Origin of the sequence: Sphingobacterium sp. HMA12, assembly GCF_002933815.1 — a bacterium.
Taxonomy (GTDB): domain Bacteria; phylum Bacteroidota; class Bacteroidia; order Sphingobacteriales; family Sphingobacteriaceae; genus Sphingobacterium.
Genome location: NZ_BEYR01000001.1, coordinates 1,153,431 through 1,209,953, shown reverse-complemented (window position 1 = coordinate 1,209,953; position 56,523 = coordinate 1,153,431). Strand labels below are relative to the sequence as shown.

Sequence of the window (56,523 nt, the reverse complement as noted above, 5' to 3'; positions counted from 1 at the left end):
TATACCTAGCTTTTCCATTCTCGATTATATCAATTAGGTTCATTGAGGCCTTATCTGGTTCTAACATAGCGTATCTTTTTATCTTGTTTAAGTTATGAAATTTGGCAAGAACTCCATCTTTAAAGCTTTATGATGAGTTCTTTTAAAAATAACATTCGCGAAAAACTAAATATATTCTTTTCGTTTAGGACCGGATCGTTTGAATAATTGAATTTGAGTAATCCTATTGAATTATGCCATTGACATAGCTCAGTTTACAGTCTCGTCCACTCCTTGCTGTCCGCCAAAGAAGACATTAGACGACCTAATAACTCTATTCAATTATTTCATTGCCAAAGTTTACATTATACTTCCGAAAATTTCTATTGATTGCATTAAGAAACTAGCCATTCTATATATTTCGAATCGTATTTACTCGAGGTTTTGATCCATTTCTTTTGAAGTCTAAGATAAACCTTTTGATAGCTTTTATTGTAAGGTATTAAGCTAAACCGCAGCGCACCCAATTTAGTAATACTACTCTGTTTAAGTAAAAATAAGAGGTATTTTTCATCGACTTCATTAAGTGCCTGATCAAGGTCTTCTACTGTCTCGAATCCAGCTGCAACTAACTCTTCAACATGCTGCTCTAAAAAACTGGAGCTTTTAAAGTTCCTCAATACTTTATGCTTACTACAATATTGAGTAAGCAGAGGTAATGTTAATCGACTTGCGTCGATCTCAAGCTCAGATTCAATTAAAGAATCAAGATCAACCTCAAGTACACCTTCTAACGTGCGATCTGCATCCAAAATATTTATTATCTTTCCTGTGTTATAATAAACATTCTCAATATAGTGTAAATAAGGTTCTTTTGAAGCAGACATCCAATCCTTTTTCGTAGCATCAAAAGTTAAAAAGATCGCATTAGTATTATTATCAACCATATATTTCATAATCTCATGAATGATAATAAAATCTCCATAAGGGTTTTCAGGTTTTTTCTTAATATCTCCCAATCCTGGAAAAATTATCTTTCTATTTTTTGATATAGATTCGGGACTAACATCTTTGGTATCCTTTTTCAAGTTATCAAATTCAGACTTAACTGATTTTAAATACTCTTGGTCTAATCCGTCCAGAATTATACACTTATTAATTATGTCAAGAAAAGGATCTTCAAATTTTAGTTTTTTATAGTCGTTGCTTACAGTCTTTATTTTGCCATCAATAGATCCTTTAGCTTTCTCCAAGTTATCTTTAGCATTTGAAATATCGCTCTCAAAATCTGGATAATCTTTAAGAATGACTTTGTTCTGATTTAAAAAATTATGTATTTTATTCAAAACCTCAGACGTGAAATTTCCTGGTATTTTAGCGGTGACATCTTTAAAAAAATTATCAATTACCTCTTCCCTATTTTTGAGAAATTCCTGTTGAACCTGATAGGTCAACACAATACGCTGAGTTTTGCTTTTAATAAAAGTTAAGAGTTTTTTTCTCGCTACGAGTGAAATCTCATAATATCTTAGGAGCACATTAGCATCTAAAAATATTGGTGTATTTGTTTCGAGTCCAATCTCCATATCAATATTTTTGTGATACTCTTTTAAGCAAATACTATATTTCTTTAAGTCATGATATCCTCTTTTGGCAAAAAATGAAATCCTTACTCGTTCTTGGTTTTCCATAAATATAACTCTTGGCTCTGATTAACCGCTTTTTATTAATAATGTTTGAATCATAATTCATTTTCTATTAAAAATGAATGTCACTTGCTACCTTTAAATCTAAATATTTAATCTCTTGAACTCATCGATTTTATTTATTAAGTTTTCGAGAAATGGGATGGTGTAATATCGCCCGTTTAATCTTACAAACTTTTCATTTAAATCTATTATCCCATCTTCCCTTGTCCAAACAGGATAATATTCACCTTCTTGCCGAATTTCTATTCTTATGATTTTGTCAAGTTTTTCAGCTAGTTCATCACCATAAAGTGTTGTATAGGGAGAAGTTCTCCTATTTTGGTTCCAAAAGGTAAAAGCCCCACTAATCTCGATATATTGGATCCGTTGACTTTCCTCGACAACTTTAACCCAATCTTTTTTCAAATCTCTTATAAATTTTTCTAACTCCATTTTTCTTATTCTTTATACATAAAAGAAAAGTTTATTTTAACTTTTCTTTCAACATATTAAATTATCTTTTTAATCCCTATAAACACGGAAAAGATTAAAATCTCATATTGATTAAGCATAAACTTCTTTTAAACCAACAATCTGAGCTATTGTATTTGTTATCTCGAATACACTGCTTATCCTTAACTCTACCATATTTCCAAAGTAAATAGGGTTTTTTATTATATCTAAAACATCTCCCTCGAAAATATAATGAGGTTTGGATAGTTCTAGAACATACTTCCTAAATTTCTCATATTGAAGAGTTGTTTTGAACTTTATTGAGTAATAATCTCTATCTAACTTATAATAATTTATGTTCCATTGTTTCTGAAATTCTGAAAGAATGATATATATTTCTTCTTCCTTCTCTAAATGGAATTTATCCAATAAGCCATCTCCGTCGTCATTAGATTTATAATGTTGTGCATGCCGCCAATGAATAAAAATATGCTCTTCAAAATCAAGCTCAAACGTCCCAGCTAATCCACTGAAACCATTTAAAAAAATCTCTAGATTTTTATTTATTCCATACCTTAAAGTGGATACAATGTACAAAATAGGAGCATTTCTAAGACTGTATTCTGCTCTCTTGATTTCTTCGGCAATAGCATCTAAAATTTCTCGACAATGATAATCAGCACAAGAAGAGAAGTATTTTAATATTTTACCTGATAAATCTAATAACGACCAGCCATATTCATTTAGATCGTATTTGTTTAAAAATTCAGTCATCCTGCTATAAAGTAATTTATGCTCAGAATTACTTTTCAGGTCCAGAGGCACATACCAATTATTTGCGTGATAAATATTACTCTCATATTCAAACTTTCCCTTACATAATGCAAAAATCTGCTCCTGAATATATAGGTTGAATAAAAGATCGTCAACAGAATATGTTATTTTCATATGCCAATTGTGATTATAAGATCTTAACTGTTGATCAGTGATTTTATGCAAGACATATTTTCCAAATAGAATATCTTGGCTTGCCCTTTTTACAATTTGATCTTTTAAAGATTTGTTAACGGACTTTGGGGCTATATCCTCATTAAGGTAAAATACTACTTCATCAATTTCATATTTTATTTTTTTATAAAGAAACTTTAATTGTGCCTCGACTGTCTCTATATTATACCTCTCCGCCGGCCTTTGACGTATCATATTTTCAACAAGACTATCTATTTCAAAAAATAGCGGATAAACATCTGCTATTAACTTAAAGCGTGAGCCAGCGGGATTTTGCTTTGTAAAACACTCGTTTATAATCAAACCTAAAGCATAAATATCAGCTGCTTTGTCAATATTTTTAGCATTGTTTTTTAACTTTTGCTCAGGAGCCATATAATTACGGTTCGCTAGCCAATCGCCTTTTTTTGTATGATGGTAGTCTTTAAAATGAGCTATACCAAAATCTGCTAATACCAATTCGTTTCCTTCAATAAGGATATTTTCTGGTTTTATATCCCTATGAAGCACTCCCTTTTTATGAATAAATTTTACTGCGTTGCAAAGTCTTAAAATATACTTTATTAAGGTATCAACATCGGTTTCTGAATCAGTTATATCCCTTAGTGTTTTTGAATAATAGGGCATGATATAACATGGTTTTTCCTTATGGATACCCTCAGAGATCACTTTAACAATGTTTTTATGAACCGTATTCTTACAGAATAATATTTCACTTTTAAAGCGTGCTATTTTGTCAGAATTTTCTGAATTGATATACTTGATTGCAAAATTAGTCCCATTGGATTCTGCTGTCCAAACAGTACCAGAACCACCACTCCCCTTTTGCTCTTTGAGTTTATATTGGGTTCCTCCAAACTCAATGATTTCGTTCTTTTTAAACATGTTTTAAATTACTACTACAATCAACTATATATTGTATTGGTTTTCAATTATATGTATGTATTTTTAATTGGTATCCAAATCTCATAATTTAAGGGAAACAAAACTCTATTTATTTATCAGTTCTAAATTCTGTTTCAAGTTATCATATTCACCTAAAAATGTGAAAAAGGTCTCCTCCAATTTGTTAGCTTCAACCGACAACTCCAATAGTTTATTTAATGCTAAATTACATTCTTCTATAAAGCTTTCAGTATATTCAGAATCAATATGCGGACTGTGTAAGAATTCTGATTTTAAAGATTTTTTAAAAACGGTGTGCTGAAAAAGAGCCGTTTCTTTTTCTCCTTCTTCCAAAGATTGATACTGTTCCCTTATAATCTTTCTTATGCCTATATAAATAACAGATTTACGCTGTAATATACTATTTATAAGCAAGTGGTTCTCCTGCAAAACTTTAGAAAATTTGTGGTGATAATTTTCAACATCGTTGTTTACTTTGTCAATTAATAGATCTAACCGTATCAGTGACTTGTATGACAAATTGAAATGCTCTGTACTATCAAACCCAGCGACTAAATGCGATGTGAAGTGATTTTCGTAATCAAGTTTTAAAAGTAATTTTAAGGACTGTGGTCTAAAGCTCAGTACTGAGGGGTTAAAATCAAAATTCTCATCACTTAATCTTTTGTATTCTTTTTCAATGGCGTAATGAATTTTATCTAGCTCAACAATTAAAGATTGAATGTTGCTCTGATATATTCTCCTTACCGAATGATATTGACTATTGGCCTTTTCTTCTTCTGCTTGCGCTTGCTTTTTTAGCTGATGTTTTAAGACAAAAAAAGCTCCTAAAACCCCTAAGACTGATCCTATAATAGGAACTATAAAATCTTTGGCTAAATCATAGTAAGAGTGTCCCAACATAAAATAATCGTAGAAAATTTACTTTACACTTTTTATTAAGTCTGCTGTGGATTGCAATAATTCTTTAGCTTTTTCCAAAGCCTTCTCTGGAACTTTGACTTCTTCTTTCTCCAGAGATGGTTCTCGATAAATACCAGATACTGCCTGGATTAAAAGACTGTCTTTCACACTCATTTTATCTGGAGTTTCGTCAGATAACATATTGGTATAGGAGGTTAAAGTCATCGCTACAGCTGATTTAAATGCATACTGTTCCTGATAATTTCTTTCTTTTTTGTACTGGTTTACGCAGAAGGCTACTAAAAACCAGCCAGGAGATGTTTTTATAGCATTAATGATTAAATTAATCCATTCAATTCCAATATTCGAAGGTAAATGTGTAAATACAAGATAGACCCATATTATTGTAGCAGCTACAGAACAAAATGTTCCCAATATCCACCATCTTGCATTAACTGATAATTGTTCATTTCGGTCATTAAATTTATATCCGAGGCTACCATCCGCTGCCATACCAATCAGTTTAGTGATAGTATCTTCTTGAGATTTAATATTTTCATGACTCTCTTTGATTTCATCGTTTAAATTCTTATTCTCTGTTTCCAGTTTTAGAATTTTAGCATTTATATTATCAAATTCTTCAAGCTTAATTTGATATTCTTCCTCATAATGTTCGTTAGATTTTTTAATTTCTTTTAGCTCATTATTTGACTCTTTTTGTATTGCCTCAATACTTTGCATAGATTCATTTGATTTGCCCAATAGAAGATTTATTTCATTCCCTTTAATTGATAGATCTTTATGCAAGTCCTGAATGTTGTCTGCTTTAGAAGTAAAGTCTTCGATCAGTTTAGTTATTTTCTCAAATTCTTCACTACTTTCGTCCTTTAAATTTTTAAGTTCAGTAACACGCTCCTCTAATATTTTGGACAGTAGTTGTACCCTAGTTTCTGCTCCAACTAAATCAACTCCCCTTAGATTATGAAATTTAATAGAAGACTTATCCCAAAATCCATGAAATATTTCATAATAAATTATTTTATTTAAAACATCGGCAGCGGCATCTTTATGAGGGAATACTTGTAAATAAACAAAAAAAGTAGTTATCTCATTATTGATATCAATTGTTCCATACTCACTTCCAGTATTTATTACATTCGGAAGAAATAGTCCTAAACCTTGTTCCAATTCAATTTTTAATTGATTGAACGTCCTATCATATAATGCTTTAAATTCGCTAGCTTTATAATTTCTAAAGAAGATGTCCTCAATATTATCAGTCTTATTGTTATCAGAAATCAATTTATCAAAGTTGAAAGAAAGGATATCTTCTATACCCTTCAATATCCGCTCTTTTTGGCTAATATTCATTTTGTATTACAATTAATATCAAATTTTATTAGAATTTTAAATTTATAGATGTTAAGATGAGAATACCTTTGGGAGACTCTAAAGGACTCCAAAGAATCACTCGGATATCGCTAAAGACAGTGGTGCCGATGACAACATTGGCAGCTATTGAATCATTATATCGTGAAATCTCCCTCCCTTCGATGGAATTGGTAGTGGTTACTATCATGGCATGCTACTTTTCAATCGGGCATGGTTAATACCCAAGCCGAATATAATTATTTATTTTGAATTAATATGTTTGTCAATATTAACTATCTAGATTATTACACACTTTGTAAGACTAAGCTAGTGGTTTATAAAGTTGGTTGCTTACGGAAAACCGTAGCCCACCCCTTAATCGTATTGGTTACCACGACTTGTTCGTTGTCCGCCAGATTCTGTGGGAGCTGCAAACCGCCTTTCCCAAAGAACTTTACCCACCCCAAGGTAAAAATTCACATGGCGGAAGAATTGCTTTATTATAAAATTCTAATTTTCCACATTTCTATATTTTGTCTCGATTTATTACGAATAGTGATATAATTGTTGTCATCCCATTTGGAATCTAAATAATAAACTATTTCACCATCGCTAGGCTCTCCTTCTGTAATCAAATTCCGATTGATTTCCATACCATTCTTGTCAAATAAAACCCAAAATAATCTAAAGCAGTTAATCTCCCATTCGCACCAAAGTCCTAATTTCCATTGACGATTTGGTGAGAGTTTGTATTTACTATTTATAAAGAATTTATAATTTAAATCGCTGTCAAGACAGTATTTATATGCTTTTATTAATGGCTCAGTATCCCACTTTTCCAATTCACCAATAGTTATCATTCCGGAATGAATCAAATCAAGCTGTAAAGACTTCTTTTCACATGCACTCATTTCAAAATACTGGTCAAAGTTTATTAGCTTATAAACTTCGCGGAATCCCTGATATGATGTTATTTTATCCACTTCTGCAGGTTCCTCTCCAACCGAAATCAAACATTTCCTGACATCATCTGTATTATATTCACGAAGAAATGACCAATACATTTCGGCAATGCTCCAACATTCTTCATTGAACACTTTAAAATTTTTACCTTGTACAAATTTCGCTCTCAGACTAATTTGACTTAATTTCATTATATCCACTATTTACTTTGGAAGTGATATAGAGTTATTTCCCTATGCATCATGAATCGCATAATTATAGAGTAATTTTGCCAGTTCTTCATTAGAAAGGGATCTGTTTTGATTATTATTTGCCTCGTCAATGGCATCTAAGAAATAATAAAAATCAAATAAACTATAGTAATTGATTCCATTATCTGAATATTCTATACTCCCTCCTGTTTTCTCGATTTCAAAATATCTCAATTCATTATGAATATCCAATGGGATTTCCATAAAAATCTCAATCACTTCAGATTCCTCATGTAATGACTGCAGATGGCAGAATTCTTTGAACGAACCACCATCCCTAAAAAAATCAATTAATTCTAAAAGCTTCATCTAACGCTGCTATTTTATGTTAAATTTAAACAAATCTTAAAACACGTGGTAAAGAATTGTGGACACTTGTTCCTGGACAAATATTGAATAGCCGTGTTGAGATATCAATTAGCAAAACAGGGAAAGAAATAAAAAGAAAGATCGTTAAAATATCTCTTGAAAACCCGTGGGGTATTTATGATACCAATGATGAGGCTATTTTTGAGGTCTTTGATGGGGATGTTGTGGGTTGAGACAGAAAACTTATGGACGGTAAAGTAAAAATTATATGGTTAATCAATTGTACGAATTGAAAGTAAGAGACAGACAAAGCTTCATCAAATTTTTAGATTGGTTGCGCCAGGATTTGCTCCAACATCCTGAAACTTGGGAAAACAAAACCTTACCTGATTTTCTGGAAGCTTTAGCGGCATATGCTGAAGATATCCAAGGATATTATGATAATACAGATGCAAATGTAGATGCTGAAACAGCTGTGTGGTCAACATTTGCTGATATTTTCAAAGGAGCTAAGGTTTATGAGTAATGATAATGTGGATCTATTTTGGAGGTGATCACTAAAATTGAGGAAATCACAAAGCTAGAACTAACTTTTGGCAAGGAATTGGGCACTTTATGTAATCTTAAGTTTCCAGATTTGCGAATCAATAATGAGAAGGAATATTTACTTAAATTCGAATAGATAAAAGAATACAATAGAGAAGCAAAGAACAGGAGGAAAAAGCAAATAATTTCAATAATTATATGCCTAAAACTGAACTCAATGAATATAGCGAAAATAAACTTGATCATTTTTCTGGTTTTTATATGGCAGTTTTCAGCTCATTTACTCTATGCACAAGATTCAAGAACTGTAATAGATTCCTTGGCAAAGAAACTGGAGAGCTTGGCTGCGAAGAACAATGGTACCTCGATTTACCTGCGTACCAATAAAGATATTTATGAGACCATGGAAGATCTCTGGTTTAAAGCCTATTCCGTTGACCAGAAGCATCTCCTGCTATCCTCAAATGATAAGACCTTATATGTACAATTGGTACAGATGGAAACGGACAGTGTTGTTTGGGAAGAGCTATATCCAATCGAGGGGGGAATTAGTACCGGCCATATTTATCTCGATAACGCATTGAGAGAAGGTGCTTATTGGTTATGTGCATATACTTCCCATTCACTGAATGGGGAATCCAAACGCTTTATAGATGGCCGGAAAATCAAGATCATCAAAAGCATAAAGGAACTTGAAGTACAGAAGAAAAAAACTGCAATAGAGACCCCACTTCAAGAAATAGCCGAATTCAACCTTTTTCCAGAAGCAGGCCTTCTGCTTGCCGGTGTTCGGAATACCGTTGCATTTAAAGCAACAGCTAGAGAAGGAGATCCAATAAACGTTTCGGGAAATATCTATGAGGATGATAAGATAATAGGCTCCTTTAAAAGCATACATGATGGGATGGGCCGTTTTCAGATCATACCGACAGCGGGCCGAAGCTATAACGTTAGGCTAGAAAGCCCTTATGACAAAAAGAGCTTTTCATTGCCCGAGGTTGTTCGGGAAGGTATGACTTTTTCATTGATTGCCAACCAAGAAGACAGTTTAGCCTTTCAGATTTACAATGTAGGGAGACCTCAAAGCTTCTATCTGCAGGTGCAGAACCGTGGTCTTCCGGCTGTAATGGCTTCCGGTGAAATTAAAGATAGTACTGTAATAAAATTGCCATTGACCGATGTACCAGCAGGTATCTCAGAAGCAACACTTTTTAACGACAAAATTATCCCCATCGCCGAAAGATTGTTCTATATAAAACCCAATAAATTGGTTATCGTCACCACAGAAATTTCTAATGAAAACGCTGGTAGAAGGAATAAATTGAGTTTAAAAATTAAGGCTCAAGACCAGCATGGGAAACCCGTCATTGCTCAATTGGGGGCTATGGTCTATGATCGTTTATATAATGACCCCTCAGATCAAAAAGATATACAGACACATTTTCTGATTTCCAATCAGATTAGAGGCAAAATTCATAACCCAAGCTATTACTTTGACGCGAGCAAGTCTGACCGTCACCAAGCAATGGATTTGTTGTTGCTTACCCAGGGATGGCGTTCCTATAATTGGAGTGGATCATACCTTTCTGATAGAAATCTAAAAATTAATGAAATAATTCCTGAAATTGTCACGGGTCAGCTACTTCACGTAAAGAAAGAAAAGGTAGGAAGCCAGCAAGCGATTATGCTTTTTGATGCCCACCGGAGAGAAAGCCAATTGGTACAAGTGGATAACAGCCATATCTTTCAAATTTCGCCCGAGAATATGCTGATTGGTAGAGATGTCTATATCAAACATTTTGGCAAACCGGAGGACATGGAATTGAAGATCCTCGATCCATTTCAACAAATACGTAAAATCCAACCTTGGAAACGCATTGAATATCCTTTTAAATCATTTAGGGATACCTTTATCAAAGACAGCACCTTGCCAGGTCTGTCCAATCGCTCGATAAAATTGGAAGAAGTGCTTATTAGCGCTCGGCAGCAAAAAACATTTCGCGATAAATATATCGGGTACCTGGACAGTTTGGCCAAATACCAAAATAATACTGATCGAGCTCATGGAGCGTGGTTAAATTGTCCAGGCGGTGATGGTGACGAATTGCCTGTCGAGGGAAAAACATATATCATATGGGATGGTCCTAATCCGCCCAACTCCCACCCTTTCAGCTTTAATTCGACAAACACAAAACGTATTGTTTATGAGTTTCCAAAATACAGTGAAGCGGAACTAATGAAAATGTTCGGAATAGTTCGAACAAAAGGCTACTATCGACATAAGGCGTTCTACGAACCCGATTATGATAAACAACAAGATTCGGCGCCGGACTATCGTAATACACTGCTTTGGGCTCCGAATATCATTACGGACGAGAATGGCGAAGCTACCCTTCAATTTTATACCTCTGATATTAATAGTTTATTTTACGGGCTTGTCGAAGGTATATCGGATGACGGGAGTTTCGGGAAATCTACTTTTCAGTTTCGAGTAAATCCATGAAGAACACCTTCATATGGCTTTTGAATAAAACCCGCCTTTTCATCGGTATACAAACCCAGCAATATCAACTATAGCTTTTTTTGCATCGCTCGTTTGTCTTCGAGTTCCTGTGATCCAGCTTCTTTAAACAGTTCATTTTTGATTTCTTACTTGCAGCAATAATTATTTTTTATCGTCCAACATTATCCATACCGGTGCATGATCACTTGCTTTCTCCCATCCACGAACATGACGGTCTATTCCTCCTTCTGACAACCGTGGTGCTATTAGCGGGCTAAGCAATATATGATCCAGCCGTAACCCGGCGTTCCGGCCATAGGCATTTCTCAAATAATCCCAAAAGGTATAAACTTCTTGGTCTTTAAAAAGTGTTCGGATCGAATCCATCCATTCCTGGCCAATAAGCTGTTTAAATGCTTTTCGGGCCTCAATCCGGAATAGCGCATTTTCAATATACTTTTCCGGCTTGTATACGTCCTGCTCTGTCGGGATAATGTTGAAATCACCTATAATGATCACCGGAACCTCCATTTTCAGTAATGCTTTTGCCCGTTTCATCAAACGTTTAATCCAAGCCATCTTATACTCAAACTTAGGCCCTGGATAAGGATTGCCATTAGGCAGATATAGACAGCAGATCAATATCTGGTTGATAATAACCTCCAGGTACCGGCTATGGCTATCCTCCTTATCGCCAGGTAATTCCCTTGTCACTTCGGTAATCTCGTACTTCGATAAAACAGCTACGCCATTCCAGCTTTTCTCTCCATGCCAGACTGCTTGGTATCCTGCGTCGTTGATGGCTTTTATCGGAAAGCGCTCCTGTGGAGCCTTTAATTCCTGAAGGCAAACTATATCCGGAGATTCTTCTTTTAGCCATCGAAGCAATACAGGTAGTCTCCCATTAATACCATTGATGTTGTATGTTGCTATTTTCATTTAGTGTTATTGAAAGCTGCCATCTCGGTTTAGGTCTACTTCCAGCAAAAGAATAAGTTTGGCAATAGCAGGCTCCCGCCATTCTTCCGCAAGATCTCCTTTAACATAAGCAAGATGCTCGTCTAAAATCAGCTGGCAACCATCCATTGTAATTCGTGCATACTGTCCATACTCTCCCTCCTGGCCAACTTCAAAATCAAAGTATTTCTCTCCTCCTTGGTTATTGGTCACTGGAATGCCTGTAAATGTGATGATAGCTGCCTGATTGCGGTCCTTTGCATCCTTTTTATTTTCATTGTCTGTCATAATAACTGTTTTTGGAATAGAACAAACGCCGACCAATAGCGTTTGAAGCTTTTAAGATATTAACAAAACAGGCTTTCGAAGAACTAAAGGCACGTGGTTTGTGTTTACCAGAAAAGTCGTGTTATGAAAAAGATGCCAGCCCGCATAAGACCGATGCTTTGTACACTTATTAAAGAACCGATAGATAGAGACGATTATCTCTATGAAGTGAAATGGGATGGTTACCGTATTGTATCCTTCGTTGAAAAAGGAAAAGTACACATGGATTCAAGAAGTGGGCTAAATTATACTTCCAAATATCCTCTGGTTGAAAAAGCGCTTAAAAGCCTAAAACACGACGTTATTATTGATGGCGAAGTAGTTGTATTCAATCAAGAAGAAGAGCCGGATTTTGATGCGTTGCAGCTCTATAACGGGCATGAATTGCCAATCAAGTATTGCGTATTCGATCTGTTATGGATGGACGGTCAGGATTTGCGAGGATTTCCGCTAACAGAAAGAAAAGAGCTTTTAAAAATACTGGTTAAGGACAATGATGTTTTCCGATACAGTGAAAGTTTTGATGATGGGCCGGCTTTATATCAGCAAATGCTGGATTTAAACCTAGAGGGAATCGTTGCCAAGAAGAAAGATAGTGTATATACCGAAGGTGACCGGGGCAACGATTGGCTGAAAACACCAACCCGCAAACGACAAGAATTTGTGGTCGGCGGTTGGGCAGAATCTGATAAAGCCAGGTCTTTCAAAAGTCTTTTATTTGGTGCTTATGAAAATGGAAAGTTCACTTGGATCGGTCGCAGCGGTGGCGGTTTCAAAGACAAGGAAATGCCGGGTATCCTTAAAAAGCTACAAGCCATAGAAACCCAGGAATCTCCTTTTGTAAATAAAGTACTAGATACTAAGGGAGCCAAAATTCACTGGGTAAAGCCTCAGCTGGTTGCCAACTTTGAGTTTGCCACCTGGACGAAGACAGGGAGAATCCGTAAGCCGGCCACATTTTTGGGTTTCAGGTTGGATAAGAAACCAAAACAAGTTGTAAGGGAAGTTCCAAAATCGACAAATGTAATTGAGGATGAAGTAGCAGAAGAAAAACCTGTTGCAAAATCAAATCCGAAGAAGCCCCTAACGAAGAAAAGCACAAGAAAATATCTAAACAAGGATAGTAATTGGCAGCGAGTCGATGAGTCTTTTGAAGGATCGGAAGTAACCGACTTCCCGATGAAACACTGTACTGTTCAGCTTCATGATATCGGCCGAGAACTTTGGAAAGGTGTTGCTAAAGGAGATCTGATCTTGTACTACAATAAAATTGCTCCCTACATCCTACCTTACCTCCAGGATAGACCCCAATCTTTGAATCTAAAACTTACAAGGGCAGGCGGCCCGACTACTTTTATCAAAGACATGGAAAACCGCCAGCCGGACTGCGCTGAAGTATTTACAGACCGGCGCCGCGTAAAGAAAGCTGGCAAAAGGGATCAGATTGATTATCTGGTCTGCAATAATGTAGAGACGCTACTGACGATGGTGGATTGGGGTTGCGTTGATATTAATCCCCGGGCATCCCGGATCCAACATCCGGACCAGCCGGATTATATATGGCTTGATCTCGATCCTACGGTTACAAAAAATACCGAGAATGAGGGTTTCGAAATGGCTATTCAGGTAGCTATTGCAACCAAGTCTGTTTTGGACAAACATAAACTAAAAGGCTTTGTCAAGACCTCCGGCAAAACCGGGCTGCATATTTATATTCCCTGCAGTGGTTTTTCGTTTGAACAGACGAGGATTATCGCAAATAGACTGGCTGATGAAATTCATCAATTAGTTCCCGATATCAGCACTAGAATCGAAACAGTTAATCATCGAAAAGGCAAGGTTTATATTGATGCGAATCAGAACGATTATGGGGACACCTTGGCAGCTCCGTACTCCGTCAGGCCCTATCACGTGCCAATTGTAAGTACGCCTTTAGACTGGAAGGAAGTTAAACCAGGTCTCGATCGTTATAAATTTACCATGGATGAAATTTTGATAAGGATAAAAAAGAAAGGTGAGCTTTTTCACGACCTTAATGACGAGAAAATTACTATCCAAAATGGAACAATAATGAGAGCATTGATTTAAATACTTCACTAGGCCAAAGTCTAATTACGCAACTTCCAATTTCTCACTCATTATATTAAGCATTTTGTATACAGCATCTGGATTAGAAAGCTTTTTAGGTGGAAAATCAGGGAATTCCATTTAACCATAGTCCTAAATAGATCTTGCAGGATTTTCGGCGTGTTATAAAGTGAAGTTCGGGCAAGCTTCACTTTTTTATAACTTACATTTACTAGGACAGGGCAAAAAAAATCGTAAATAGACGAATCCCTACTTATTTTGTAGAATCAATTTATCTAAAACTGTTTTTAATTGGCTACCTCTAAGATTTCGTGCTACAATTTTCCCTTCTTTGTCCAAAAGAAAGTTGTCAGGAACTCCTTTTAAGCCAAAAACCTGATAAAGTTCACCGCTGAAGCCTCCTGTGTCCAATACATTAGTCCATGATAGCTTATCATTGTCAATAGCTGAAAGCCAGTCCGCCCGTGATTCGTCAATGGATACGGCCAATATCTCAAAGTTTTTTGATTTGTATTCGTTATACAGCGATCGCAGGTAGGGAAACTCTTCTCGGCACGGACCGCACCAGCTCGCCCAAAAATCCACCAGAACATATTTACCTCTAAAATCTTCAAGATTAACGAGATCGCCCTCAGCGTTGGAGAGCTCAAATGTGGGAAGATCTTTACCAATTATAAGATGAGGATGCGCCATTATCTTTTTGTTCAATAGCTTGCCTGTATAACTATTTTTGAGTTCGTTTGAAAGCGCATTATATAATGTATTGACCAAGGCGGGTTGTCCCTTCAAAGAGGGAAAGGATCGGTTCAAAAGATCCAGGCTGTAGAAATTGTTAGGGTTACTTTGGATAAATTTGCTTAAAATGCTATCTCCTAACGCCGTTTTATTCTCTTGGTCTTTATTTGCAAGATATACGGCTCTTCGGTTTTCATTGTAAGCTATCGCCGACTTATCTAAAGCAGAACCATTCAATTTATATTTGTTGTCGTCAATATTCAAATTTTCTCTAGGGCCCGAGAGCCAACCTGTTAGACCATGAAAGTCTAACCGATCCCCCGGTGAGACCCAAAACGAGTAGACAATTTGATCTTTTACCAATCGTTTATTGAAGTCATTGTCAATAATAAAATTAATACGGGTTGGTTCACCGATATTGCCACTAAAAGTAAAAGTTCGATCATCTGATAGTTGTAAAGAATCATGAATTACCTTTTCATTATTTTTATACATGATCCTATACTTCGCATTTGGAACGGTGTCAATCCTTCCCTGAATCGTAAAGTTGCTACTACTCTGTCCTATAGTGACCAAAGGAATTGATAATAATGAAATTATAGCTAATAATACTGTTGATTTTCTCATAATTCTGAATTAGACCTACATCAACTAAGTTATTAGTTATAGACCAGAAAAGCAAGTCGCCCAGAAAAAAAATATCTCTTTGGTTAGGTATTACCTTTGGTATTCAGAAACACGAACTGTTTTTCGGGACGGTAAAGCAATCTAAAACTTTCCAGCTTTCATTTATTCTCGGAGTTGTTCTGTGCTGTTCTGTTCCAAACAATAGTCCATTGAAAGTCTTATCGCCGTAACAACTCGATTCTGTAGAACTACTTCTAATGGCGAAGTTGGCAGAAAACTCTGAAGATCAGGCAAATTTAGTGGCATTGCGCATTAACCTATTGTACTTTTTGTATATTAGCTTTGTAAAACCATAATATCTAGCTTTATATATTCCCAAAAATGAAAAAAATAGTATCGTTCATAGTTATACTTTTGTTCTGTCAAAGTTTAAGCGCCCAGACTGTAGATGAGTTAAATGCGCTTGGTATAAAACATGCTAAAAAAGAAAAATTTGACGAAGCTTTTTCAGCTTTCGATAAAGCAATAAATCTGTATCCTAATTCACCCGGAGCTTATGCAAATAGAGGCAACATTTACCGGTTTCGTGGAAATTTCGATCTTGCAATAGCTGATTATTCAAAATTTCTGGATTTATCCCCTAATAACATTAATGTGCTCTATGCTAGAGCGGGTGCTTATAAAGAAGTTGCTACATTTGACAAAGCAATTTCTGACTATTCGAAGGTAATTGAAATAAATCCATCACAGCCAGACATTTATTTTGACAGGGCATATTCTTATATCAGATTAAAAGATTATGAGAATGCAAAAAATGACCTAATATCACAATTAAAAATATCTCCAAAAGATTTTAAGTCGCTTGCAAATTTGATAAACGTTAAAAAGGAATTAAAACTATTTGACGAAGCGCTTGCGGACTATGATAAAATACTAAATGAATTTCCTAATCAGCCTAACCTTCATATTCTTTATAACAATCGAGCGAATCTCTATAGAGAAACCAATAAACCTAAAGATGCACTGGTGGAAATAGAGAAAGCTTTAAAATTAAATAAGAATTATGCCATAGGTTACTTTAATCGAGCTGCCATTTATTTAGATCTTGGTGATGAAAGCAATGCTTGCAAAGATTTAAAAAAAGCATTGTCCCTAAACCTCCAGAAAGATCCCCATTTTGAGGTAGATGAAGATTTTGAAAAGCTGAAATCACTTTGTAAATAAATGATTTGCACAAGTCATCTAATGCAAAATTACATATATTGAATTTGAAATAAAGGCTATTCATACTTAATCAATATTTTATGGGTAACATATTTGACCAGGAAAAGTTATACCCTTATGAAGGTGCAATAAAAGAGCATTTCGAAGATCATTATGACAGCATTTTCATTGCATTCCTCCCCTTCTTTCAACTTGACAGAGAGGAGACTGATAAAAGTAATCTAAAAAAGGCTAAGCTACTATCACATGAAGAGGCGTTGAAGAAAATTGATTTTTTAAAAAACCTTCCAGAAGCGAATAGGGACATCTATAATTACGACAATGAACGATATCCCTCCGATGAAGATATTTTTAGGGAGGCTAAAGCAATACCTTGGAAAAATATCGTGAACGGCTCAACCCTGACGGGCTGTGCGGAACTTAATACGGCCCTAAGGACTTCTATAGGTGGGCTAAACCGAAATTTTACGAGACCGGACCTCATGGAAAAGCTTAATAATTATACAGATCGCGAAAGTATCTACCACCCGACTGAAGGTGCGTTTGGTATGCTTTCAAAGATGGCTATCCATAAAGCTTTCAAACTCTTGGGAAAGAATCAGATCATGATAACGGACGAGTTTTATGAAAATACCACAACTGTGGATCTTGACCAATTAACTGAATATGAATTCTGTGATGAGATCGGCGGCAAAGATTATTACCTATACTCGGCTGATAAAGAAATTCTGTTTACCATTGAATGGGATAGCTTTTTCTTTCTCATCGCAACGGATCATAAAAAAATGGATCAACTTATCGCAAGCGATTTGTTTGAGGGTTTTCTCTGTAATGACAAGACAGAACATTATTGGGAATACACGGTTGAGATATAAAACAAGAATTATAGCCTGAAACAAATTTAGTATAATATAGTACAACAGTCATATATGAGAACAGAAACCAAAGAAGGCCAACAACTTTTATCTGCCGCTTGAGAAAATCGGTCACATCATAAATATTCAAAAATTTAATAATAAAGGGACTATCCAATCACATTTGAGATAACTATAAGGTTAATTTATATATGTCCAAAGGTAACGTAAAAGCAAATTCAATCAACTCTTTGGATTAATTAGCATCGATATGAATCATTTAGAGCCTGCACCATTATGGACATTAGTAGCTAACATAAAACGGGAAATTAGCTATGGTGAAGGGAAACGACAACCCCGTATCGGTACGAAACAGTTTAGTCCTGGAGCCAAAGTATATATTATCGATTGGTTTGCAGGGATGACCGAAGATATTACGGTAATTGGGTTGGCCCGAGACACAAAAAGGTTAATTACGATTGTAATCCGGGCGGAATGGGTTGAACACCTCCGGGTCAAACTTTGCTACAACCCTAAAGTTTGTTCAAAAATAAAGGCTTACTTTGATAAGGAGGAAGCTGGGATGCAGCGATATACTGAGCAATTTATAAATGAAATGTTTATCGGTATCCCACAATGGAATGAATCGGAGTCAAAGTAATGTATGGATAATATAATTTAACAGTCGCAAATGGACGAGCTTGATGATTTTACGATTGGATTGCACTCAGGGGGGCAATCAATTTCAATTACAGTAATTGGATTATTAGTTATTGATGAGACTAGCAACTGGGATAAGAATTGGTTAAGAACTAAAATCTCAGTATAGGCCGGGGTTTTTAGCGGTATATATGACGCAGACCTAACAACATTTGACTTTGAGAATTTTAAACAGGACGTTTAGGATTTTCCAAAATTCTAATTGATCTCGCTTAATCACATTTTTATTAGCAATTAATAGCCCTTTTTTATACTTTTATTTTTAATATTTAGAGAAATAACCGCTCACTTTTAACAATGAAAAGTATCACGAATTCAATCACATCTTCTCATTATATTAAGAGCTTAGCATTTGACTACGTTGAAACCTACTCTCTTCAAAGAGGAGATGAATATGAAGCTGCTATTCAAGTGCTTAAACCAGAACGTAACAAGTTAAAAGTGAGAAAGGAGAAACGCAATAATCTGACCGAAACCGAAGAAATTCGCCTGAGCGAACTGGAGGCGCTATTAAGTGTAACACAGTACTTAATTGATGATACAGGTCTATTTCATTTTTCTAGTCAAAGAACCAATAGTTTTCAGTATGGTAATGAGTCAATCAGTCTACTAAAGAATATTTTGCTTACAAAAACAACTGATGTGTCCAATTGGATGTGTGGCCCTATTTACAGGGATGCTATCGTATTCTATAAAAGCTCAGGAAAAATTGTTTCTGTTTTGAATGTTTGTTTAAGTTGCGAAGCTATGGCTATAGATAGCTGCAATCAGGTTATCGCTGATTGCAGCATATATGAAATGCTTCGAAAGTTCTTTAAGGAGATTGGTCATCCTGTAGAGTCATGAATTGGACAAAGAGAATTATTCCATATGCACAAAAGAACAATAACGATATGTATAATGGCCGTGATGCTATTTTCATGTACTTCGAAAAACAAAGTTCCAAGTAAAAATAACGATATCATTGTACCAACAGAAGAGTTCGATCTGACAGATACCATACCGAAAATAACCATTAAGGATACATCGCTGACATTCCCACAGCTGTTTGAAGGCAGTTTCGCGAAGGGAACAAAAGTAACACAATTCGGCGCGGAAATTACTTTTGATAAGATAGCTGTAGGAAATCTAAAGGTATCGTCAGGCCAGATTATCGCTACCGACCCCGTTATGCTAAGCGATGCGATAGCTTTTAATGAAAAGTTTCCTGTTGGTGGGTTTCAGGTGGAATTGGCAATGGCAAATATCAACGCTAATAAGGATAGAAGGATCGCCTTTGCACGAATAAAGTTCTCAGATAAGCCTATCTGTAAATGGGAGCTTGCGTTATTACCTGGACAGGCTCCAATTCCCATCAAATCCAAAGAAATATATGGCTATGGAGTAGATGCAGGAATAGGTCTTTTCGTCGATCAAGTAGCAAGGAATAGCTTAAATGATATTCTCGATAAAAACTGGGAGACAATATTCTCCGAAAAATTCAAGGATTATTTAAATTACGATTTTCAAAACCAAAATGCCGTCTTTTTCTCCACGGGGTATGGAGATGGTTTTTATGCTACTTACATCGGAAGAGACAGTGACAGTAAGATCTGTCAGCTGTTGACTGACTTTGATATTGTACTGTGGCGGAATGTTGGGGAGTATTAAAAAGATGCCAATAATGAAACGACTCATAAGTTCACCTTTGAAAATACTAGGTTTATTGACAATCCTACTCGGATTGCTGATTGTAGTTTTCACATATGGTTACCTCATTGTTTTAGCATTGATCTTTGTTGGAGTCGGATTGATGCTATACCTAATTGATTATGGAATTAAAAGATTTTTGAGAGATAGGAAATCCTTTTGGGCATTGCAATCCATTTTTACAATCCTGTATATATCTTCTGTCTTTGTGACCTATATGAAATGGCAAGAACACAATTATATCATTTTTCCGAAAAACTTTAAAGGTCAGGCAGGGATTATTTTTGGAATAGCAGGTTATCCCGAGCTGCCCAAAACAAAGTTTTGGAAAAAAACAATTGTTATGCCTGATGATGGAGTCCTGATCACTTCGACAAAAATGGAAGATATTCCAAATACTATCCGTTATGCTTATGCCGACAGTCCCGAATTCGATAACACCAGTATCAATTGGGATCCTAACTTTGGAATAGACTGTATTGTTTGTGATAGTAGAATAGAAACTTGGCTCTTTCAAACAGGCGGCGAAGGATCAGCGGTTAAGGATATTATGACTTCTTTGTGCAATGAAATAGCATCAAGGAAAAAGACAAGCGCTTACAAAAGTATAAGTTCTGCGATACAAACAGACAGCAGGGGGCCGTATCTATGGCTTAACTCGAATAGTTTGACATCGCTTCCTAACGGTCTTGAAAAATTTAACCTTTATAAGGTGATATTGTCAGGTAATATGTTCAAAGAAGTTCCAGAACAAATTTTCCGGATTAAATCCCTTGAAGACTTGATTATGGCTGATAATCCGATCAATAAATTTCCTTGCAAAATAACACAAATAAAATACCTTAAAAGTGTTTCATTTGCAAAGACAGGGATTAAACAAGTCGACTGCGATCTTTCTCAATTGGATAGTTTGGAACATTTTGACTTGTCAGGGAATGAACTGACACTTTTCCCAGAACTAATTAAGACGATACCAAAGCTAACTTGGCTATCATTAAATGACAACCAGCTTTCGGATCTTTCATTTATCGATGGTAGACTAAGGAAGCTTGAAATACTCTATTTATATACCAACAAGATCAAAAACATTTCAACAGAAACAATATTTCTAGGAAATTTAAAAGAACTTTTGCTATTTGACAACGAAATAGAACGCATACCTGATAATATTTCTGATCTTAAAAATTTAGAAAAGCTTGAAATTTGGAACAACCCCATAAAATATATTTCACCAAAAATATCCCAGTTGAAAAATTTGAAGTCAATACGGATAGATGACGATTACTTAACACAGACGGACAAGGACAACTTAAAAAAATGGCTACCAAATTGTGAAATTAATTACCAGACGAGAAATGAAAAATTGCTTGAGCTCCAAAAGTGAGGGACTGTCCCACTAAGTGTGTAAATAGAAAATGCGGAGTTCAGTTATGTTCCTTATAACTGGACTCTTTTTTCAAATAAAGTTAGGAACTGATTTAGGATAATGCCCCAATTATGAATAGGCATAGTCCACTTTTTAGAGATTTCTCTCAAAGACAAATATACAGATTTTAGTACGGCATCATCACTGGGGAATGACAGTTTATTCTTTGTGTATTTACGAATCTTCCCATTCATGTTTTCGATGATATTGGTCGTATAGATTATTCTTCGGATCTCAAGTGGAAAGTCGTAAAAGACGGTCAGTTCGTCCCAGTTCTCCTTCCATGATCTTACTGCATAAGGATACTTGGATTCCGATCTATCGGCAAAATCTGCCAGTGCGGCTTGTGCAGCCTGTTTACTGGTGTACCCACCGCAGTAATCATAAACATCTGACTCCCCTCTCCTGAGATTTCGTCGATATCTACACTAAGCCTGTACACGCTGCTTGAGCGTTTCGGTAACACGCTTGTACATCTCCTGCATCTTCTTCTCATAGCTGGTAGAGCGACCTCCAAAGAAATCTACATAGCTCGCTCCTATATCGCTAAAGATATTGTTGCCGATGACAACATTGGCTGCTATTGGGAAACTGGAATTGGTCGTGTTTACTATCATGGCTTTATACATTTCAATTGGGCAAGGTGAATACCCAAGCCTAATATACATTATTTATGCTGACTGAATATGTTTGTCAATATTAACTAGCTAGACTATTACACACTTTGTAAGGCTAAGCTAGTGGTTTATAAAAAAAGTTGGTTACGGGAAACCGTAAGTAATTCTATAAAATGGAGATTTTCCTTATATTGATATCCGCAAAAACACGGATATAGTATTTTGCTTTTGGATGCGTAGTTTTGTTATTCTACGTATTATCAATCAGAAGAAAAAGTGAAATTAATATAATAGTAAACATGAAAATATATCCTCTAAAAGACGGTGATTTCAGTGTCGATAAGAATAAAAATTTCACCTATCTGGAAGATACTGAAAACGATAAAAATTTAAAAATTGCTGTGCAGCCTTTCCTTATTGAAACAGCTGGTAATCTAGTATTGCTAGATGCAGGATTAGGCTGGACGGAAAACGGAATTCCAAAAATTCATACTAACATTATAAAAGCAGGATTTCAACCAGAAGATGTTAAGCTAGCTATGCTTTCTCATCTGCACAAAGACCACATTAACGGACTTGTGAATAGAGCGAAAAATGATTGGACGCTTAATTTTCCAAATGCTGAAGTCTATATACAAAAGCGTGAATATGATTTTGCACTTTCAAAAGATGGAAGCCCTTCTTTTGATTTGGATGTTTTGAAGTTCATTGTTGAAAATGCCAATATTATCTGGATGGATTCTGATAAAGGAAGTATTACTTCAAAGATTGATTTCGAAGTCACCGGCGGACATACCCCTTATCATCAGGTTTTTTGGATTAAAGATAATGGAGGGACAGTTTTTTATGGTGCGGACAATCTTCCTCAAATGGGATATTTAAACTATCAAATAGCATTTAAAACTGATTATGATGGCAAAAAAGCGATGGAAGAACGAATCATTTGGAAGAAAAGAGCAAAAGAAGGACAATGGAAAATCCTTCTTTATCATGATATTGAAAATAAAATAATTACCCTCTATGACAGGTAAGCTCCTCCCCTAGCTAAAAGTTGAGATTGCGCGCTCGCGAATCTCCAAGACATTCAACCCTGCCTCTTCCAATTTCTGCGAGGCCTGCTGCTCGATTAAATCCTTTAACAGGACTAAGGTCTGGTCAAATTGGACGTGTTTGCCAATTACAAAAGAAAGATCATACTCAACTTCTTCCCAGGTAGAGATATCGGCATGATTGTGCTGTAGCTGTACCTCTAACTTGTCAATGGCATTGGCGACCTTGGCTTCAAAGGTTTTCTTCTCTTCAAATTCATAGAAAAGATCATAGATCTCTTGTCCGTTACTTGTTGCCAGCATCTGCCTGATCTTGAGAATGGCCTGTTCTTCATTTTGCTGTTTGATCTTTCTGATCTCCGGATTGCGGATCTGATCTAATACGGACACGTCTCCCGCTTCGGCTTCAACAAGATCATGAATAATGATCATTTTTAACAGACGGGCTAAATCTACCTTCTGATCCAAAAGCGGCTCAATCAATATAGCCATCAGCGACATACGCCAGGTATGCTCGGCAACACTCTCCTGTCGCCCATTGGACAACCAGCTATGCCGTAGTTCGAACTTTAGTTTCTCAGCCAGCTGCAGCACATCCATTATCGCAGCCAATTGTTGTAGCTTAATTTGATCACTCATCATAGTAATATATAATACGTTATTCTATTTTGATATCTATCGGTTAAATAGCACGACTAATCTACTAAATTCGACGCATGAACGATACTGTTTTTCGATGAACATACAATTCATCACGACGAATAAACAGGTTTGCCTAGCAACAGCAGGGTGTGGTGTGACTACTTACTGCGTTACCATACTTATCTGTCATCTAGGGCATCATTTTCTCAAATAGACTATGTTGATATTTTTTGATCATCATTTCTTATTTGCTTCTCTTTGGATTGATAGGCATTGGATTTATTTTTACCAAATTGCCAGGAGAGCGAAAGCCCAAAAGAGCGGAAGGGTATGGAAAAATACCCCGTTTGAATAAAATTTGGTGAGGCTGAATAATTTCCTAAGTTCTTAATATTATTAAAAGGATCAACAATTGAAATCCCAACAACTGCTGCATCTTTCAAAATCTTTTTCTTGAATGAGATATTCAATAAGTTGAATGCGGCAAACTCTCCCTGAAATGTTATTTGAGGTGAATCATAAAATAGATATGAATCAAAGGTATAGCCTTTCCCTAAATTTACATCCATCCCTACAAAGGTCTTATACATTATAGAGGTTTTATTCGGTTCTTTTATGGAATTAGAAAAATCTTTATATGGAGAATTTGAATATGTATAAACATCCAGATTAGCTTTTAAATTAAACCGTTTGAGAAATTTTAAGGATCCATAAAAATTGGTTCCAAAACTTTTGTTCCTTCCAATATTTTCAAATGTTTGCAACATGACTATATTACCATTTTCAATAATCTGCTGTGCTACTGGCTCAATTATATTGTTTGTACTCTTATAATAAAGAGAAACATTAATTTGTCCAGTACTCTTAAAGAAGTTAAAATCACCACCAATCTCAATATTATTGATAATTTCTGATTTAAGTCTTGGATTGCCCTGGATCTGACTTGTTCTATCAGTATTATTCCTGAAAGGGTTTAGATAGTATAAGCTTGGTCGCTGAATTCTTTTTCCATATAGAATTTTAAAAGTTGAATTCTTCGAATATGAATAAGAAAAAGCTATGTTGGGAAATAGGTTATCTGATTTGTTGGAAAAATCAGATGAGCTACTGGTTTCATCCCCTTTCAAAATAGTCTTTTCCCATCTTACTCCACCATTAATATTAAATGATTCACCAATAGGCATTCCAGCTATAGCATATCCTGCTATGAAATTTTGATGATATTTAAACGAGTAACTTCGGTTACTATCATGCTGAATACTTCCATCTGTGCCCGATGTATCAATGTTAACGACTGAATTAATATTTCGATCTACTATTTTTGCACCAAAATCTAGCGAAAGTGAGCTAATGGGATATTTAAAGTCTAATTGAGCTGTATATTCATGATTGTTGCCAAGATTTCTGCCAGATTCTATGTGATTGTCATAATTGGAATGGTACTTTAAGTCGTTCTTACCTTTTAAATATTGAAATGACAAGGTCATTTCTTTACCACTAGATCCGAACTTTCTAATATAATCTGTACTAAAATCAAAATTGCCTATAGGTTGTTTATTATCTACAGCTCCGACAAATTCATTTTCTGCATAGTGGCTATGAATGTTGTTGTTTGTCATAATAACTAGATTATTAAAATTTACATTCGCAACAAACATTTGAAGTGAATCCAAAGAATAATCCATAGCAACAGCGAACTGAGTTCCATTTCTTCGATTTCTACTATCATTTTTTTGAGAAAATATTGGTTCTCCGTGGGCTGTTAAATTCTCCGTCGTAATAACACTTGCAATTGGATAACTCCATGAATTACCGATACTCCCAGTAATTCCAAAACGACCTATTCGTCCTGCTAAATTACTGCTCTGATTGCTTTGTCGTGTTCCAAATGTTGCGCCCACGCCGCCATTTAATCCTTGTACCGTTAACCGGTTTGTAATGATGTTAATTATTCCTCCTCCCCCTTCAACATCGTATTTCAATGAAGGATTGGTCATAATTTCAACTGATTTAATCTGACTAGACGGTATCATTCGTAGGGCATCAGCTATATTTCCACTCATAATTCCTGATGGTTTACCATCAATAAGAATCTTCACGTGTTGATTACCCCGAAGTGCAACTTTTCCATCATAACCAAGTGAAACCATTGGTAATTTTCTAAAAACATCCTCACCTGTCGTGCCCAATAAAGAAGGGTCGTTTGAGATATGATAAATCATTTTATCTAATTTGTTCTCAATTACTGGAACGCTTTTCGTCACCAAAACTGTTTCCAACACATTTCCTTTTTCAAGATATATCGTACCTAAATTCAGTTCAATGCTATCATTTGGTGTTTTTATATTTTCCAAATATTTATCCTTATAACCAACTAAACTAATTTTTACATCGACGTACTCGAGTGAATCTAATCTAAATTGAAACTTACCATTTTTATCGGCCACTAAAGAAATTAAACGATTCCCTTTATGAGAAACTGTTACATTTGAAAACTGTAGAGGTCGGTGAGATGTTGAATCCTCTATTTGTCCGTATATTACCTTTTCTGTTTTTTTAGACATCCGTTGCTGCGAAAAGGAGCTTACTGACAAGAAAACAATAGATAAAACAAGCAGTAAAGAAGGAAAGATAAATCTGATAGCCATTTTTTATTTTAAAATTAGCTCCGGCCATGCCTAGGATTAAAATCTTTTACGTTAACATAGCTATATTTTACGCAAATCGTTAATTGAATTATATTTTTCCTATTAACTTTAAAAACGATATCTTCCATATGCTTACCGCTATTAATTTATGAAACAACGTCTGTAATTATGAGTCGAAAAAAATATGAAATAATATTATTAGTCTGGGTCTTGTCATTCGTGTATCTGCTATTTGGCGCTCTTGTATTTAATAAGGCTTCTTTGATAGGCATAACTTTAATAGTAGAATCTCAAATTATTTTATTGATTATAATATTGTTGACTGCAACGTATATTTTTCCGAAAAATTGGGAAAGAAAACTATGGGGGCTAATAGCTATTCAGATAATAGGCTTAAATCTGATATGTGTGCTAATTAAATATGTGATGGAAGAGGAAATCTTTGTAAGCTTTTTAGGCTTTCCCAAAAGCCAGAATTTAGATCCCCTATTTTTTGTATATGATAACTTCTATTACTCGCTGCCAAGCTTTTTCATTGGTTTCATTACATTTCTCATTTTTAGAACTTTTACGATAGAAAAACGTAATAGTGAATTAAAAGTTTCAGTACATGAAGCGGAGCTAAATCTACTAAAATCTCAAATTAACCCACATTTTCTGTACAATGTACTTAATTATATGTATTCTATTTCCTTACCCCTTTCGCCAACGCTAACCAATTCCATATCAAAGTTGGCAAGTACAATGCGATATACTTTAACGAAGTCCGAGGTTCAGACCTCTCCTTTAAATGAGGAAATCGAATTCGTTCAAGACTATATAGACTTACAATCAACTCAGTTTGATCAAGGAATACATTATAACTTTATTAGGGCAATAGATAATGATAATATAATGGTTCCTACAATGGTTTTAGTTACTTTTATTGAAAACGCTTTTAAACATGGAATTGTTGATGACCCCAGATTTCCTCTTAAGATCAAAATAACCGCACTGAAAAATAAGATAGAATTTGAGATTGAAAACTATATTAATCAAAATTTAAAAGACCCTACTGGCGGCATTGGATTAGCTAATGTGAAACGTAGATTAGCACTCCTATTACCTGACAAGCATATTCTTCAGATTTCCGCTGAGAATGATCTTTATTCAGTTCACCTCAAAATGTTTTTATAACATGAAAAATAGTATTCAGTGCATAATAATAGATGATCAAATGTTTGCTATAGACATTTTAAGAAATCACTTACTCCAATTCCCAAATTTTTCATTGGCATATTATGGCAGCGATGTATATGAAGCTTTAAGAATTATTGAAAGTTCAAAAATAGACCTGATTTTTCTTGATATACAAATGCCTGACATGAACGGTTTACAATTTTTAAAATTATGTAAACATAAATGCAAATTTATCTTCACTACAGCCTATTCTCAATATGCTATCGATGGATATGAAAACGACGTTATTGATTTTTTATTAAAACCGATAACTTTTGAACGCTTCGAAAAATCAATAGCTAAATTCTACCATCTTTTACAGATTGGTTCAAACCTGGAAACCGAATCTCTAAAAGATTACATATTGATTAAAGGAGACTCTAAACAGAAATATTTCAAGGTAAAATTACAAGATATATTGTATATAAAAGGCTTAAACAATTATATATGTGTCTATACAACCACACAGTCCATTATTACATACTTGAATCTAAAGGATTTTATAACCACTTTACCGTCTCATAAATTTTGTCGAATACATAGATCTTATATTGTTTCAATTGATCGGATCATATCTGTTGAAAAGGATTCTGTTAAGATCTCCAATGAGGTAATACCTATCGGTTCTTCCTATAAAAAAGAATTTTTTCAACTATGGAAATTAAAGGTCTTATGAATAATTATCTCCTGCACCTCTTCCGATTTCAAGCTTTTCTTCCCAAAACCTCTCTTATCTCGTGTGCTTGAGCTACAGTTTGAGTTATCGAGGTTATTTGTATGACCACATTCACATCGCCACACTTCTTTTCCACTCGAAAACATCCCCTTCGATTCCTCAACTTTTACAATTTCAGGGAAGAGCTTTGCTAAAGCATTCCCTTCTAAGCTTTTCAAAATAGCTATTTCTTCTTTTGAATACCAATCTTTGTCTAAAGAGAATATTTTCAGGGCTATACGTCTTGCATGTACATTACTTTGTAAAAGGTTAATAGCTCTTGAGTAATCTATAAAATTGAATGAAGTGATAATAGCATTGATACGTTTTACTTGTAAGGTTGTCATTGCTTTCTATTAAAGCGTTATAAAGAATAGCAATGGCTTCCTCAAGCGGTAAGTAATCAAAATAGCGGAATATCATTTCCAGTTTATCTTTTGGAGTTTGTTCTATACCGTAATCCTCATTCATTGCTTTGAACACAAGTGGCTCAAATTTCCTTAGACCTGATAGTTTCTACCGACTTATAATTTTCTAGGATAATATCTGCTCGGACCTTTTGCTGAATCAGTTCGCCATCCAATAGATCATCCTGCTTCTCGATCGGAACGCGAGCAACTTCTTTAAGATGTACTGGTGTACCCACGGCCGTAATCATAAACATTTGACTCCCCTTTCCTGAGATTTCGTCGATATCCACGCTAAGCCCAATAATAGCATCAGCACGAAGTGCCTGAGCACGTTGCTTGAGCACGTTGCTTGAGCGTTTCGGTAACGCGCCTATACATTTCGTGCATCTTCTTCTCATAGCTGGTGGAGCGACCACCAAAGAAATCTACATAGCTCGCTCCTATATCGCTAAAGATATTGGTGCCGATAACTACATTGGCAGCTATTGGATCATAATATCGTGAAATCTCCCTCCCTTCGATGGAATTGGTCGTGGTTACTATCATGGCATGCTACTTTTCAATCGGGTAAGGTTAATACCCAAGCCTAATATAATTATTTATTCTGAATTAAAATGTTTGTCAATATTAACGATTCAGATTATTACAAAATTGTAAGTACCCATTTTTAGAAATATTCGAAAGTGGAAAAATCGGCTGTTTTGACCTGCTTTTCAATAAACATTTCAGGCGTTAAATTGTAATATCCCCTAAACAGCTATAGGGCCTAAAGGTGTATTCTAAATCTTCGATAACCTGATAGTCTCTAATACTTTGTCCCATATAGATTACTATAAATTGACGACTTTAATTATTCGCTATAGTTAAGCGTCGTTTTTTTCCGTCGAAAGTGGCGTCGAAATGAACTCGAGTCTCCGCGATATCTAGTATTCTTAAGTGTAGGGATGTATCTAAGCGCTTATAACTTTTGTAATAACACATGGATCTCTTCAAAAGTGGAACCTGGCGCGCTCTATTTAAGTAAACCTTTAGTCGCAAATCATCCCCTTAACTATTTTCCGACGCTGGGAGGCGCTCAATACTTTTTTTAAACACATCTTAATGCATCTATTTGTCCACACTCAGGTTGGTCACAAGTTTTTTCAGTTGCACATTTCCTTCATCCAGCTGACAAAGCTTGCACAGTTCGGCTACACCAGACCCGTCATATTTCTTCTTTCAATTGTAGAAAGTAGCCCAACTGATACCATTCACGTCCGAATTCACTTCTTTAAAAAGTCCTGTTTTGCGGGGTGGGGCAGCAAGTCTACCATAACATCACTCTCTAAGTATACATTACACCAATTTTGATAGGACTCTATCGCTTAAATCCCTTATTTGCTTCTCAGTAAAACCTTCCTTTTCCATTATTTCATTCATATATCTAAAATGATTTAATATAAAAGTTTCCAATGATATTAAATTGAATTCAATGGTTTTTCCTGCCTCCATTGGTACAATATTGTCTATCGTACAAATACAGCTTGCTAGAATACCATGTGAGGAGTGTTGTTTTGGCAAATCGGTATTTAAATAATAAAACCAGTAAGGAAATGAGCGATCGAGAAATTCGAGAAACATCCTTATCTCTGGAATTTCATAAATTTCTCTATCATCATCATCATAGCCATGAATTGTGAGAACCAATTTATTGAAAAATTTTGTTGGCGTTTCATGCATTTGCTCTAAAGTACTTAATACATCATTGTGATAAAATGCGTCTATATCTGTCTTTGAAATAACCAAATTAATAAGGTCGTAATTATTGTTTTCCATATTTTAAAAAATTATCAAATTCATAAAAAGTCATTATATTGTACTGATTTTCAATAAACTCCAAAGCACTATTTGACGCTGTTATAAAAAATGGATCTACCTTGTAGTCATTAGAAACATCGCAGACATTTATGAAAATTTCTTTTACGATGTTTCTATTGTTCTCAACCCACTCTATTTTTCTCATAAATTTATTATGATACCTTTTCTGTTGGTAATGATCTTTCCATACTTGTGCTAATCCTCTTGCGTCCACAATTGGTGCGTAAGCCTTACATTCTACAACAAACATTTCATTTGTTTCTGGTTTGTAAGCAAGAATATCTATTTCACCACAATTAATGTCTCTACCATCAAATTTTGAAACATTTAAGCAGTGAAAATCATACCCTAAAAGCATATTACTCACCTCTTTCTCAAATACTTTAATCCTATAAAAAGCTTCGATATCTATTATATCTTGCGCTAATTGCATTTTGGTCTTCAAATCACTTCTTTGCCCCAAGACAATCTTGATCACAAAAATATCAAGCCATTCTGCATACATTCTCGCACTAATAATAACATGTTTCTTAGAAGATGTAACAAATTCCTTCTGAGCATTTCTACAATCATAAATTGTTTCAAAATTTGATTCTAAATCCACTATAACCCCGGCATTATACAACATTCTAACCTGTTGATTTTTTCTTAAAAAATCTCGATTAGTATGATTTTCATTTTTAATATTCAAAAAGCTAATTTCTATCAATGATTCAATTTTATCAATTGTTACATTTGAAACATCAGAAACTAGTCGAATGAAATCATCTAGGGGCTGAATTATAACTGATGCTTGAATATTGTTGGAAATTTTATTAGAAATAGCGATTACTATATTTTGAATTTCTTCAATAGAAATTGAAAAATTCTTTAATAAAAATGAGTCCACCATACTCGTCAAGATCTCATTATTGGGGGCAAAGCGAGCGTATTTGTCCCAGTCAGTATTTGAAAGTATTGATTTTGTAATATCATCAAATAGTTTGTTGAGTATTGAATCAAATTCAGGGGATTTTATTAATAAATCTGGAGAAAAAACAATTCTAATTGACGTAATTCTACTCTTTAAAAAATGTAAATAGTTTGAGTATTCTGAACATTGGCCCATTGCAAGTAAAATTGTGAACACAACATTTACACTTTCTATTGGAGGTCTATCTTGGCCGTAAATTGCATTATCTTCTAGCTTTTCTAAACAAATATCTATAATAAACCGCCAACCATAACGACCTATGGGAGCAAATTTCTTATCCCCTACGACATTTTCAATTGGATCATTGTAATGTATCACGGTCCAAAGTTCAAGTTGTATATATGCCTCTCGAATCCACGCGGTAGGATGAAATTTATTTAATTCAATTTCTAATTCTAATTTTAAAGTATCATAACAGTCATTATAGAATTTTTTAATACTATCTAAATCTGTCATTTCTCTAAAAACATCCCTGGGCCAATTCTGATATATAACCTTATTATAAATCTCTTTTTTTATTTCACAATGTGGTGATATTACGCGCATTACTATTCTTTAATAAGTTATGTTTATAGTTTTCTTAATGCTGTTATCGAAGGTTTTAGTTTTATGCTGATAACTACATTGGCAGCTATTGGACTACAATATCGTGAAATCTCCCTCCCTTCGATGGAATTGTTCGTGTTTACTATCATGGCATGCTACTTTTCATTCGGGCAAGGTTAATACCCAAACCTAATATACATTATTTATTCTGAATTAATATGTTTACAGATATTAACTTTCAAGATTATTACACACTTTGTAAGGCTAAGCTAGTGGTTTATAAAAAAGGTTGGTTACGGGAAACCGTATAAGCATATTGATATCAAAAATAACCCTACCTACTGATCCCTCCCCTAGCTAAAAGTCGAGATCGCCCGCTCGCGAATCTCCGAAACATTCAACCCGGCCTCTTCCAATTTCTGCGAAGCCTGCTGTTCGATTAAATCCTTTAACAGGACAAAGGTCTGGTCAAATTGGACATGTTTGCCGATTACAAAAGAAAGATCATACTCAACTTCTTCCCAGGTAGAGATATCAGCATGATTGTGCTGTAGCTGTACCTCTAACTTGTCAATGGCATTGGCGACCTTGGCTTCAAAGGTTTTCTTCTCTTCAAATTCATAGAAAAGATCATAGATCTCTTGTCCGTTGCTTGTTGCCAGCATCTGCCTGATCTTGAGAATGGCCTGTTCTTCATTTTGCTGTTTGATCTTTCTGATCTCCGGATTGCGGATCTGATCCAATACGGAGACGTCTCCCGCTTCTGCTTCAACAAGGTCATGGATAATGATCATTTTTAACAGACGGGCTAAATCTACCTTCTGATCCAAAAGCGGCTCAATCAATATCGCCATGAGCGACATGCGCCAGGTATGCTCGGCAACACTCTCCTGACGTCCATTGGACAACCAGCTATGCCGTAGTTCGAACTTTAATTTTTCAGCCAGCTGCAGCACATCCATTATCGCAGCCAAATGTTGTAACTTTAATTGATCAGTCATCATAGTCATATATAATACGTAAGTCTATTTTGATATCTATCGGTTAAATAGCATGGCTAATCTACTATTTTCTACGCGTGAACGATACTGTTTTTCGATGAACATACAATTCATCACGACGAATAAACAGGTTTGCCTAGCAACAGCAGGGTGTGTTGTGACTACTTACTGCGTTACCATACTTATCTGTCAGATAGGGCATCATTTCGGCTAAGCCCATAGCATCCATTGGAGTGGATAGGTTGTTGTCAAGATAAATAAACTTGTTCATATTAGTCGATTTGCCTTGCGTCGTTTTTTTCATCTTCATCATACGTTTTGAGCATATAATCTTTTCCCAGGTTGCCTTTAGAAACTTTTACTTCGGCAGTCATTGGTGGATGCGGAAAATCACCTTTCCATTTCATAAAAAATAGATTCATCATCCGATTTCCCCATTCTTTGTTCTCAAATACAGCATCGTTGTAATTTCCTCCGAAAGTAATTACCCAGGATGGTAAATCCACCTTAGCACGCTCCCATGTAACGAATTGCCGCGCGTTAAAAATATTTATAAAGGATAAGAGTCCATAGGAATAGACTGTTGAAAAGAGAAAAATAACACTTACATAAAAGAATTTCAAAAATGTATCTCGGATAGTGATTTTTTTGAATACGATTAAGATACTACTGACTACCATCACAACTCCACCTAACAGAGCCGCCCATGGTAGAAAGTACCAATCATCTTTCAGATGGACTTGATCATATAGCATAAAAGCAAATTCTAGCACTACCAAAAATGTTAAAAACGCCTTTACATATTTGCTCATGAGATATTCAGTCCGCCAATTTTCAAAAAAAAGAACCAATACTAATCCAGAAAACAACCCATAGAGCAAAGCTGTGTATTGATTAAAAAACATAAAACTTATAGCGTGAAGAAGTAGAGCCAAGAAAGCACCTATAAAAACTAGACTTTCAAATTTCTCGTGTGAATAAATTCTAAGTTGTTGTATAATACGCATAAATTAAGTCATTGGTTAATGGTGAAACTAAAATTCACTGTATAGGATAAATAGCTTCTGTTTAAAGATAAATATTATCTATCGAAAGTTAATAAAACTGAAGTTTAATTAACCAGATTGTTACATAAATAATGCTAGTTCCCGTATGACGGTTTCTTGCTCAAATGACAGTTATCGAAATCTCTGACGTGAAAAAATATTTAAAGCATATATCTTTAGATTGATTTTTATTTTTCTAAATGAATCACTATTTTAAACTCAGCTTTAATTAGCTGATTAATTAAATGCACGTACGAATTGAAAGTAAGAGACAGACAGAGCTTCATCAAATTTCTTGATTTGTTGCGCCAGGATTTGCTCCAACATCTTGAAACTTGGGAAAACAAAACCTTACCCGACTTTCTGGAAACTTTGGCGACATATACAGAAGATATCCAACGGTATTATGATAGTACAGGTGCAAATCTAGATGCTAGAAAAGCTGTTCCAGGGATAAATCAGTTTTTCGATGAGGGACTTGCCACGTATATACGGGAAACAAAATTAGTTTTTGAAAATCTAGGTTTAAATAAAGAGAATATACAAGAGCAACTGCTCCATTTATAGGTTGATAACTCACTCTGCAAATTAAAAACATAATGAAATTAAAATTAGTCATACCATTCTTTTTAATGTTTGTAGCAACATCTTTTGCTCAAAATACATCCATCGCACCTATTCAAATTAATTCTACGGATAGTACTGCGGTCTACAAGCTTTTCCCTACACAAAATATGTTTACATTCATCAAATTGAATACAAGAAACGGACAAATGTGGCAGATTGAGACTGATAAGGTAAATAAAAATAAAGCTGTTATGACATTGTCAGCCATGCCCTTAGCAAGTAAAGAAGAAGAAAAAAATGGTAGATTTTTTCTTTATTCTACTACTAATATCTTCAATTTTATTCTTCTCGATCAAATAGACGGTAGAATGTGGCAGGTATCCTGGGGAAGAGAAAAGGATAGAAAAGTGTTACTAATTGAGTAATAATGCATTTTATTGCTTTGATAACAAATATTCATTTTGCAACCATTAAATCATGAAAAATGTAATTGCTATATGCACAATTATCTTGCTCGTGTTGTGGAGTAAAACAGACAAGTTATAGACAATAAGGTAAAAATTATATGGTTAATCAACTTTACGCATTGAAAGTGACAGACAGAACGAGTTTTATTAAATTTCTTGATCTCCTACGTCAGGATTTGCTCCAACATCCTGAAACTTGGGAAAACAAAACCTTACCTTATTTTTTGGAAGCTTTGGCGACATATACAGAAGATATCCAAGGGTATTATGATAATACAGGCGCAAATGTAGATGCTGGAAAAGCTGCATGGTCAACGTTTGCTGATATTTTCAAGGGAGCTAAAGTTTACGAGTAATATTAAGCATAAACTTCGATTTTCACATGTTCGCATATTTACAACGAACATTTACTTAAGTATACATACCAAAACTACAGAATAATATATGAACATAACCCTTAGTGTTAATAGAGATTTGAATGCAGATGATATTCTACAACTATATAAGCTAATAAATGGAGTGCAGCCGAAAAGCCAGAATTACTGATGAAAGCACTCTTAAATTCGCATTCTTTGGTTACTGCATGGGATGGTACAACATTAGTGGGCCTAGGGAATGCCATTTCCGATGGATATCTGGTGGTATATTATCCGCATCTACTGGTGCTACCCTCCTATCAAGGCAAAGGGGTTGGTCGCTTAATCATGGATAAAATGCAAGAGATTTATAAGAGTTTTCATATGCAGATGCTTACTGCTGACGGTAAAGCTATCGACTTTTATAAAAAGAACGGCTTTGAACGAGCCGGTCAAACAGAGCCGATGTGGATCTATTCTGGTGCTGATCATTAGATTAATGAAGAAATCAATCAACTCCTTTCTTTCGTCCTCTTTTCTCTCTCTAAAGGGCGGTAATGATAACTCAGTTACCGTTATCTATAATAAAGATCCCAAAGAAAACGACCATCGGCACATAAAGATGGCAAATCCTTATTCGTACATCTATCTTCTTTTCCTTACTTGAACCTACGCCTAATATTTTTTTTCTTGAATAAACCACCATAACTCTCAAGAGACGCATAAAAATATTAATTAAAAAAAGAACGGAGTCCAATCGAACTCCGCAAAGCTTCTTCACTTTAAGAAACAGTTCCAAATGTAATTATATCTACCTCTCTACTTTTTCTATTGTAAGAACGGGGTCATGTTTTATCCAACATTCGCAATAGTCAATCGTTCCACCATGGTTTACGTGGACAGGAATATCCGAATTGACGGGAACTGGATCTGACCAATAGATCGGATAATCAAAAACCGCCCATGCCTTACTATAGTAAAGATCATTTCAATTTACTCCAATTTAATTTGGCTATTGTAAGTTTCAGCATCGCACGCTGCAATTGCATTGCCATCAGAGAGGGGAATTGTAAAAATAAAATGTTAGTATTGCACCTGTTTTAGTGATAGACACACCGAAGGACAATTTATGATTTTGCTAAGAAAACTTCATTTAACTACCAAAAATCTAATAATAAATTTATTGGATTATATCCATAATATATTTTTTCGCTTTCTACCGATCAAGACATTTAGATATGCATCTTGTGGAGGAGGAGTGGCTGTCCTGAACATCTTCATCTATTTCATTTCGTATAATTTTATTTTTAAAAAGAAAATTATACAAATAACTGAAACATTAGCGGTAACACCCCATATTGGAGCTTTTATCGTCGCTTTTCTGATCACCTTTCCTTTGGGCTTTTATTTGAATATGTATGTTGTATTCAGTCAACAGGCAAACAGAAAAAGGAGGATACACTTATTTAGGTATTTTCTTGTCGTACTATTGTGTATACTCTTGAATTATATTTTCATCAAATTTTTTGTAGAAGAGCTTCACTTTTATCCGACCCCCTCGGCGTTACTAACAACTATTTTAGTTTCTATTTTCAGTTATGTTTTGCAGCAGGTCTTTTCATTTAAAAAGAAAATGTAAATTAAGATCAAGCGAAAATTCAATAAAGTTTTAATAAATAATATCCATTTAAAAGGACGGCACCGAAGATGACTTCGGTGCCTAGCGCTTTACTTTTGACAAATAACTCCTTTAGGGACAGGAGTATGCAAATATATGAATTGATTTTTCAGAGTATTCGATAAAATTTAACTTATGGCACCTTTTTACTTTTTGCTCTCGCTTTAACAAATTCCCAGATTGCTTCTTCATTCACATACACTACCTTCTTGCTCTAAACGTCAGCCCGCACCAAGAAACCGATAATCGAATCTATTGATATGTCCCAACGATTTCGGCGGCTCTTTTGTTCAAATTCATTAATCTCGGGAGAAAACTGGCTTTTAAAGTCTTCTATTAAATTAATACCCTTCTTAAATCTAGATTAACCATACTCCATCAAGATACAAAATAGATATAGAAATTATCGTTATTGAGTTAAATATTTTGTCTTTTGAGTCCCGTTTTGTAAATTCAGTAGCCAGTAAAGCCATATCATGAAATTAATTGTAAAAATATTCCAAATCTGTATTGTTATATTACTTTTGTTGGGATATAAGAACTCGTCATTGGCGAAAGTTATCACAAAACTAGCAGCGACAGATTCATTAATTGTATTGCATTTTCAGACGAAAGACTCTCTAATTTACAGTCGGGACTATTTTGACAATATCTTAAGAGTTCGTCCTGAATTTGTATTTGATGAAACAATTAATCCCACATTGAGCTATCACCTGCTGCAGGATATCGAGTTCAATAGTGAGGCTGGAAAGGATCACTATTATATGCTCTATTCCTATTTCTTAATGCAGGTAAATGGTGAACAGAAATATGCAACACAGCGCAAAAGATTATTTCAGCTATTTTCAAAAATAAATGAATTATTTGCTTCTATTGAACAAGGAGGTACATATTTTAGACATCAACAGAAAAGGCTGCTTGCTGAAGTAGAATACGCGATCTACCTCATGCCGAAAGACAAAAGTGAGAATCAAAAAATATACGATATCAAAAAACAAAAACAGTTATATATCCAGGGGCTTCGACAGCTTGTGATTGATAAAATAACAAATAATGAAGAAATTGAACCTCAACATAAGTCAGGTCAGGTCAAACGGCTCAACAAAATAGTAGATGACATAAATCTATTAATAATAGACAATTTCTCTTTAAAAAGGTGAAGACTTACCATTTTTTAAACAGTGAATAAATATAAAATATGCTTTAAGAAACCAATGGATTCTTAACATATAACCACGGACTTAATCCGTTTAGTGATTTATGTGGATGATTACTATTATAGTCAACCTGCCACTCATAAGCTAACGCATTGACTTCTGTCAGTGAACCAAACAAGTATGCGTCTAATACGTCTTCCCTAAACGTCCGATTCAATCGTTCGATATAAGCATTTTGCGCAGGCTTTCCTGGCTGGATATACTGTAACTCAATCCCGTTATCGTGACAAAACTCAATAAATACCTTAGACAAAAACTCTGGACCATTATCCGTTCGTATGCGTTTGGGCTTGGGTCTAAATAACAATAGCTCTTTTAATTTCTGCACCAATCTAACGCCGGGTATGGAATAGAAAGCTTCATTTATCAATGACTCCCGATTATAATCATCAATGACATTCAGCACTCTGAATCTACGCCCATTAGCTAAAGAGTCGCTCATAAAATCAATTGACCAGGTTTCATTAACTGCGCCCGGAACCGCTAACTTTTCTTTAATTCGAGACGGAATGCGACGTTTGCGTTTTACTCTAAGTTTTAAGTTGATATTCCGATAGACACGAAGCACCCTTTTTCTGTTCCACAACAGACCTTCCAGCCGTATTTTTCCAAAATAGGCTTCAAATCCTCTTGTAGGATATCTGGATGCTAGATCCATTAATTTTGTAATAACGATTTGATCATCCTTTTTGTGGTCATAGTAGTACATACTTCGACTCATACATACAATCTTACAGGCTCTATGAATACTGATCCCTTGCTCATCTATAACGCCGTTCACCAGCTCTTTACGTTCACAAAGCTTTAGAGCTTTTTTTCAATGATATCTTTTAAGACACGGTGATCAAGACTTAAGTCAGCAAACATCCGTTTTAAACGAGCATTTTCTTCTTGGAGTGCTTTTAGTTCCTTAAGGTGTTGAGCATCCATACCTCCGTATTTTTGCTTCCATTGGTAGAACGTAGCAGCGGAGATCCCATGCTCTCTGCAGATATCCTTTGTGGCCTTTCCTGACTCATATTCCTTGAGAATATTGACGATTTGATGTTCTGAAAACTTGCTCTTTTTCATAATATATAACAAACTAATTTAACATTTTTAATTTGTCTGAAAAACAGGTAAGTCTACCAAGGGAGCAATATTTTCAAAGCAATTATTACGAATATTACTGAACAATAAATGGAAGCATTAAAAATGCAAGCTTAGATTAGAACCGATATGGATCATTTAGAAACTACACCACTATGGACATTGGTAGCTAACATCAAAGAGAACATCAAGTATGGTGAAGGGAAACTACAAACTCGTATCGGTACAAAACAGTTTAGCCCCGGTACCAAGGTGTATATTATCGATTGGTTTGCCGGGATGACCGAAGATATTACGGTAATTGGGTTGGCCCGAGACACAAAAAGGTTAATTACGATTGTAATCCGGGCGGAATGGGTTGAACACCTCCGGGTCAAACTTTGCTACAACCCTAAAGTTTGTTCAAAAATAAAGACTTACTTTGATAAGGAGGAAGCTGGGATGCAGCGATATACTGAGCAATTTATAAATGAAATGTTTATCGGTATCCCACAATGGAATAAACCTGAGTCAATATAATGTATAGATAATATAATTTAACAATTGCAAATGGACGAGCTTGACGATTTTACGATTGGATTGCACTCAGGGGGGCCAATCAATTTCAATTACAGTAATCGGATTGTTAGTTATTGATGCGACTAGCAACTGGGATAAGAATTGGTTAAAAACTAAAATCTCAGTACAGGGCGGGGCTTTTAGCGGTATATATGAAGCAGACCTAACAACATTTGACTTTGAGAATTTTAAACAGGATCTGAATTTGCTATGACTTTTCCAAAGTTTTGGTTTTCAATAGTGATTATAATTGGGTTATCTTTAGTAGTATGGCCAATAGCAGATTATGTGCACGCACATCCTCTATCTAAATTCACATTACTAAATGGGCGTGAGAATATCATCACTATGTGTTGCTCACTTGTTGTATTTGGAGTCGCATTGGGTGTACATCATAGGAAGTATAATTCCGATGATGACTCATCACTGCGATAAATTGATTAATTTTAGAAAAAGTCTTAGTATATGTCTGATTTCATAGCGCTGCTGCAATACAGAACTACACAAGAAGGTGGAAGAAAGACGCCTGCTTTCTCTAAATATAGACCACAGATCAAATTTGATTTTGATGAAATGCAAACATCAGGTGAACAAACATTTATCGATAAAGATACAGTGTATCCCTGAGAGGAAGTTAAAGCGGCGATTCGATTAGCGGGTGTCATATATTTTAGAGGAAGACTTGCCGAAGGTATGTTATTTGAATTTCGGGAAGGCCCCCGTGTGATCGGTACAGGAAAAATCTTAGAAATATTGAATGATACATTGAAAATAGATCATTGATCGAAGTGAAGGTGTACAATTTCCTGACAATATAATTATATCTAAAGACAATATGGCAAAAGTTATTGATTTTATCCAGCTATCAAACAACTGGAATGCACACCCTGTATCACCGGAAGTAAATCTACAAATTGTAGGTAAAAATTTGATAATGGAGATTTATCTTAATCACTATATGTTCGATCGCTTTGTCGAGGGCGACAAAGCACGTATTACATTTGAAAATTCCTACAAGTATTCATTAAACTCTTGCAATGACGAGGGATACTATTATGGACAATATCGGATAAATTGGAAGCAACTTGAATGGGGAGAATTCTACGAAATAATTAGCGGCTTAGATAGGAAATTGCCTGAACCGATTGTACAGTTAAGTGATGATTTAGACAACAAAAGACACTACATTTTCTTTTTTAAGGATGAGACTTTCGAGTGTCTAGCGGATAACTATAAAGTTGAATTTATCTATGTCGAAAGATAGCTTAAAAGCCAATCTTTTTCTCCACGGGGTATGGAGATGGTTTTTATGCTACTTACATCGGACGAGACAGTGACGGTAAGATCTGTCAGCTGTTGACTGACTTTGATATTGTACTGTGGCGAAATGTTGGAGAGTATTAAAAAGAAGACAATAATGAAACGACTCATAAGTTCACCTTTGAAGATACTAGGTTTATTGACAATCCTACTCGGATTGCTGATTGTAGTGTTCACATATGGTTACCTCATTATTTTAGCATTGATCTTTGTTGGAGTCGGATTGATGCTATACCTAATTGATTATGGAATTAAAAGATTTTTGAGAGATAGGAAATCCTTTTGGGCATTGCAATCCATTTTTACAATCCTGTATATATCTTCCGTCTTTGTGACCTATATGACATGGCAAGAACACAATTATATCATTTTTCCGAAAAACTTTAAAAGTCAGGCAGGGATTATTTTTGGAATAGCAGGTTATCCCGAATTGCCTAAAACAAAGTTTTGGAAAAAGACAATTGTTATGCCTGATGATGGAGTCCTGATCACTTCGACAAAAATGGAAGATATTCCAAATACTATTCGGTGTGCTTATGCCAACAATCCTGAATTCGATGACACTCGTATCAATTGGGAACCCAACTTTGGAATAGACTGTATTGTTTGTGATAGTAGAATAGAAACGTGGCTCTTTAATACAGGCGGCGAAGTATCGACGGTTAAGGATGTAATGACTTCTTTGTGCAATGAAATAGCATCAAGGAAGAAGACAAGCGCTTATAAAACTATAAATCCTGTAATACAAACAGACAGCAGGGGCCAGTATCTATGGCTTAACTCGAATAGTTTGACATCGCTTCCTAACGGTCTTGAAAAATTTAACCTTTATAAGGTGATATTGTCAGGTAATATGTTCAAAGAAGTTCCAGAACAAATTTTCCGGATTAAATCCCTTGAAGACTTGATTATGGCTGATAATCCGATCAATAAATTTCCTTGCAAAATAACACAAATAAAATACCTTAAAAGTGTTTCATTTGCAAAGACAGGGATTAAACAAGTCGACTGCGATCTTTCTCAATTGGATAGTTTGGAACATTTTGACTTGTCAGGGAATGAACTGACACTTTTCCCGGAACTAATTAAGACGATACCAAAGCTAACTTGGCTATCATTAAATGACAACCAGCTTTCGGATCTTTCATTTATCGATGGTAGACTAAGGAAGCTTGAAATACTCTATTTATATAACAACAAGATCAAAAACATTTCAACAGAAACAATATTTCTAGGAAATTTAAAAGAACTTTTGCTATTTGACAACGAAATAGAACGCATACCTGATAATATTTCTGATCTTAAAAATTTAGAAAAGCTTGAAATTTGGAACAACCCCATAAAATATATTTCACCAAAAATATCCCAGTTGAAAAATTTGAAGTCAATACGGATAGATGACGATTACTTAACACAGAAGGACAAGGACAACTTAAAAAAATGGCTACCAAATTGTGAAATTAATTACCAGACGAGAAATGAAAAATTGCTTGAGCTCCAAAAGTGAGGGACTGTCCCACTAAGTGTGTAAATAGAAAATGCGGAGTTCAGTTATGTTCCTTATAACTGGACTCTTTTTTCAAATAAAGTTAAGAACTGATTTAGGATAATGCCCCAATTATGAATAGGCATAGTCCACTTTTTAAAGATTTCTCTCAAAGCCAAATATACAGATTTTAGTACGGCATCATCACTGGGGAATGACAGTTTATTCTTTGTGTATTTACGTATCTTCCCATTCATGTTTTCGATGATATTGGTTGTGTAGATAATTCTTCGGATCTCAAGTGGAAAGTCGTAAAAGACGGTGAGTTCGTCCCAGTTCTCCTTCTATGATCTTACGGCATAAGGATACTTGGATTCCGATCTATCGGCAAAATCTGCCAGTGCGGCTTGTGCAGCCTGTTTACTGGTGTACCCACCGCAGTAATCATAAACATCTGACTCCCCTCTCCTGAGATTTCGTCGATATCTACACTAAGCCCAATAATAGCATCAGCACGAATCGTCTGTGCACGCTGCTTGAGCGTTTCGGTAACACGCTTGTACATCTCCTGCATCTTCTTCTCATAGCTCGTAGAGCGACCTCCAAAGAAATCGACATAGCTCGCTCCTATATCGCTAAAGATATTGGTGTCGATGACAACATTGGCTGCTATTGGATCATTATATCGTGAAATCTCCCTCCCTTCGATGGAATTGGTCGTGGTTACTATCATGGCATGCTACTTTTCAATCGGGCAAGGTTAATACCCAAGCCGAATATAATTATTTATTTTGAATTAATATGTTTACAGATATTAACTTTCAAGATTATTACAAACTGTAAGGCTAAGGTATGGGTTTGAAAGAATGGTTGATTACGGGAAGCCGTAGAAAAGTTTAAAGGTTGTGTAAAGTGTCCGCTTTTAGAGAGCAATTGTCCGGTATTGAACAGTTGTGTTAATTCAAAGTTTTTATTTTCAGCATGATAGCTTTTTGGCAAGTACCTTGTCTGTCTAGCGAAGATATTAATTGACTTGATGAATATATGTCGGATAGTTAACAACGGATTTAATAGATTATGAATAAAACGATATTTAACTAAAAACCTCCAATGAAACCATTATTTAACCTTCTTTTGTTCGTATTCCTGACAGCCACTGCATTTGCGCAAACAAATTCGGCGACATGGAATAAGTTCCTTTCAGACTTTAATAAATTAGAACAGGATTATAATTCCTATTATCCGGCAAAGGATTATCAAAAAGCCACTACAGTATTAAATTCCATTGCGGCAAAAATGGACAGCTTACAGCTGTCTGAAAAAGAAAAGCAGGAATTCCAAGCAACTATCAAGGGAATTAATGCGAATATTTACTACAACCTTGCTTGCTTACACTCATTGCTTGATCAAAAAAAACAGGCCATTACAAGTTTTGAAAAGGCTATTTTGTGGGGATATACGGACTATAATAATGTGCTAAATGATACTAGTTTAGACAATATCCGTCAGGAAAATAAATTTGTAAAAGCATTCGGTCAATTGAAGCAATATGATAAATTGGTCTTATTACAGCGGTCAGGAGAATATGTTAAGGAAAGTAATGCCGCTTTGCCTCCATTTACCTACCAAGCAGCAAGCAATGGTAATTTAGTAGCGGTCAAAAATTTTTTCAAACTAGACTCGATAGCTGGTCATGGTGATGAAATTTCTAAAATCCGTAACATTATGTTTTTTGTTGCCAATAATATCAAATATGATGGCAGCAATTGGGCGCTATGTGAATTTGACGCGATTGATTTTTACAACTACCATAAAGCAACAGGAAAAGGTATAAACTGTCGGCATAAAGCGATGACTTTGAATGAAATGTACCTCGCAATGGGATTTAAGTCGCGCTACGTTACATGCATGCCAAAAGACGACAAAGATACTGACTGCCATGTGATCAATAGTGTCTATTCTGAAACCTTAAAAAAATGGCTATGGATGGACCCCTCCCATGGTACATTTGTGATGGACGACAACAACAATTTACTGAGTATTGAAGAAGTCAGGGCACATTTGATAAATAATCAACCTCTCCGGCTAAACGCTGAGTCCAAAGTAAGTAAACCTTGGTACCTGGACTATTATATGGCCAAGAATTTATATTGGATTCAATGCACGAATAAGAGCCAGTTTAACACAGAGAGTAGATATAGGTCTGTCGATGCTGATCTGCAGTACATTTCTTTAATTCCGAGCGGATTTGACAAAAGCAGCAATAAATATTTAAAAAACAATGTTATTACGCTTGATCCTGCCAACTTCTGGACATCCCCCGAAAAAAATACAGCACAATAATCGTGAAATAAATGGGATGTTTACTTGGTGTGATTCAGTATGAAAATCAGCCAGATAACTTAAGTTATCTGGCTGAAGAGTGGTAAGCAATTTTATTATAAGGAGAAATTGACTATTAATTAGCTATTTAGTTAACTCTTTCTATACATATACTGGTATTTCCCCTTGTTTGCCGACAGGCAATTCAAGTTCAAGTGAATTGCTATCCTGTTTCCATTTTAATTTTTTAGAACTGTCCAATAATTTGACATTTTCAATTTTGACCTCTCCCCAAAAAACTGGAGCATTTAAAAATAGAGAATTCGGACTTGAATTACTAATTTTAAAAGGGAGGAAAACCATATTAAACGACTTAAAGATGGAATTTACAGAATTATTTAAACTTATCTACGAAAATGACATTGATACATTAGAAAAAGCAAGGTCAGAAGGTGTTGATTTCTGCAAAACCGACGGGTATGATCAGAACAGTCTGCTTATAGCATATGCGGGTTCCGGATATGACAAAAGGTATCAACCGGAAGATCTGATAGATTTTCTTTTACACTGTGGTATAGACGTAAATCATAAGCGGAATAAACGTGGCGGTGAACTTGCAGCTCTGCACGTAGCCGTTTCTAAAATGAACTATCGAATTGTAAGCCACTTAATTGATAGCGGTGCAGAAATTGATATCCGTGAAATAAATGGGAATACACCTTTATGGATAGCTGTTATGAATTACCGCGGTCAGGAGAATACGATCAAAATAATAAATCTTCTTGTGTCAAAAGGTGCTTCGCTGGATGTAATCAATTATCATGACCGTTCAGTTAGGGATATTATAAATATTATTGGTGGAGGAATTGATGCTGGGCATAACAAAAAGGAATGGGATCTCAGACACCTGCTAAAATAAGCACATCACGATATTTCAGCGATAATACACCCCAAAATGATAACAAAAAATTGGAAAGAGTACTTTCTAAGCATAAATAGGTAATTATGGAAAATAATTGGGATAAATATGGATTTTCATGTACTATGGGACCAAAGTTAAGGGAACTAGTGCAAATCCAACTTGTTGATGAACTAAATAGTTTATTGGGCATGAGCATCAAATTTGATTTCGACTGGTCGAAATCCTGTATCGAGGGACATAATGGAATGTTTCTGGATGGTAGTCTGGAAAATTATTCAGGTATTATATTGATCGACAAACAAGCATCAATTAAAGCAGATGGTTGGATGGACTTTATTCAGGAAGGAGATTTCTTCCTAGCTTATTGGGATCAAATAACAGTTTGGCATAATAATAAAGAGCTATTCTCAAAAGATTTTGGGATCTCTAGCTTTGCCTTTGATTTAGTTCCTGAGGAATTGCGGTGGCCTCTGAAAGAGGTCAGAAAACACTAAAGAAATGGAAAACTTAAACGAAAAAGCTTGGTATGCATGCTATGGTTCCTGCTGCAAGAAAGGTTTCATCTATAGGCATGCCGGCCCTGGTGTACTAGAGCTTTTCGACCTCTTCAACAGAGAGTCCTGTGCCCCTAGCAATATCAGCTATAGGTAGCCCCATTTCCTTAAATGCTTTAGCAGTCTCAAGAGCTTTTTTGCGCTCCCCTTCAGCCTTACCTTCCGCTAGACCTTTAGCTTTACCTTCTGCTAGACCTTCTGCTAGACCTTTAGCTTTACCTTCTGCTAGACCTTTAGCGTGACCTAAAGCTTCTCCAGATTTCTTGGCCGAATTGAATGCGCTCTCAGCATCACGCTTATGTTTTAAACTTGCCTCGTATGACATTAGTTCCTCCTCCGTTAATTTACCTATCTCTCCTATCTCAAAGATAAGACCAAATATTCTTTTATCCAAAAATGTTGGCAATCTATCCATGGTACTCAAGTGTTTAAGTAAGTACAACCACTGATCCATAACTGTCTTTAGTTCCTCTGGCTGTTTATTAAACAGGGGAAGCGAAATCATCTTATATCCCAATTTATCATAAAATATTTCTTTGGTCAATTTGTCACAAAGCGCGACATCATAAAAATAAGGATGCTCTGTGATACGGGTTACACCAGAACTTCCATTTGCATCCATATTAAACTCCAGAATACCGATAAAGTAAACTTCCGGCAGGTAATAATCACTGCCCTTCTTTCCTCGCGCTAATTGCTTATTGATGAGACGCGAGGTATAATACACGGCGCGATCTTTAAAAAACTCCTGGAAGAGCTGCTGCATCTCGATGATGAAAACCTCGCCATCGCTGCTCATACAATGTAAATCGAATACAACGCGACGCATTTCTTCATAATCGCCATCATGCTCTACAGGCTTGTATCTCAGATCTGAAATTATCTTCTCTCCCTGAAACAAGCTATTGAGAAATTCAATTAGTAAGACTTTGTTGTCCTCTCTACCGAAGTAAAATTTCCAACCGAAATCGGTACGCGGATCTACATACTTACCAAGGTGTTTTTTTGATCTTGCCATAATTTTTGTCAACTGGTTATCAGTCAAATATATAACAATAAATCGAAAAACTAAAATAATTAGCAAATAAATATTAGGGTAAATCAATAATTGGGTGCCATCTGTCCAACTAATAAATAGAAAGATTACAATCAATTTCGGACATGCTTATTCATAATATTCGATTTTTCTTTTTATTAAAAGCCCACCTTCAAATTCGTCCTTAGGATTTCTTTTAATAATTTGTTTTTGTTCAATCCAATTTCCGTAATTATCGTAAACATATGAATAGCTTGTATTATTAGCTATATAGGTCTTTCATTTGTTGCTTTTGCCATTTATCATATATACCTATCGCTAATAGTAAAAAATTGGAAGCTAAACACTTAGTAGAGAAAGCTATACGGAGACTCCTAAAATCGACGCTCTGGACAATGTATATCTGATTGTCTGGATGGAATTGTTTTAAGATCAGGAAGAACTCTAAAGTGGTCAGTAAAACAATTTATCTTGCTGTAGGCCTGAACAGGAATGGCTATAAAGAAGTTCTGGCTATGTGGCTGGGCAAGAATGAAAGTGCCAGTTTTTGGATGGGAATCCTGACAGACCTGAAATCCCGGAGCGTAGAGAATATGCTGATTACTGCGACACATAATCTCTATGGTTTCAAATATGTGCATAATGAATAATAATACTTCAATGATATATGAACTAAACCATCATTAAAATAACTGGCCAATAAAGTGCCGTTATTCAGATATAAAAAAATGGCAAATAGAGAGCTATTGCCATTTTTTTATATCTGAAATTATTTAACCAGAGTTGCTTCTAGTTCTACCTTTAAAGTTTCAAACAATGTCTTGACTTCAAGAACTGTACTTGTTTGTTTTACTTTATTTTTAGTGAGCCAATTTTGAATCACATCAAAGTTTTCAAATAATGCTGTAGAGTCGGTCGTGTAGATATTCAAACGAACGAGATGTCGAGCTTCATATCCACTTGATTGAATTACTTTTTCAAGATTTTCAATAGTATGAAAAATCTGCGTTCTCATACCGGCATTACTCGATATTCCATCTTCACTAATGGCACACTGTCCCGATACATATAAAGTTGAATCTACATGTTTAACTTCAACTGCCTGCACATAATTTCTGGCATCCTGCCAGTTCCAAGGATTGATTACTTTCTTTTCCATCGCTGTAAAATTATTATGAGACAAAGCTCAAGATATTTTTACATTCAGCCGTGTGACAAACCTCACAATTAAATAAATCAATCAAGAGAACAGACGGCTTAATGTCTCCCTAGATACGCCTAGGTAAGAAGCAAGCAACAATTTTGGAATTCGTTGTACCAAAGCTAGATTTCTTTTTATCAACTGCTCATATCTTTCTTTTGCTCCCAAGGTTAAAAATGACAAGATCCGTTGCTGTGAACCGATATGGCCGGCAATTGATTTACGGAGGAAAAAGCGCTCCATCTTTTGAAGACTGTCGCACAAACATTCAAAATTTTCCAGCGATAGACAAAGTAACGCTGTGTCCTCAAGACATTCCAAAGTAAATGAAGCTTTTCCACTTGTATAAAAGGCCGAAACATCTGTTTCCCACCAATCCTCCATTGCAAATGAAACAATATGTTGCTTAGCATTATCGTCCGTATAATAAAATTTGAGAAGACCGGACAATACAAAGTAGATATAGTTTACGCTATCGCCCTCTCTAAAAATACATTCGGATTTTTTATACTGCTTGTGAATGAAACATTCTTTTACAAATGCAAATTCATCTTCAGTAAGTGTAACGACTTTCTCTATATGTTCTTTTAACAAATTATATTTATCTTCCATTAGCTTCTAAGTACCAATTGTTGCTGATTTTGGTTTGGTTGAATCCATATCAAATATACAGGTGGCCATTCATTTCTACTTCCAGCATCTGCGATACTAAGTATCTGTAATTCGCAGAAAAACGATTACAGCTTCAATTCGGTTGCGTCTAGTTCTTAAATATAGGTAATTCGTCAAAAGATATCAATGGTTCTTGGTTTTTCCAAAATGAAGCTCGTAATTCATATTGATTTCGAAAAGATCATATTTATATCAAAAATAACCCCACCTACTGATCTCTACCCCAGCTATGACAGATAGATACCTCCCCTAGTTAAAAGTCGAGATCGCGCGCGCACGAATCTCCGAGACATTCAACCCGGCCTTTTCCAATTTCTGCGAGGCCTGTTGCTCGATTAAATCCTTTAACAGGACAAAGGTCTTGTCAAATTGGACATGTTTGCCGATTACAAAAGAAAGATCATACTCAACTTCTTCCCAGGTAGAGATATCAGCATGATTGTGCTGTAGCTGTACCTCTAACTTGTCAATGGCATTGGCGACCTTGGCTTCGAAGGTTTTCTTCTCTTCAAATTCATAGAAAAGATCATAGATCTCTTGTCCGTTACTTGTTGCCAGCATCTGCCTGATCTTGAGAATGGCCTGTTCTTCATTTTGCTGTTTGATCTTTCTGATCTCCGGATTGCGGATCTGATCCAATACGGAGACGTCTCCTGCTTCTACTTCAACAAGGTCGTGGATAATTATCATTTTTAACAGACGGGCTAAATCTACCTTCTGATCCAAAAGCGGCTCAATCAATATAGCCATCAGCGACATGCGCCACGTATGCTCGGCAACACTCTCCTGCCGCCCATTGGACAACCAACTATGCCGTAGTTCGAACTTTAATTTCTCAGCCAGCTGCAGCACATCCATTATCGCAGCCAATTGTTGTAGCTTAATTTGATCAGTCATCATAGTTATATATAATATGTCTGTCTATTTTGGTATCTATCGCTTAAATAGCATGGCTAATCTACTATTTTCTACGCGTGAACGATGCTGTTTTTCGATGAACATACAATTCATCACGACGAAAAAGCTGGTTTGCCTAGCAACAGCAGGGCGTGCTGTGACTACTTGCTGCGTTACCATACTTATCTGTTAGATAGGGCATCATTTCGGCTAAGCCCATAGCATCCATTGGAGTGGATGCGTTGTTGTCAAGATAAATAAACTTGTCCATATTAGTCGATTTGCCTTGCGTCGTTTTTTTCATCTTCATCATACGTTTTGAGCATATAATCTTTCCCTAGGTTGCCTTTAAAAACTTTTACTTCGGCAGTCATAGGTGGATGCGGAAAATCACCTTTCCATTTCATAAAAAATAGATTCATCATCCGATTTCCCCATTCTTTGTTCTCAAATACAGCATCGTTGTAATTTCCTCCAAAAGTAATTACCCAGGATGGTAAATCCACCTTAGCACGCTCCCATGTAACGAATTGCCGCGCGTTAAAAATATTTATAAGGGATAAGAGCCCATAGGAATAGACTGTTGAAAAGAGAAAAATAACACTTACATAAAAGAATTTCAAAAATGTATCTCGGATAGTGATCTTTTTGAATATGATTAAGATACTACTGACTACCATCACAACTCCACCTAACAGAGCCGCCCATGGTAGAAAGTACCAATCATCTTTCAGATGGACTTGATCATATAGCATAAAAGCAAATTCTAGCACTACCAAAAATGTTAAAAACGCCTTTACATATTTGCTCATGAGATATTCAGTCCGCCAATTTTTAAAAAAAAGAACCAATACTAATCCAGAAAACAGCCCATAGAGCAAAGCTGTGTATTGATTAAAAAACATAAAACTTATAGCGTGAAGAAGTAGAGCCAAGAAAGCACCTATAAAAACTAGACTTTCAAATTTCTCGTGTGAATAAATCCTAAATTGTTGTATAATACGCATAAATTAAGTCATTGGTTAATATGGAGAAACTAAAATTCACTGTATAGGATAAATAGCTTCTGTTTAAAGATAAATATTATCTATCGAAAGTTAATAAAACTGAAGTTTAATTAACCAGATTGTTACATAAATAATGCTAATAAGTTCCCGTATGATGGTTTCTTGCTCAAATGACAGTTATCGAAATCTCTGACGTGAAAAAATATTTAAAGCATATATTTTTAGATTGATTTTTATTTTTCTAAATGAATCACTATTTTAAACTCAGCTTTAATTAGCTGATTAATTAAATGCACGTACGAATTGAAAGTAAGAGACAGAACGAGTTTTATTAAATTTCTTGATCTTCTACGTCAGGATTTGCTCCAACATCCTGAAACTTGGGAAAACAAAACCTTACCCGACTTTCTGGAAGCTTTGGCGACATATACAGAAGATATCCAAGGGTATTATGAGAATACAGATGCAAATGTAGATGCTGGAAAAGCTGCATGGTCAACATTTGCTGATATTTTCAAGGGAGCTAAAGTTTACGAGTAATATTAAGCATAAACTTCGATTTTCACATGTTCGCATATTTACAACGAACATTTACTTAAGTATACATACCAAAACTACAGAATAATATATGAACATAGCCCTTAGTGTTAATAGAAATTTGAATGCAAACGACATTCTGCAACTTTACCAAGCTAATAAATGGAGTGCAGCCGAAAAACCAGAATTACTGATGAAAGCACTCTTAAATTCGCATTCTTTGGTTACTGCATGGGATGGTACAACATTAGTGGGCCTAGGGAATGCCATTTCCGATGGATATCTGGTGGTATATTATCCGCATCTACTGGTGCTACCCTCCTATCAAGGCAAAGGGGTTGGTCGCTTAATCATGGATAAAATGCAAGAGATTTATAAGAGTTTTCATATGCAGATGCTTACTGCTGACGGTAAAGCTATCGACTTTTATAAAAAGAACGGTTTTGAACGAGCCGGTCAAACAGAGCCGATGTGGATCTATTCTGGAGGTGATCATTAAATTGAAGAAATCACAAAGCTAGAACTAACTTTTGGCGAGGAATTGGGCACTTTATGTAATCTTAAGTTTCCAGATTTGCGAGTCAATAATGAGGAGGAATATTTACTTAAATTCGAATAGATAAAAGAATACAATAGAGAAGCAAATAACAGGAGGAAAAAGCAAATAATTTCAATAATTATATGCCTAAAACTGAACTCAATGACTATAGCGAAAAGAAACTTGATCATTTTTCTGGTTTTTATATGGCAGTTTTCAGCTCATTTACTCTATGCACAAGATGCAAGAACTGTAATAGATTCCTTGGCAAAGAAACTGGAGAGCTTGGCTGCGAAGGACAATGGTACCTCGATTTATCTGCGTACCAATAAAGATATTTATGAGACCATGGAAGATCTCTGGTTTAAAGCCTATTCCGTTGACCAGAAGCATCTCCTGCTATCCTCAAATGATAAGTCCTTATATGTACAATTGGTGCAGATGGAAACGGACAGTGTTGTTTGGGAAGAGCTATATCCAATTGAGGGGGGAATTAGTACCGGCCATATTTATCTCGATAACGCATTGAGAGAAGGTGCTTATTGGTTATGTGCATATACTTCCCATTCACTGAATGGGGAATCCAAACGCTTTATAGATGGCCGGAAAATTAAGATCATCAAAAGCATACAGGAACTTGAAGTACATAAGAAAAAAGCTGCAATAGAGACCCCACTTCAAGAAATAGCCGAATTCAACCTTTTTCCAGAAGCAGGCCTTCTGCTTGCCGGTGTTCGGAATACCGTTGCATTTAAAGCAACAGCTAGAGAAGGAGATCCAATAAACGTTTCGGGAAATATCTATGAGGATGATAAGATAATAGGCTCCTTTAAAAGCATACATGATGGGATGGGCCGTTTTCAGATCATACCGACAGCGGGCCGAAGCTATAGCGTTAGGCTAGAAAGCCCTTATAACAAAAAGAGCTTTTCATTGCCAGAGGTTGTTCGGGAAGGTATGACTTTTTCATTGATTGCCAACCAAGAAGACAGTTTAGCCTTTCAGATTTACAATGTAGGGAGACCTCAAAGCTTCTATCTGCAGGTGCAGAACCGCGGTCTTCCGGTTGTAATGGCTTCCGGTGAAATTAAAGATAGTACTGTAATAAAATTGCCATTGACCGATGTACCAGCAGGTATCTCAGAAGCAACACTTTTTAACAACAAAATTATCCCCATAGCCGAAAGATTGGTCTATATAAAACCCAATAAATTGGTTATCGTCACCACAGAAATTTCTAATGAAAACGCTGGTAGAAAGAATAAATTGAGTTTAAAAATTAAGGCTAAAGACCAGTATGGGAAACCCGTCATTGCTCAATTGGGCGCTGTCGTCTATGATCGTTTATACAATGATCCCTCAGATCAAAAAGATATACAGACACATTATCTGATTTCCAATCAGATAAGAGGCAAAATTCATAACCCAAGCTATTACTTTGACGCGAGCAAGTCTGACCGTCACCAAGCAATGGATTTGTTGTTGCTTACACAGGGATGGCGTTCCTATAATTGGAGTGAATCATACCTTTCTGATAGAAATCTAAAAATTAATGATATAATTTCTGAAATTGTCACGGGTCAGCTACTTCCCGTAAAGAAAGGAAAGGAAGGAAGCCAGCAAGCGATTATGCTTTTTGATGCCCACCGGAGAGAAAGCCGATTGGTACAAGTGGATAACAGCCATATCTTTCAAATTTCGCCCGAGAATCTGCTGATTGGTAGAGATGTCTATATCAAACATTTTGGCAAACCAGAGGACATGGAATTGAAGATCCTCGATCCATTTCAGCAAATCCGTAAAATACAACCTTGGAAACGCATTGAATATCCTTTTAAATCATTTAGGGATACCTTTATCAAAGACAGCACCTTGCCAGGTCTGTCCAATCGCTCGATAAAATTGGAAGAAGTGCTTATTAGCGCTCGGCAGCAAAAAACATTTCGTGATAAATATATCGGGTACTTGGACAGTTTGGCCAAATACCAAAATAATACTGATCGAGCTCATGGAGCGTGGTTAAATTGTCCAGCCGGTGATGGTGACGAACTGCCTGTCGAGGGAAATACATATATCATATGGACTGGTCCTAATCCGCCCAGCTCCCACCCTTTCAGCTTTAATTCGACAAACACAAAACATATTGTTTATGAGTTTCCAAAACACAGTGAAGCGGAACTAATGAAAATGTTCGGAGTAGTTCGAACAAAAGGCTACTATCGACATAAGGTATTCTACGAACCCGATTATGATAAACAACACGATTCGGCGCCGGACTATCGTAATACACTGCTTTGGGCTCCGAATATCATTACGGACCAGAATGGTGAAGCTACCCTTCAATTTTATACCTCTGATATTAACAGTCTATTTTACGGGCTTGTCGAAGGTATATCGGATGATGGGAGTTTCGGGAAATCTACTTTTCAGTTTCGAGTAAATCCATGAAGAACATTTTTGATTTCTTACTTGCAGCCATAATTATTTTTTATCGTCCAACATTATCCATACCGGTGCATGATCACTTGCTTTCTCCCATCCACGAACATGACGGTCTATTCCTCCTTCTGACAACCGTGGTGCTATCATTGGGCTAAGCAATATATGGTCCAGCCGTAACCCGGCGTTCCGGCCATAGGCATTTCTCAAATAATCCCAAAAGGTATAAACTTCCTGGTCTTTAAAAAGTGTTCGGATCGAATCCATCCATCCCTGGCCAATAAGCTGTTTAAATGCTTTTCGGGCCTCAATCCGGAATAGCGCATTTTCAACATACTTTTCCGGCTTGTATACATCCTGCTCTGTCGGGATAATGTTGAAATCACCTATAATGATCACCGGAACCTCCATTTTCAGTAATGCTTTTGCCCGTTTAATCAAACGTTTAATCCAAGCCATCTTATACTCAAACTTAGGCCCTGGATAGGGATTGCCATTAGGCAGATAAAGACAGCAGATCAATATCTGGTTGATAATGACTTCAAGGTACCGGCTATGGCTATCCTCCTTATCGCCAGGTAATTCCCTTGTCACTTCGGTAATCTCGTACTTCGATAAAACAGCTACGCCATTCCAGCTTTTCTCTCCATGCCAAACAGCCTGATAACCGGCATCGTTGATGGCTTTTATCGGAAAGCGTTCCTGCGGAGCTTTCAATTCTTGTAAGCACACAATGTCTGGAGATTCTTCTTTCAACCATCGAAGTAAAACAGGTAATCTTCCATTAATACCATTGATGTTGTATGTTGCTATTTTCATTTAGTGTTATTGAAAGCTGCCATCTCGGTTTAGGTCTACTTCCAGCAAAAGAAGAAGTTTGGCAATAGCGGGCTCTCGCCATTCTTCCGCAAGATCTCCTTTAACATAAGCAAGATGCTCATCTAAAATCAGCTGGCAGCCATCCATTGTAATTCTTGCATACTGTCCATACTCTCCCTCCTGGCCAACTTCAAAATCAAAGTATTTCTCATCTCCTTGGCTATTGGTCACTGGAATGCCTGTAAATGTGGTAATATCTGCCATGTTTTTATTTTTTAAATATTTTATAATGTCGGTTACGCCAAGTTTTTTTACCAAATAATCTGCTTCATGACTACCTGATTGCGGTCCCTAGCATCCTTTTTATTTTCATTGTCTGGTTTTGGAATAGAACAAACGCCAACCGATAGCGTTTGAAACTTTTAAGATATTAACAAAACAGGCTTTTGGCGAACTAAAGGCACGTGGTTTATGTTTACCAAAAAAGTCGTGTTATGAAAAAGATGCCAGCCCACATAAGACCGATGCTTTGCACACTTATTAAAGAACCAATAGATAGAGACGATTATCTCTATGAAGTGTTCTGCGGATG

At 35.7% G+C, this 56,523-nt stretch carries 63 protein-coding genes and 3 pseudogenes (1 of these 66 cut by a window edge); 31 read left to right on the top strand and 35 right to left on the bottom strand.

Annotated features, from left to right (window positions below):
• Positions 1-374: 374 nt before the first annotated feature.
• The 8 genes from HMAT_RS05175 to HMAT_RS05140 form a co-directional block, all read right to left on the bottom strand.
• Positions 375-1,670, bottom strand: a complete 1,296-nt coding sequence (locus tag HMAT_RS05175) for a PIN-like domain-containing protein (protein WP_104381716.1) — start codon at positions 1,668-1,670, stop codon at positions 375-377.
• A gap of 99 nt (positions 1,671-1,769) precedes the next feature.
• On the bottom strand, positions 1,770-2,120 hold the full coding sequence (locus HMAT_RS05170) for a hypothetical protein (RefSeq protein ID WP_104381715.1): 351 nt from the start codon (positions 2,118-2,120) through the stop codon (positions 1,770-1,772).
• Positions 2,121-2,231: 111 nt separating this feature from the next.
• Positions 2,232-4,013 carry a serine/threonine-protein kinase gene (locus tag HMAT_RS05165; RefSeq protein ID WP_104381714.1) on the bottom strand — a complete coding sequence of 594 codons (1,782 nt, stop codon included), beginning with the start codon at positions 4,011-4,013 and terminating at the stop codon, positions 2,232-2,234.
• A 105-nt stretch (positions 4,014-4,118) separates the two neighbouring features.
• Positions 4,119-4,937, bottom strand: coding sequence for a hypothetical protein (locus HMAT_RS05160; RefSeq protein ID WP_104381713.1), 819 nt, complete (start codon positions 4,935-4,937; stop codon positions 4,119-4,121).
• Positions 4,938-4,955: 18 nt separating this feature from the next.
• A complete protein-coding gene (locus HMAT_RS05155; protein ID WP_104381712.1) occupies positions 4,956-6,308 on the bottom strand; it encodes a hypothetical protein in 1,353 nt (450 codons plus the stop codon).
• 28 nt (positions 6,309-6,336) lie between these two features.
• Complete coding sequence (locus HMAT_RS27700; RefSeq protein ID WP_104381711.1) at positions 6,337-6,516, bottom strand: heavy metal-binding domain-containing protein; 180 nt, start codon at positions 6,514-6,516, stop codon at positions 6,337-6,339.
• 292 nt (positions 6,517-6,808) lie between these two features.
• Positions 6,809-7,462 (bottom strand): hypothetical protein, encoded by a 654-nt coding sequence (locus HMAT_RS05145; protein WP_104381710.1) that lies wholly within the window; start codon positions 7,460-7,462, stop codon positions 6,809-6,811.
• Positions 7,463-7,504: 42 nt separating this feature from the next.
• The gene (locus HMAT_RS05140) at positions 7,505-7,831 is read right to left on the bottom strand and encodes a hypothetical protein (RefSeq protein WP_104381709.1); all 327 of its coding nucleotides are present in this window, start codon (positions 7,829-7,831) and stop codon (positions 7,505-7,507) included.
• A gap of 268 nt (positions 7,832-8,099) precedes the next feature.
• Between HMAT_RS05140 and HMAT_RS05135 the strand changes: the two genes are divergently transcribed.
• Together HMAT_RS05135 and HMAT_RS05130 are read left to right on the top strand one after the other, a co-directional pair.
• Positions 8,100-8,357: a hypothetical protein gene (locus HMAT_RS05135; RefSeq protein WP_104381708.1), complete on the top strand. Its 258-nt coding sequence runs from the start codon at positions 8,100-8,102 to the stop codon at positions 8,355-8,357.
• Between the two features lie 237 nt (positions 8,358-8,594).
• On the top strand, positions 8,595-10,880 hold the full coding sequence (locus HMAT_RS05130) for a hypothetical protein (RefSeq protein ID WP_104381707.1): 2,286 nt from the start codon (positions 8,595-8,597) through the stop codon (positions 10,878-10,880).
• 162 nt (positions 10,881-11,042) lie between these two features.
• Here HMAT_RS05130 and xth (HMAT_RS05125) read toward each other — a convergent pair whose 3' ends face one another.
• Both xth (HMAT_RS05125) and HMAT_RS05120 read right to left on the bottom strand, forming a co-directional pair.
• The gene (gene xth / locus HMAT_RS05125) at positions 11,043-11,819 is read right to left on the bottom strand and encodes an exodeoxyribonuclease III (protein ID WP_104381706.1); all 777 of its coding nucleotides are present in this window, start codon (positions 11,817-11,819) and stop codon (positions 11,043-11,045) included.
• A 6-nt stretch (positions 11,820-11,825) separates the two neighbouring features.
• A complete protein-coding gene (locus HMAT_RS05120) occupies positions 11,826-12,125 on the bottom strand; it encodes a hypothetical protein (protein ID WP_104381705.1) in 300 nt (99 codons plus the stop codon).
• 123 nt (positions 12,126-12,248) lie between these two features.
• Here HMAT_RS05120 and ligD point away from each other — a divergent pair, with 123 nt between their 5' ends.
• Complete coding sequence (gene ligD, locus HMAT_RS05115; RefSeq protein WP_104381704.1) at positions 12,249-14,252, top strand: DNA ligase D; 2,004 nt, start codon at positions 12,249-12,251, stop codon at positions 14,250-14,252.
• A 249-nt stretch (positions 14,253-14,501) separates the two neighbouring features.
• On the opposite strand, the gene HMAT_RS05110 is transcribed toward ligD, so the two are convergent.
• The gene (locus tag HMAT_RS05110) at positions 14,502-15,614 is read right to left on the bottom strand and encodes a TlpA disulfide reductase family protein (protein ID WP_104381703.1); all 1,113 of its coding nucleotides are present in this window, start codon (positions 15,612-15,614) and stop codon (positions 14,502-14,504) included.
• 381 nt (positions 15,615-15,995) lie between these two features.
• On the opposite strand from HMAT_RS05110, the gene HMAT_RS05105 reads away from it, so the two are divergent.
• The 6 genes from HMAT_RS05105 to HMAT_RS05080 all read left to right on the top strand — a co-directional run bounded on the left by HMAT_RS05105 (position 15,996) and on the right by HMAT_RS05080 (position 21,485).
• Entirely contained in the window at positions 15,996-16,838 is an 843-nt protein-coding gene (locus HMAT_RS05105; protein WP_104381702.1) for a lipopolysaccharide assembly protein LapB, read from the top strand.
• Between the two features lie 80 nt (positions 16,839-16,918).
• Positions 16,919-17,713, top strand: coding sequence for a DUF2711 family protein (locus HMAT_RS05100; protein WP_104381701.1), 795 nt, complete (start codon positions 16,919-16,921; stop codon positions 17,711-17,713).
• Between the two features lie 250 nt (positions 17,714-17,963).
• Positions 17,964-18,353: a hypothetical protein gene (locus HMAT_RS05095; protein WP_104381700.1), complete on the top strand. Its 390-nt coding sequence runs from the start codon at positions 17,964-17,966 to the stop codon at positions 18,351-18,353.
• Between the two features lie 356 nt (positions 18,354-18,709).
• Positions 18,710-19,258 (top strand): hypothetical protein, encoded by a 549-nt coding sequence (locus HMAT_RS05090; RefSeq protein ID WP_233789115.1) that lies wholly within the window; start codon positions 18,710-18,712, stop codon positions 19,256-19,258.
• A 24-nt stretch (positions 19,259-19,282) separates the two neighbouring features.
• Positions 19,283-20,062: a DUF4241 domain-containing protein gene (locus HMAT_RS05085; protein ID WP_104381699.1), complete on the top strand. Its 780-nt coding sequence runs from the start codon at positions 19,283-19,285 to the stop codon at positions 20,060-20,062.
• Between the two features lie 13 nt (positions 20,063-20,075).
• Entirely contained in the window at positions 20,076-21,485 is a 1,410-nt protein-coding gene (locus HMAT_RS05080) for a leucine-rich repeat domain-containing protein (protein ID WP_233789114.1), read from the top strand.
• A 53-nt stretch (positions 21,486-21,538) separates the two neighbouring features.
• Here HMAT_RS05080 and HMAT_RS05075 read toward each other — a convergent pair.
• Positions 21,539-21,874: pseudogene (locus HMAT_RS05075) on the bottom strand (transposase); the annotation flags it as partial.
• Positions 21,875-21,955: 81 nt separating this feature from the next.
• Positions 21,956-22,144, bottom strand: a complete 189-nt coding sequence (locus HMAT_RS05070) for a heavy metal-binding domain-containing protein (protein ID WP_158655627.1) — start codon at positions 22,142-22,144, stop codon at positions 21,956-21,958.
• A gap of 299 nt (positions 22,145-22,443) precedes the next feature.
• On the opposite strand from HMAT_RS05070, the gene HMAT_RS05065 reads away from it, so the two are divergent.
• Complete coding sequence (locus HMAT_RS05065) at positions 22,444-23,175, top strand: MBL fold metallo-hydrolase (RefSeq protein ID WP_104381696.1); 732 nt, start codon at positions 22,444-22,446, stop codon at positions 23,173-23,175.
• Positions 23,176-23,184: 9 nt separating this feature from the next.
• Here HMAT_RS05065 and HMAT_RS05060 read toward each other — a convergent pair whose 3' ends face one another.
• Together HMAT_RS05060 and HMAT_RS05055 are read right to left on the bottom strand one after the other, a co-directional pair.
• Positions 23,185-23,835: an HD domain-containing protein gene (locus tag HMAT_RS05060; RefSeq protein ID WP_199768550.1), complete on the bottom strand. Its 651-nt coding sequence runs from the start codon at positions 23,833-23,835 to the stop codon at positions 23,185-23,187.
• Between the two features lie 215 nt (positions 23,836-24,050).
• Complete coding sequence (locus HMAT_RS05055) at positions 24,051-26,483, bottom strand: outer membrane beta-barrel family protein (RefSeq protein WP_104381694.1); 2,433 nt, start codon at positions 26,481-26,483, stop codon at positions 24,051-24,053.
• Between the two features lie 168 nt (positions 26,484-26,651).
• Between HMAT_RS05055 and HMAT_RS05050 the strand changes: the two genes are divergently transcribed.
• Positions 26,652-27,659: a sensor histidine kinase gene (locus HMAT_RS05050; protein ID WP_104381693.1), complete on the top strand. Its 1,008-nt coding sequence runs from the start codon at positions 26,652-26,654 to the stop codon at positions 27,657-27,659.
• 1 nt (position 27,660) lies between these two features.
• Positions 27,661-28,377, top strand: a complete 717-nt coding sequence (locus HMAT_RS05045; protein WP_158655626.1) for a LytTR family DNA-binding domain-containing protein — start codon at positions 27,661-27,663, stop codon at positions 28,375-28,377.
• Here HMAT_RS05045 and HMAT_RS05040 read toward each other — a convergent pair.
• The 8 genes from HMAT_RS05040 to HMAT_RS05010 form a co-directional block, all read right to left on the bottom strand.
• Positions 28,350-28,763, bottom strand: a complete 414-nt coding sequence (locus tag HMAT_RS05040; RefSeq protein ID WP_104381691.1) for a hypothetical protein — start codon at positions 28,761-28,763, stop codon at positions 28,350-28,352. The genes HMAT_RS05045 and HMAT_RS05040 overlap by 28 nt on opposite strands.
• A 143-nt stretch (positions 28,764-28,906) precedes the next feature.
• The gene (locus HMAT_RS05035; RefSeq protein ID WP_104381690.1) at positions 28,907-29,224 is read right to left on the bottom strand and encodes a heavy metal-binding domain-containing protein; all 318 of its coding nucleotides are present in this window, start codon (positions 29,222-29,224) and stop codon (positions 28,907-28,909) included.
• Positions 29,136-29,372: a heavy metal-binding domain-containing protein gene (locus HMAT_RS27695; protein ID WP_104381689.1), complete on the bottom strand. Its 237-nt coding sequence runs from the start codon at positions 29,370-29,372 to the stop codon at positions 29,136-29,138. The genes HMAT_RS05035 and HMAT_RS27695 overlap by 89 nt, the downstream gene beginning before the upstream one ends.
• Positions 29,373-30,161: 789 nt before the next feature.
• The gene (locus tag HMAT_RS05025; protein WP_104381688.1) at positions 30,162-30,641 is read right to left on the bottom strand and encodes a chlororespiratory reduction 6 domain-containing protein; all 480 of its coding nucleotides are present in this window, start codon (positions 30,639-30,641) and stop codon (positions 30,162-30,164) included.
• Complete coding sequence (locus HMAT_RS05020) at positions 30,628-32,202, bottom strand: hypothetical protein (RefSeq protein ID WP_104381687.1); 1,575 nt, start codon at positions 32,200-32,202, stop codon at positions 30,628-30,630. The genes HMAT_RS05025 and HMAT_RS05020 overlap by 14 nt, the downstream gene beginning before the upstream one ends.
• A gap of 353 nt (positions 32,203-32,555) precedes the next feature.
• A complete protein-coding gene (locus tag HMAT_RS05015; protein ID WP_199768549.1) occupies positions 32,556-33,206 on the bottom strand; it encodes an HD domain-containing protein in 651 nt (216 codons plus the stop codon).
• Between the two features lie 133 nt (positions 33,207-33,339).
• A complete protein-coding gene (locus HMAT_RS27560) occupies positions 33,340-33,474 on the bottom strand; it encodes a hypothetical protein (RefSeq protein ID WP_262508751.1) in 135 nt (44 codons plus the stop codon).
• 1 nt (position 33,475) lies between these two features.
• Positions 33,476-34,015 (bottom strand): hypothetical protein, encoded by a 540-nt coding sequence (locus tag HMAT_RS05010; protein WP_233789113.1) that lies wholly within the window; start codon positions 34,013-34,015, stop codon positions 33,476-33,478.
• 492 nt (positions 34,016-34,507) lie between these two features.
• Here HMAT_RS05010 and HMAT_RS27210 point away from each other — a divergent pair, with 492 nt between their 5' ends.
• From HMAT_RS27210 to HMAT_RS04980, 6 genes are all read left to right on the top strand, one after another.
• Positions 34,508-34,816, top strand: coding sequence for a hypothetical protein (locus HMAT_RS27210; protein ID WP_199768548.1), 309 nt, complete (start codon positions 34,508-34,510; stop codon positions 34,814-34,816).
• A gap of 32 nt (positions 34,817-34,848) precedes the next feature.
• Positions 34,849-35,241 (top strand): hypothetical protein, encoded by a 393-nt coding sequence (locus HMAT_RS05000; protein ID WP_104381685.1) that lies wholly within the window; start codon positions 34,849-34,851, stop codon positions 35,239-35,241.
• 140 nt (positions 35,242-35,381) lie between these two features.
• Entirely contained in the window at positions 35,382-35,639 is a 258-nt protein-coding gene (locus HMAT_RS04995) for a hypothetical protein (RefSeq protein WP_104381684.1), read from the top strand.
• A 216-nt stretch (positions 35,640-35,855) separates the two neighbouring features.
• Positions 35,856-36,134, top strand: coding sequence for a GNAT family N-acetyltransferase (locus tag HMAT_RS04990; protein ID WP_199768547.1), 279 nt, complete (start codon positions 35,856-35,858; stop codon positions 36,132-36,134).
• A 634-nt stretch (positions 36,135-36,768) separates the two neighbouring features.
• On the top strand, positions 36,769-37,278 hold the full coding sequence (locus HMAT_RS04985; RefSeq protein ID WP_104381683.1) for a GtrA family protein: 510 nt from the start codon (positions 36,769-36,771) through the stop codon (positions 37,276-37,278).
• 515 nt (positions 37,279-37,793) lie between these two features.
• Positions 37,794-38,477, top strand: a complete 684-nt coding sequence (locus HMAT_RS04980) for a hypothetical protein (protein WP_104381682.1) — start codon at positions 37,794-37,796, stop codon at positions 38,475-38,477.
• A gap of 43 nt (positions 38,478-38,520) precedes the next feature.
• Here the strand turns inward: HMAT_RS04980 and HMAT_RS04975 are convergent.
• A pseudogene (locus HMAT_RS04975) lies at positions 38,521-39,321 on the bottom strand (IS3 family transposase); the annotation flags it as partial.
• Between the two features lie 17 nt (positions 39,322-39,338).
• Positions 39,339-39,605, bottom strand: coding sequence for a transposase (locus HMAT_RS27205; protein ID WP_199768545.1), 267 nt, complete (start codon positions 39,603-39,605; stop codon positions 39,339-39,341).
• 147 nt (positions 39,606-39,752) lie between these two features.
• On the opposite strand from HMAT_RS27205, the gene HMAT_RS04970 reads away from it, so the two are divergent.
• The 5 genes from HMAT_RS04970 to HMAT_RS04950 all read left to right on the top strand — a co-directional run bounded on the left by HMAT_RS04970 (position 39,753) and on the right by HMAT_RS04950 (position 43,008).
• Entirely contained in the window at positions 39,753-40,142 is a 390-nt protein-coding gene (locus HMAT_RS04970) for a hypothetical protein (RefSeq protein WP_104381680.1), read from the top strand.
• A 504-nt stretch (positions 40,143-40,646) separates the two neighbouring features.
• Positions 40,647-40,808, top strand: a complete 162-nt coding sequence (locus HMAT_RS26965) for a hypothetical protein (protein ID WP_158655623.1) — start codon at positions 40,647-40,649, stop codon at positions 40,806-40,808.
• A gap of 208 nt (positions 40,809-41,016) precedes the next feature.
• A complete protein-coding gene (locus HMAT_RS04960) occupies positions 41,017-41,445 on the top strand; it encodes a hypothetical protein (RefSeq protein WP_104381678.1) in 429 nt (142 codons plus the stop codon).
• A gap of 11 nt (positions 41,446-41,456) precedes the next feature.
• Positions 41,457-41,585, top strand: coding sequence for a DUF4241 domain-containing protein (locus HMAT_RS27690; protein WP_104383301.1), 129 nt, complete (start codon positions 41,457-41,459; stop codon positions 41,583-41,585).
• Positions 41,586-41,967: 382 nt separating this feature from the next.
• Positions 41,968-43,008: a leucine-rich repeat domain-containing protein gene (locus tag HMAT_RS04950; protein WP_233789110.1), complete on the top strand. Its 1,041-nt coding sequence runs from the start codon at positions 41,968-41,970 to the stop codon at positions 43,006-43,008.
• Positions 43,009-43,061: 53 nt separating this feature from the next.
• Here the strand turns inward: HMAT_RS04950 and HMAT_RS04945 are convergent.
• Both HMAT_RS04945 and HMAT_RS04940 read right to left on the bottom strand, forming a co-directional pair.
• Positions 43,062-43,316, bottom strand: a pseudogene (locus tag HMAT_RS04945) (transposase); the annotation flags it as partial.
• A gap of 23 nt (positions 43,317-43,339) precedes the next feature.
• Complete coding sequence (locus HMAT_RS04940) at positions 43,340-43,720, bottom strand: YbjQ family protein (RefSeq protein WP_104381676.1); 381 nt, start codon at positions 43,718-43,720, stop codon at positions 43,340-43,342.
• 377 nt (positions 43,721-44,097) lie between these two features.
• Here HMAT_RS04940 and HMAT_RS04935 point away from each other — a divergent pair, with 377 nt between their 5' ends.
• From HMAT_RS04935 to HMAT_RS04920, 3 genes are all read left to right on the top strand, one after another.
• Positions 44,098-45,330 (top strand): transglutaminase-like domain-containing protein, encoded by a 1,233-nt coding sequence (locus HMAT_RS04935; RefSeq protein WP_104381675.1) that lies wholly within the window; start codon positions 44,098-44,100, stop codon positions 45,328-45,330.
• Positions 45,331-45,688: 358 nt separating this feature from the next.
• Entirely contained in the window at positions 45,689-46,228 is a 540-nt protein-coding gene (locus tag HMAT_RS04925; RefSeq protein ID WP_104381673.1) for an ankyrin repeat domain-containing protein, read from the top strand.
• An 86-nt stretch (positions 46,229-46,314) separates the two neighbouring features.
• On the top strand, positions 46,315-46,725 hold the full coding sequence (locus HMAT_RS04920) for a hypothetical protein (RefSeq protein ID WP_104381672.1): 411 nt from the start codon (positions 46,315-46,317) through the stop codon (positions 46,723-46,725).
• Between the two features lie 94 nt (positions 46,726-46,819).
• On the opposite strand, the gene HMAT_RS04915 is transcribed toward HMAT_RS04920, so the two are convergent.
• The gene (locus tag HMAT_RS04915) at positions 46,820-47,803 is read right to left on the bottom strand and encodes an Rpn family recombination-promoting nuclease/putative transposase (RefSeq protein ID WP_104381671.1); all 984 of its coding nucleotides are present in this window, start codon (positions 47,801-47,803) and stop codon (positions 46,820-46,822) included.
• Between the two features lie 467 nt (positions 47,804-48,270).
• Here HMAT_RS04915 and HMAT_RS04910 point away from each other — a divergent pair, with 467 nt between their 5' ends.
• Positions 48,271-48,471 (top strand): transposase, encoded by a 201-nt coding sequence (locus HMAT_RS04910; RefSeq protein ID WP_233789109.1) that lies wholly within the window; start codon positions 48,271-48,273, stop codon positions 48,469-48,471.
• Between the two features lie 119 nt (positions 48,472-48,590).
• Here the strand turns inward: HMAT_RS04910 and HMAT_RS04905 are convergent, their stop codons facing one another.
• From HMAT_RS04905 to HMAT_RS04890, 5 genes are all read right to left on the bottom strand, one after another.
• Complete coding sequence (locus HMAT_RS04905; protein WP_104381670.1) at positions 48,591-48,980, bottom strand: RidA family protein; 390 nt, start codon at positions 48,978-48,980, stop codon at positions 48,591-48,593.
• Between the two features lie 81 nt (positions 48,981-49,061).
• The gene (locus HMAT_RS04900) at positions 49,062-49,634 is read right to left on the bottom strand and encodes a Crp/Fnr family transcriptional regulator (protein ID WP_104381669.1); all 573 of its coding nucleotides are present in this window, start codon (positions 49,632-49,634) and stop codon (positions 49,062-49,064) included.
• A gap of 309 nt (positions 49,635-49,943) precedes the next feature.
• On the bottom strand, positions 49,944-50,594 hold the full coding sequence (locus HMAT_RS04895) for an HD domain-containing protein (protein ID WP_199768544.1): 651 nt from the start codon (positions 50,592-50,594) through the stop codon (positions 49,944-49,946).
• A gap of 133 nt (positions 50,595-50,727) precedes the next feature.
• Positions 50,728-50,862: a hypothetical protein gene (locus HMAT_RS27555; protein ID WP_262508750.1), complete on the bottom strand. Its 135-nt coding sequence runs from the start codon at positions 50,860-50,862 to the stop codon at positions 50,728-50,730.
• 1 nt (position 50,863) lies between these two features.
• Positions 50,864-51,403, bottom strand: coding sequence for a hypothetical protein (locus HMAT_RS04890; RefSeq protein ID WP_233789108.1), 540 nt, complete (start codon positions 51,401-51,403; stop codon positions 50,864-50,866).
• Between the two features lie 498 nt (positions 51,404-51,901).
• On the opposite strand from HMAT_RS04890, the gene HMAT_RS04885 reads away from it, so the two are divergent.
• The 3 genes from HMAT_RS04885 to HMAT_RS04875 all read left to right on the top strand — a co-directional run bounded on the left by HMAT_RS04885 (position 51,902) and on the right by HMAT_RS04875 (position 55,121).
• The gene (locus tag HMAT_RS04885; RefSeq protein ID WP_199768543.1) at positions 51,902-52,138 is read left to right on the top strand and encodes a hypothetical protein; all 237 of its coding nucleotides are present in this window, start codon (positions 51,902-51,904) and stop codon (positions 52,136-52,138) included.
• Positions 52,139-52,226: 88 nt separating this feature from the next.
• Complete coding sequence (locus tag HMAT_RS04880; RefSeq protein WP_104381666.1) at positions 52,227-52,634, top strand: GNAT family N-acetyltransferase; 408 nt, start codon at positions 52,227-52,229, stop codon at positions 52,632-52,634.
• A gap of 201 nt (positions 52,635-52,835) precedes the next feature.
• Positions 52,836-55,121 carry a hypothetical protein gene (locus tag HMAT_RS04875; RefSeq protein WP_104381665.1) on the top strand — a complete coding sequence of 762 codons (2,286 nt, stop codon included), beginning with the start codon at positions 52,836-52,838 and terminating at the stop codon, positions 55,119-55,121.
• 33 nt (positions 55,122-55,154) lie between these two features.
• Here HMAT_RS04875 and xth (HMAT_RS04870) read toward each other — a convergent pair whose 3' ends face one another.
• Positions 55,155-55,931 carry an exodeoxyribonuclease III gene (gene xth / locus HMAT_RS04870; protein ID WP_104381664.1) on the bottom strand — a complete coding sequence of 259 codons (777 nt, stop codon included), beginning with the start codon at positions 55,929-55,931 and terminating at the stop codon, positions 55,155-55,157.
• 6 nt (positions 55,932-55,937) lie between these two features.
• Positions 55,938-56,195, bottom strand: a complete 258-nt coding sequence (locus HMAT_RS04865; RefSeq protein ID WP_104381663.1) for a hypothetical protein — start codon at positions 56,193-56,195, stop codon at positions 55,938-55,940.
• A gap of 309 nt (positions 56,196-56,504) precedes the next feature.
• On the opposite strand from HMAT_RS04865, the gene HMAT_RS04860 reads away from it, so the two are divergent.
• Positions 56,505-56,523 carry the start of an NIF family HAD-type phosphatase gene (locus HMAT_RS04860; RefSeq protein WP_104381662.1) on the top strand. Its footprint extends 272 nt past the window's final position, so the window shows 19 of its 291 coding nt (coding positions 1-19); the start codon lies at positions 56,505-56,507; its stop codon lies beyond the right edge, outside the window.

What these genes read in the sequence shown, in the direction of transcription:
- HMAT_RS05175 (WP_104381716.1), bottom strand. Translation starts at nt 1,670, where the DNA reads ATGGAAAACCAAGAACGAGTAAGGATTTCATTTTTTGCCAAAAGAGGA.
- HMAT_RS05170 (WP_104381715.1), bottom strand. Translation starts at nt 2,120, where the DNA reads ATGGAGTTAGAAAAATTTATAAGAGATTTGAAAAAAGATTGGGTTAAA.
- HMAT_RS05165 (WP_104381714.1), bottom strand. Translation starts at nt 4,013, where the DNA reads ATGTTTAAAAAGAACGAAATCATTGAGTTTGGAGGAACCCAATATAAA.
- HMAT_RS05160 (WP_104381713.1), bottom strand. Translation starts at nt 4,937, where the DNA reads ATGTTGGGACACTCTTACTATGATTTAGCCAAAGATTTTATAGTTCCT.
- HMAT_RS05155 (WP_104381712.1), bottom strand. Translation starts at nt 6,308, where the DNA reads ATGAATATTAGCCAAAAAGAGCGGATATTGAAGGGTATAGAAGATATC.
- HMAT_RS27700 (WP_104381711.1), bottom strand. Translation starts at nt 6,516, where the DNA reads ATGATAGTAACCACTACCAATTCCATCGAAGGGAGGGAGATTTCACGA.
- HMAT_RS05145 (WP_104381710.1), bottom strand. Translation starts at nt 7,462, where the DNA reads ATGAAATTAAGTCAAATTAGTCTGAGAGCGAAATTTGTACAAGGTAAA.
- HMAT_RS05140 (WP_104381709.1), bottom strand. Translation starts at nt 7,831, where the DNA reads ATGAAGCTTTTAGAATTAATTGATTTTTTTAGGGATGGTGGTTCGTTC.
- HMAT_RS05135 (WP_104381708.1), top strand. Translation starts at nt 8,100, where the DNA reads ATGGTTAATCAATTGTACGAATTGAAAGTAAGAGACAGACAAAGCTTC.
- HMAT_RS05130 (WP_104381707.1), top strand. Translation starts at nt 8,595, where the DNA reads ATGAATATAGCGAAAATAAACTTGATCATTTTTCTGGTTTTTATATGG.
- xth (WP_104381706.1), bottom strand. Translation starts at nt 11,819, where the DNA reads ATGAAAATAGCAACATACAACATCAATGGTATTAATGGGAGACTACCT.
- HMAT_RS05120 (WP_104381705.1), bottom strand. Translation starts at nt 12,125, where the DNA reads ATGACAGACAATGAAAATAAAAAGGATGCAAAGGACCGCAATCAGGCA.
- ligD (WP_104381704.1), top strand. Translation starts at nt 12,249, where the DNA reads ATGAAAAAGATGCCAGCCCGCATAAGACCGATGCTTTGTACACTTATT.
- HMAT_RS05110 (WP_104381703.1), bottom strand. Translation starts at nt 15,614, where the DNA reads ATGAGAAAATCAACAGTATTATTAGCTATAATTTCATTATTATCAATT.
- HMAT_RS05105 (WP_104381702.1), top strand. Translation starts at nt 15,996, where the DNA reads ATGAAAAAAATAGTATCGTTCATAGTTATACTTTTGTTCTGTCAAAGT.
- HMAT_RS05100 (WP_104381701.1), top strand. Translation starts at nt 16,919, where the DNA reads ATGGGTAACATATTTGACCAGGAAAAGTTATACCCTTATGAAGGTGCA.
- HMAT_RS05095 (WP_104381700.1), top strand. Translation starts at nt 17,964, where the DNA reads ATGAATCATTTAGAGCCTGCACCATTATGGACATTAGTAGCTAACATA.
- HMAT_RS05090 (WP_233789115.1), top strand. Translation starts at nt 18,710, where the DNA reads ATGAAAAGTATCACGAATTCAATCACATCTTCTCATTATATTAAGAGC.
- HMAT_RS05085 (WP_104381699.1), top strand. Translation starts at nt 19,283, where the DNA reads ATGCACAAAAGAACAATAACGATATGTATAATGGCCGTGATGCTATTT.
- HMAT_RS05080 (WP_233789114.1), top strand. Translation starts at nt 20,076, where the DNA reads ATGAAACGACTCATAAGTTCACCTTTGAAAATACTAGGTTTATTGACA.
- HMAT_RS05070 (WP_158655627.1), bottom strand. Translation starts at nt 22,144, where the DNA reads ATGATAGTAAACACGACCAATTCCAGTTTCCCAATAGCAGCCAATGTT.
- HMAT_RS05065 (WP_104381696.1), top strand. Translation starts at nt 22,444, where the DNA reads ATGAAAATATATCCTCTAAAAGACGGTGATTTCAGTGTCGATAAGAAT.
- HMAT_RS05060 (WP_199768550.1), bottom strand. Translation starts at nt 23,835, where the DNA reads ATGATGAGTGATCAAATTAAGCTACAACAATTGGCTGCGATAATGGAT.
- HMAT_RS05055 (WP_104381694.1), bottom strand. Translation starts at nt 26,483, where the DNA reads ATGGCTATCAGATTTATCTTTCCTTCTTTACTGCTTGTTTTATCTATT.
- HMAT_RS05050 (WP_104381693.1), top strand. Translation starts at nt 26,652, where the DNA reads ATGAGTCGAAAAAAATATGAAATAATATTATTAGTCTGGGTCTTGTCA.
- HMAT_RS05045 (WP_158655626.1), top strand. Translation starts at nt 27,661, where the DNA reads ATGAAAAATAGTATTCAGTGCATAATAATAGATGATCAAATGTTTGCT.
- HMAT_RS05040 (WP_104381691.1), bottom strand. Translation starts at nt 28,763, where the DNA reads ATGACAACCTTACAAGTAAAACGTATCAATGCTATTATCACTTCATTC.
- HMAT_RS05035 (WP_104381690.1), bottom strand. Translation starts at nt 29,224, where the DNA reads ATGAGAAGAAGATGCACGAAATGTATAGGCGCGTTACCGAAACGCTCA.
- HMAT_RS27695 (WP_104381689.1), bottom strand. Translation starts at nt 29,372, where the DNA reads ATGATAGTAACCACGACCAATTCCATCGAAGGGAGGGAGATTTCACGA.
- HMAT_RS05025 (WP_104381688.1), bottom strand. Translation starts at nt 30,641, where the DNA reads ATGGAAAACAATAATTACGACCTTATTAATTTGGTTATTTCAAAGACA.
- HMAT_RS05020 (WP_104381687.1), bottom strand. Translation starts at nt 32,202, where the DNA reads ATGCGCGTAATATCACCACATTGTGAAATAAAAAAAGAGATTTATAAT.
- HMAT_RS05015 (WP_199768549.1), bottom strand. Translation starts at nt 33,206, where the DNA reads ATGATGACTGATCAATTAAAGTTACAACATTTGGCTGCGATAATGGAT.
- HMAT_RS27560 (WP_262508751.1), bottom strand. Translation starts at nt 33,474, where the DNA reads ATGAACAAGTTTATTTATCTTGACAACAACCTATCCACTCCAATGGAT.
- HMAT_RS05010 (WP_233789113.1), bottom strand. Translation starts at nt 34,015, where the DNA reads ATGAGCAAATATGTAAAGGCGTTTTTAACATTTTTGGTAGTGCTAGAA.
- HMAT_RS05000 (WP_104381685.1), top strand. Translation starts at nt 34,849, where the DNA reads ATGAAATTAAAATTAGTCATACCATTCTTTTTAATGTTTGTAGCAACA.
- HMAT_RS04995 (WP_104381684.1), top strand. Translation starts at nt 35,382, where the DNA reads ATGGTTAATCAACTTTACGCATTGAAAGTGACAGACAGAACGAGTTTT.
- HMAT_RS04985 (WP_104381683.1), top strand. Translation starts at nt 36,769, where the DNA reads ATGATTTTGCTAAGAAAACTTCATTTAACTACCAAAAATCTAATAATA.
- HMAT_RS04980 (WP_104381682.1), top strand. Translation starts at nt 37,794, where the DNA reads ATGAAATTAATTGTAAAAATATTCCAAATCTGTATTGTTATATTACTT.
- HMAT_RS27205 (WP_199768545.1), bottom strand. Translation starts at nt 39,605, where the DNA reads ATGAAAAAGAGCAAGTTTTCAGAACATCAAATCGTCAATATTCTCAAG.
- HMAT_RS04970 (WP_104381680.1), top strand. Translation starts at nt 39,753, where the DNA reads ATGGATCATTTAGAAACTACACCACTATGGACATTGGTAGCTAACATC.
- HMAT_RS26965 (WP_158655623.1), top strand. Translation starts at nt 40,647, where the DNA reads ATGTCTGATTTCATAGCGCTGCTGCAATACAGAACTACACAAGAAGGT.
- HMAT_RS04960 (WP_104381678.1), top strand. Translation starts at nt 41,017, where the DNA reads ATGGCAAAAGTTATTGATTTTATCCAGCTATCAAACAACTGGAATGCA.
- HMAT_RS04950 (WP_233789110.1), top strand. Translation starts at nt 41,968, where the DNA reads ATGCCTGATGATGGAGTCCTGATCACTTCGACAAAAATGGAAGATATT.
- HMAT_RS04940 (WP_104381676.1), bottom strand. Translation starts at nt 43,720, where the DNA reads ATGATAGTAACCACGACCAATTCCATCGAAGGGAGGGAGATTTCACGA.
- HMAT_RS04935 (WP_104381675.1), top strand. Translation starts at nt 44,098, where the DNA reads ATGAAACCATTATTTAACCTTCTTTTGTTCGTATTCCTGACAGCCACT.
- HMAT_RS04925 (WP_104381673.1), top strand. Translation starts at nt 45,689, where the DNA reads ATGGAATTTACAGAATTATTTAAACTTATCTACGAAAATGACATTGAT.
- HMAT_RS04920 (WP_104381672.1), top strand. Translation starts at nt 46,315, where the DNA reads ATGGAAAATAATTGGGATAAATATGGATTTTCATGTACTATGGGACCA.
- HMAT_RS04915 (WP_104381671.1), bottom strand. Translation starts at nt 47,803, where the DNA reads ATGGCAAGATCAAAAAAACACCTTGGTAAGTATGTAGATCCGCGTACC.
- HMAT_RS04905 (WP_104381670.1), bottom strand. Translation starts at nt 48,980, where the DNA reads ATGGAAAAGAAAGTAATCAATCCTTGGAACTGGCAGGATGCCAGAAAT.
- HMAT_RS04900 (WP_104381669.1), bottom strand. Translation starts at nt 49,634, where the DNA reads ATGGAAGATAAATATAATTTGTTAAAAGAACATATAGAGAAAGTCGTT.
- HMAT_RS04895 (WP_199768544.1), bottom strand. Translation starts at nt 50,594, where the DNA reads ATGATGACTGATCAAATTAAGCTACAACAATTGGCTGCGATAATGGAT.
- HMAT_RS27555 (WP_262508750.1), bottom strand. Translation starts at nt 50,862, where the DNA reads ATGGACAAGTTTATTTATCTTGACAACAACGCATCCACTCCAATGGAT.
- HMAT_RS04890 (WP_233789108.1), bottom strand. Translation starts at nt 51,403, where the DNA reads ATGAGCAAATATGTAAAGGCGTTTTTAACATTTTTGGTAGTGCTAGAA.
- HMAT_RS04880 (WP_104381666.1), top strand. Translation starts at nt 52,227, where the DNA reads ATGAACATAGCCCTTAGTGTTAATAGAAATTTGAATGCAAACGACATT.
- HMAT_RS04875 (WP_104381665.1), top strand. Translation starts at nt 52,836, where the DNA reads ATGACTATAGCGAAAAGAAACTTGATCATTTTTCTGGTTTTTATATGG.
- xth (WP_104381664.1), bottom strand. Translation starts at nt 55,931, where the DNA reads ATGAAAATAGCAACATACAACATCAATGGTATTAATGGAAGATTACCT.
- HMAT_RS04865 (WP_104381663.1), bottom strand. Translation starts at nt 56,195, where the DNA reads ATGGCAGATATTACCACATTTACAGGCATTCCAGTGACCAATAGCCAA.